The 48,763-nt window shown below is 35.6% G+C and carries 37 protein-coding genes and 1 rRNA gene; 13 read left to right on the top strand and 25 right to left on the bottom strand.

The window, feature by feature from the left end; translation table 11 throughout:
- The 11 genes from ABID46_RS11435 to ABID46_RS11385 all read right to left on the bottom strand — a co-directional run.
- Positions 1 to 157, bottom strand: a 16S ribosomal RNA gene (locus ABID46_RS11435); the annotation flags it as partial.
- Between the two features lie 1,010 nt (positions 158 to 1,167).
- A complete protein-coding gene (locus ABID46_RS11430; RefSeq protein ID WP_354510205.1) occupies positions 1,168 to 3,582 on the bottom strand; it encodes a phosphocholine-specific phospholipase C in 2,415 nt (804 codons plus the stop codon).
- A 142-nt stretch (positions 3,583 to 3,724) separates the two neighbouring features.
- Positions 3,725 to 4,777: an alkaline phosphatase family protein gene (locus ABID46_RS11425; protein ID WP_354510203.1), complete on the bottom strand. Its 1,053-nt coding sequence runs from the start codon at positions 4,775 to 4,777 to the stop codon at positions 3,725 to 3,727.
- Between the two features lie 21 nt (positions 4,778 to 4,798).
- Positions 4,799 to 6,280 (bottom strand): SusD/RagB family nutrient-binding outer membrane lipoprotein, encoded by a 1,482-nt coding sequence (locus ABID46_RS11420; RefSeq protein ID WP_354510201.1) that lies wholly within the window; start codon positions 6,278 to 6,280, stop codon positions 4,799 to 4,801.
- 11 nt (positions 6,281 to 6,291) lie between these two features.
- The gene (locus ABID46_RS11415) at positions 6,292 to 9,483 is read right to left on the bottom strand and encodes a SusC/RagA family TonB-linked outer membrane protein (RefSeq protein WP_354510199.1); all 3,192 of its coding nucleotides are present in this window, start codon (positions 9,481 to 9,483) and stop codon (positions 6,292 to 6,294) included.
- A gap of 277 nt (positions 9,484 to 9,760) precedes the next feature.
- A complete protein-coding gene (locus ABID46_RS11410) occupies positions 9,761 to 11,095 on the bottom strand; it encodes a PQQ-dependent sugar dehydrogenase (protein WP_354510197.1) in 1,335 nt (444 codons plus the stop codon).
- Between the two features lie 57 nt (positions 11,096 to 11,152).
- Positions 11,153 to 11,845 (bottom strand): SDR family NAD(P)-dependent oxidoreductase, encoded by a 693-nt coding sequence (locus ABID46_RS11405; protein ID WP_354510195.1) that lies wholly within the window; start codon positions 11,843 to 11,845, stop codon positions 11,153 to 11,155.
- A complete protein-coding gene (locus tag ABID46_RS11400; RefSeq protein ID WP_354510193.1) occupies positions 11,824 to 12,807 on the bottom strand; it encodes an ABC transporter ATP-binding protein in 984 nt (327 codons plus the stop codon). The genes ABID46_RS11405 and ABID46_RS11400 overlap by 22 nt, the downstream gene beginning before the upstream one ends.
- Positions 12,800 to 13,792: a FecCD family ABC transporter permease gene (locus tag ABID46_RS11395; protein ID WP_354510191.1), complete on the bottom strand. Its 993-nt coding sequence runs from the start codon at positions 13,790 to 13,792 to the stop codon at positions 12,800 to 12,802. Before ABID46_RS11395 ends, ABID46_RS11400 begins: the two co-directional genes overlap by 8 nt.
- 127 nt (positions 13,793 to 13,919) lie before the next feature.
- Entirely contained in the window at positions 13,920 to 14,951 is a 1,032-nt protein-coding gene (locus tag ABID46_RS11390) for an LLM class flavin-dependent oxidoreductase (RefSeq protein ID WP_354510189.1), read from the bottom strand.
- Positions 14,952 to 15,054: 103 nt separating this feature from the next.
- Entirely contained in the window at positions 15,055 to 16,803 is a 1,749-nt protein-coding gene (locus tag ABID46_RS11385) for an AMP-dependent synthetase/ligase (RefSeq protein WP_354510187.1), read from the bottom strand.
- Between the two features lie 140 nt (positions 16,804 to 16,943).
- Here ABID46_RS11385 and ABID46_RS11380 point away from each other — a divergent pair, with 140 nt between their 5' ends.
- Positions 16,944 to 17,687, top strand: a complete 744-nt coding sequence (locus tag ABID46_RS11380; protein ID WP_354510185.1) for a dienelactone hydrolase family protein — start codon at positions 16,944 to 16,946, stop codon at positions 17,685 to 17,687.
- Between the two features lie 13 nt (positions 17,688 to 17,700).
- A complete protein-coding gene (locus ABID46_RS11375; protein ID WP_354510183.1) occupies positions 17,701 to 18,750 on the top strand; it encodes an NAD(P)-dependent alcohol dehydrogenase in 1,050 nt (349 codons plus the stop codon).
- A gap of 48 nt (positions 18,751 to 18,798) precedes the next feature.
- Here ABID46_RS11375 and ABID46_RS11370 read toward each other — a convergent pair whose 3' ends face one another.
- From ABID46_RS11370 to ABID46_RS11335, 8 genes are all read right to left on the bottom strand, one after another.
- Positions 18,799 to 19,542 carry a LytR/AlgR family response regulator transcription factor gene (locus tag ABID46_RS11370; protein ID WP_354510181.1) on the bottom strand — a complete coding sequence of 248 codons (744 nt, stop codon included), beginning with the start codon at positions 19,540 to 19,542 and terminating at the stop codon, positions 18,799 to 18,801.
- 5 nt (positions 19,543 to 19,547) lie between these two features.
- Entirely contained in the window at positions 19,548 to 20,135 is a 588-nt protein-coding gene (locus ABID46_RS11365) for a 2TM domain-containing protein (protein ID WP_354510179.1), read from the bottom strand.
- 4 nt (positions 20,136 to 20,139) lie between these two features.
- Positions 20,140 to 21,501, bottom strand: coding sequence for a 2TM domain-containing protein (locus ABID46_RS11360; RefSeq protein ID WP_354510177.1), 1,362 nt, complete (start codon positions 21,499 to 21,501; stop codon positions 20,140 to 20,142).
- Between the two features lie 20 nt (positions 21,502 to 21,521).
- The gene (locus tag ABID46_RS11355) at positions 21,522 to 22,163 is read right to left on the bottom strand and encodes a tetratricopeptide repeat protein (RefSeq protein ID WP_354510175.1); all 642 of its coding nucleotides are present in this window, start codon (positions 22,161 to 22,163) and stop codon (positions 21,522 to 21,524) included.
- Positions 22,164 to 22,306: 143 nt separating this feature from the next.
- Positions 22,307 to 22,897 (bottom strand): hypothetical protein, encoded by a 591-nt coding sequence (locus ABID46_RS11350; RefSeq protein WP_354510173.1) that lies wholly within the window; start codon positions 22,895 to 22,897, stop codon positions 22,307 to 22,309.
- 8 nt (positions 22,898 to 22,905) lie between these two features.
- Positions 22,906 to 23,694, bottom strand: a complete 789-nt coding sequence (locus tag ABID46_RS11345) for an alpha/beta fold hydrolase (protein ID WP_354510171.1) — start codon at positions 23,692 to 23,694, stop codon at positions 22,906 to 22,908.
- A 97-nt stretch (positions 23,695 to 23,791) separates the two neighbouring features.
- Positions 23,792 to 24,916, bottom strand: coding sequence for an MBL fold metallo-hydrolase (locus tag ABID46_RS11340; protein ID WP_354510169.1), 1,125 nt, complete (start codon positions 24,914 to 24,916; stop codon positions 23,792 to 23,794).
- Positions 24,917 to 24,928: 12 nt separating this feature from the next.
- Entirely contained in the window at positions 24,929 to 26,479 is a 1,551-nt protein-coding gene (locus ABID46_RS11335; RefSeq protein ID WP_354510167.1) for a serine hydrolase, read from the bottom strand.
- Positions 26,480 to 26,635: 156 nt separating this feature from the next.
- Here ABID46_RS11335 and ABID46_RS11330 point away from each other — a divergent pair, with 156 nt between their 5' ends.
- Positions 26,636 to 27,340 (top strand): class I SAM-dependent methyltransferase, encoded by a 705-nt coding sequence (locus ABID46_RS11330; RefSeq protein ID WP_354510165.1) that lies wholly within the window; start codon positions 26,636 to 26,638, stop codon positions 27,338 to 27,340.
- A 10-nt stretch (positions 27,341 to 27,350) separates the two neighbouring features.
- Here ABID46_RS11330 and ABID46_RS11325 read toward each other — a convergent pair whose 3' ends face one another.
- Together ABID46_RS11325 and kbl are read right to left on the bottom strand one after the other, a co-directional pair.
- Positions 27,351 to 27,809: a hypothetical protein gene (locus ABID46_RS11325; RefSeq protein ID WP_354510163.1), complete on the bottom strand. Its 459-nt coding sequence runs from the start codon at positions 27,807 to 27,809 to the stop codon at positions 27,351 to 27,353.
- 89 nt (positions 27,810 to 27,898) lie between these two features.
- A complete protein-coding gene (gene kbl / locus ABID46_RS11320) occupies positions 27,899 to 29,098 on the bottom strand; it encodes a glycine C-acetyltransferase (protein ID WP_354510161.1) in 1,200 nt (399 codons plus the stop codon).
- A gap of 157 nt (positions 29,099 to 29,255) precedes the next feature.
- On the opposite strand from kbl, the gene ABID46_RS11315 reads away from it, so the two are divergent.
- From ABID46_RS11315 to ABID46_RS11305, 3 genes are all read left to right on the top strand, one after another.
- Entirely contained in the window at positions 29,256 to 29,579 is a 324-nt protein-coding gene (locus ABID46_RS11315; protein WP_354510159.1) for a hypothetical protein, read from the top strand.
- A complete protein-coding gene (locus ABID46_RS11310; RefSeq protein WP_354510157.1) occupies positions 29,576 to 30,064 on the top strand; it encodes a GNAT family N-acetyltransferase in 489 nt (162 codons plus the stop codon). Before ABID46_RS11315 ends, ABID46_RS11310 begins: the two co-directional genes overlap by 4 nt.
- A gap of 93 nt (positions 30,065 to 30,157) precedes the next feature.
- A complete protein-coding gene (locus ABID46_RS11305) occupies positions 30,158 to 31,618 on the top strand; it encodes a tetratricopeptide repeat protein (RefSeq protein ID WP_354510155.1) in 1,461 nt (486 codons plus the stop codon).
- A gap of 781 nt (positions 31,619 to 32,399) precedes the next feature.
- Here ABID46_RS11305 and ABID46_RS11300 read toward each other — a convergent pair.
- The 4 genes from ABID46_RS11300 to ABID46_RS11285 all read right to left on the bottom strand — a co-directional run bounded on the left by ABID46_RS11300 (position 32,400) and on the right by ABID46_RS11285 (position 35,765).
- Positions 32,400 to 32,978, bottom strand: a complete 579-nt coding sequence (locus tag ABID46_RS11300; RefSeq protein WP_354510153.1) for a PhnA domain-containing protein — start codon at positions 32,976 to 32,978, stop codon at positions 32,400 to 32,402.
- Positions 32,979 to 33,058: 80 nt separating this feature from the next.
- The gene (locus tag ABID46_RS11295; protein ID WP_354510151.1) at positions 33,059 to 33,826 is read right to left on the bottom strand and encodes a TIGR03915 family putative DNA repair protein; all 768 of its coding nucleotides are present in this window, start codon (positions 33,824 to 33,826) and stop codon (positions 33,059 to 33,061) included.
- Positions 33,823 to 35,082 (bottom strand): putative DNA modification/repair radical SAM protein, encoded by a 1,260-nt coding sequence (locus ABID46_RS11290; RefSeq protein ID WP_354510149.1) that lies wholly within the window; start codon positions 35,080 to 35,082, stop codon positions 33,823 to 33,825. Before ABID46_RS11290 ends, ABID46_RS11295 begins: the two co-directional genes overlap by 4 nt.
- Positions 35,083 to 35,183: 101 nt before the next feature.
- Complete coding sequence (locus tag ABID46_RS11285) at positions 35,184 to 35,765, bottom strand: MiaE family protein (protein WP_354510147.1); 582 nt, start codon at positions 35,763 to 35,765, stop codon at positions 35,184 to 35,186.
- A gap of 116 nt (positions 35,766 to 35,881) precedes the next feature.
- On the opposite strand from ABID46_RS11285, the gene ABID46_RS11280 reads away from it, so the two are divergent.
- The 7 genes from ABID46_RS11280 to ABID46_RS11250 all read left to right on the top strand — a co-directional run bounded on the left by ABID46_RS11280 (position 35,882) and on the right by ABID46_RS11250 (position 48,671).
- Positions 35,882 to 37,207, top strand: coding sequence for a glycosyltransferase family 4 protein (locus ABID46_RS11280; RefSeq protein ID WP_354510145.1), 1,326 nt, complete (start codon positions 35,882 to 35,884; stop codon positions 37,205 to 37,207).
- Positions 37,208 to 37,491: 284 nt separating this feature from the next.
- Positions 37,492 to 43,551, top strand: a complete 6,060-nt coding sequence (locus ABID46_RS11275) for an alpha-2-macroglobulin family protein (protein WP_354510143.1) — start codon at positions 37,492 to 37,494, stop codon at positions 43,549 to 43,551.
- A 54-nt stretch (positions 43,552 to 43,605) separates the two neighbouring features.
- Positions 43,606 to 44,079: a hypothetical protein gene (locus tag ABID46_RS11270; protein ID WP_354510141.1), complete on the top strand. Its 474-nt coding sequence runs from the start codon at positions 43,606 to 43,608 to the stop codon at positions 44,077 to 44,079.
- Positions 44,080 to 44,469: 390 nt separating this feature from the next.
- Positions 44,470 to 45,861, top strand: coding sequence for an RtcB family protein (locus ABID46_RS11265; RefSeq protein WP_354510139.1), 1,392 nt, complete (start codon positions 44,470 to 44,472; stop codon positions 45,859 to 45,861).
- Between the two features lie 215 nt (positions 45,862 to 46,076).
- Positions 46,077 to 46,772 (top strand): peptide chain release factor H, encoded by a 696-nt coding sequence (gene prfH / locus ABID46_RS11260; RefSeq protein WP_354510137.1) that lies wholly within the window; start codon positions 46,077 to 46,079, stop codon positions 46,770 to 46,772.
- Positions 46,773 to 46,813: 41 nt separating this feature from the next.
- Positions 46,814 to 47,332, top strand: a complete 519-nt coding sequence (locus tag ABID46_RS11255; RefSeq protein WP_354510135.1) for a tetratricopeptide repeat protein — start codon at positions 46,814 to 46,816, stop codon at positions 47,330 to 47,332.
- 88 nt (positions 47,333 to 47,420) lie between these two features.
- Positions 47,421 to 48,671, top strand: a complete 1,251-nt coding sequence (locus tag ABID46_RS11250) for a PKD domain-containing protein (RefSeq protein ID WP_354510134.1) — start codon at positions 47,421 to 47,423, stop codon at positions 48,669 to 48,671.
- The last annotated feature ends 92 nt before the right edge of the window (positions 48,672 to 48,763 follow it).

Genomic DNA, 48,763 nt, shown 5'->3' with positions numbered 1-48,763 from the left:
CCTTTCGAAGGGCTATCCCAGTGAATGGGGCAAGTTACATACGCGTTACGCACCCGTGCGCCGGTCTCTGTCTCCCGAAAGAAACATACCCCTCGGCTTGCATGTGTTAAGCCTCCCGCTAGCGTTCATCCTGAGCCAGGATCAAACTCTCCGTTGTAAAATTTTTTAAGTATTTTTTGACTTCGAATCTTGAATCCTGCCATCGGAATTGACCGTTTTTCCTTTTGGCTTTTTTTTCTTCTTTTCTATAATTTCAAATGAACTTCTCAGTATCGCTTCGCTTGTGCTTCAAAGCGGGTGCAAAGGTAAGCAACTTTTTCATTCCTGCAAATATTTTTGAAAGTTTTTTTTAAAATTTTTTTTGACCAAATTTTAAGGCCACTCCCAATCTATATCTACCTACAATGAACGTCTCTCTTTCTTCGCTCCCTTTACTTGATTTCTCTCGTAAAAGGAGTGCAAATATACGGGCAGTTTCTCCGTTCCACCAAATGTTTTTACATCTTTTTTTCAAAGTTTTTTGCTTTATAACCCTAGTCCGCTTTCAATCTGAACTTTACATGTAAAAGTTTTTTCTTCCTTTCTGGGGTTTTCTTTGTTTCGTTTGGGATTTTGAGGTAGAAATCGTCTTTTTGGGGTTTTGATAGGTTTTGGATATGGAGGGTTTTTATAAGTTTTGGTGGTTTTTATGATGAAAAGGTCAGCAAAGGGAAAAGTTATACTTATATATAATAGAATTGGGAAAGATTGCCGCGCTGCGCTCGCAATAACTGACCGGATTGATTTAATTATGACGCAAAGGGACGCGAAAGTACAAAGGGGCGCAAAGGGAATAGTTGATGATGATACATTATCTTATATATAATATAGTAAATGGGGAGATTGCCGCGCTGCGCTCGCAATGACAAGACATGAATAAATTGCTGCGAGAAGCTCGCAATGACATAAACACCATCACATTTCCTACTTCCTACTTCCTCGCAGTAGGGATTACCTGCGGTACATACTTCGTAAGTGTAATGGATAGCCCGGTCGCGTTGCAAGATCTTTCTCTCCTTCTTTATACTATATAGTAGTCGAGCAAGGAGAGCCGCCCAAAAGAAAAAAAAGTCGCCTGCGAACAGACGACTAATGAAATATCAACGATTTTAATGAAAAAATCCTTCGTTAAGGTTTGATTAGATTGCCCATCAATGGGTCGGTTATACTGACATTGCCATTTCCTATATGTCCCGCAAATCTTTGCGAAAATTGAGGAAAACCTTTGATTGTCAAGGTATAATCGTACCAGCCATTTGTATCCTTCAAATCTACAAATAATTGATCTTCAGTTGATTTCACCTGAATATCCATTGATTTACGATGGTAGGAATTATCAGCTAACATTAAGGTAAACTTTTCTTTTTGAGGATTCTGAAAATAGAATTGCAGACTTTGCTGATTTCCAATTGGAATAAGATTAATCATCAAATTTGGATGTTTTTTTCTATCTCCTTTGAATTCACGGTAGAATCCGTTTGGTGCAAATGCTTTGAAATGGTATTCATTTGAAATAATATCAAGAGGAAAATCTAAGGTTTGATTCATGGAAACAGTAAAGTTTAAAATTGGGTTGGTAAAATTCTGGGTTAGCTTTTTTAAATCATAGACCTGAAAAGGTGCTGCTGCATTGGGTTTGGTATTGATTTTGGATGGCAATGATTTCATCTGAAGTGAAGGTTGCCCTTGTTTTTGATAAAAATTCATCATCAAATTATACGGAATGGGACAAGCTGGTTTGGTCCCAGGCTCTTGTTTGGGTAGAAGATTGTTTAGTTTATTTTCCTTTTGTAAATTTTTCAGTTCTTCCAAGGTAAAACCCTTAACAACTGTTGGAATTTGTTTGTCCTTTGCTGCATAAACTGAAGCAATTGTTTCGTTACGATCTATTAGATAATCGGCTGATTCTTTTTCGGCTTTTGCTTCTCTAAAAACGGATGTTAAATTTCCGCATACAGCTCTCCTCCATTGCCCGATGTTTTCTTCTATGATCTTTTTACCTGTTTTCTTTTCGAGGAAATATTCTAAAAACTGCAAATTGGAGGTTAGGTCAAAAACTTCACTGCTTACGTATCCGCCTCTGGTCCAAGGAGAAGCGATAACCATTGGAACTCTAAAACCTAGCCCAAGATTGTCTTTTCCTTCTACAAATTCGTCGGCAGTCGGAATATTGGTAGTGGCTCCTTCCTTAGTATTATTTAGGTTTGGTGCAACATACGGTGGTAAATGATCAAAATATCCGTCGTTTTCATCATAAGTTAAAATGAAAATCGTCTTTTTCCATATTTCAGGATTTTTTGTCAAAATATCGAGCGCTTCTGAAACATACCAAGCTCCGAACCAAGGTGCGCCTGGATGATCTGAGAAATTACAGGGTGCGACCAACCAAGAAACGGTTGGCAGTTTCCCCTCATTGACATCTTTTCTGAATTGATAAAAAATATCGCCTTTTGGAGCTTTAAATTTTTGACCGTTGATTTCCACATCTTCCAATTCGCGATAATTGGGATCTTCGGTATTGGTCAACAATCCTTTTCGATGAATGTTTTGAAAAAATTCAGATTGCTTCTTGAAATTTTCTGGTGAAAATTCTATGATATCCTTTTCTAGTTGAATTTTCTTGTCAATTAATTTCGTACGTTCTTCGTGGGATAAATTTTCATCTTTTAAGTATGATAGAACTTCTGTTAATTCTTTATTCATCCATTCGAAATGAGCAGGATGAAAACGAACACCGTATTGTTTGTGAAATTCCAAGTTATTATTGGTGAAATTGGACAACCAATTGTCTTCATCAGAAGTTAGTCCAGATGGAATGCTCAATTCGTTTTGATACACCATCCAAGAAATTCCTGCTTCTTCCAGACGTTCAGGATAGGTTTTCCAACTTACATCTTTGAAAACAATTTGACCATTGTTAACATGAGCCATTGAATGGGGATCGTGCGCTTTTTCTCGAACGGTACCTGCCCAGAAATACGATCTATTGGGACTTGTTCCCGTTAATGTAGAACAAAAATGATGATCGCAAACTGTAAATGCATCAGCAAATGCATAATAAAAGGGAATATCTTGTCGATCATAATATCCCATTGTTAAAGGCAAATGTTGGTATTCGGCTTTCCCTGGTTTTTTGGCTTCCAACCATTGATCCATTTTCCCATGATTTCTTGCCGCAACCATATCTTTCCAGCTATGTGGCAAAGAACCCATCCAAGTCGATTTTGTGTTTTTCATGTCCAAACGAAAGGGAACATAGGATTTCCCTTGTTTGTTTTGTTGAAACCAGACGGGCAAACCTGATGGTAAGTCGATGGCTCTTGGATCGTTGAATCCTCTTACACCTTTTAAAGTTCCATAAGAATGGTCAAAAGATCTATTTTCCTGCATTAAAAAAACAATGTGTTCTGCATCTAAAAAAGTAGAACCTGGATCGGCTTCAATAGACATTGCTTTTAAAATAGAATTGGGCATGGAAGATGCCAATATAGTAGAACCTGCTAATAGTGAGGACTTTTTCAAAAATGATCTTCTGGTTTCCATTTGAATTGAATGATGGTTTGAAATTAATACTATTACATGGTTTAGGAGTTAGGAAAATATTAAGGTTGGATGAAATTAAGATTAGCAAAAAAAACTCCGGCAAACGAATTGCTTGCCGGAGCAAACGCATTATGATAGGGATTTAGAAGATAGGCTTTCCAATCGGTTGTTCTGATTTGAACTCTTCACCCAATAATTTCGCGATAGTTGCCGCGATTTGGTTGTTATAAAATTGGTTCTTCGGATTGATTTTTGGTGTTTTAGGTCCGAAAATCATGATCCATGTTTCTCCCGCTCCATCAATTTTGTTGCTATGATGTTTCCACTCATCGCCTTCACCTCTACCATGATCTGTTGTGATCACAAAGGTTGTTTGGTCTTTGTAAAAAGGATCTTGTTGCGTATATTCATATAATTCTTGAATAAATTGATCGATACGATTGGCCGAAGTAATGTATTGATTGTACAATCCATCGTGAGAAAAATCGTCGGTTTCACAATAACTTACAGTCATGAATTTTGGTTTTTGGGTTTTCAAAGCCTCCATGGCATATAAATTCGTGAACACATCAAAGCGAACAGTTCCCCATCTTTTCGGAGTAAAATCCATCGTTTGGTTGATCCATCTTTCTTTTTCAGAAGGTTTAGGATTCAAAGAATGCATATAACCTGCATTGACTGGCACTTTGCTTCGCTCGTCATTGATGATATAGTTGAACATATCCCAGCTTCCGAAAGCCAAAACAGAATTTTTATAGTTTTTTGTTTGGTTTAAATATTCCATCACCGTGACATTGGGATTCATCACATAATTATTGGAATTCACACGTTCATTGTCGGCGTACCCTGTAAACAATTCACTATATCCTGGATACGAAAAATGATAGGCATTGGTCAAATCAACCTTGCTTCCTTCTTCTCTGTTCCCGATCATCAAACCGTGTTTGGCAATATGAGACCAAGAAAAAGGCATCAATTTTTCTCTTCTTTCTTTTTCGGTAGGCGCATCGAATTTCTTCAAGATGGCTTCCATGTCTTTGTTGTATTCTTTGTTTTTGGCAAGTTCCAAATCAATTCCTTTGTACAATTCTTCCCAACGCAATCCATCTAATGTGACAAATATAACTTTGTCGTCTTGACCTTTTAAGGACATCAATCCTAAACAAAATAAGGCTACGAATATTTTTCTTTTCATATTTTTAATTTTTAAAATAATTTATTGATACAACCATGTGATCGATCGAATGTTGTCGTTTCCACCAAATTGACGTTGCAAGGATTCTTCTAAATTTACTGTATTGTTGTTGTATTCTGAATTTGGATACAACCATCTCAAAGGTGGAGTCACGCCAGCTTGTTGTGGCAATTCAGGAAATCCAGTACGCAAATAATCAAAATATGCTGTCCATGAATTTTGGTGAAACATGGTCATGTATTTTTGAAGCATGACAAAGTTTAATTTCTGTTCGGTTGAATTTGCATTGTCCAAGTTTACCAATGGCTGATTGATGTAAGTATTGATGTCAAATCCTTCGAAATACAAATGCGCATCTGGAACATTGGAAATATAGAATTCAAAGGAAGATTCAATCGCATTTTCGTAATGTTCTTTGGCGTTGGAACTAATCCATCCTCTAAGTGAAGCCTCGGCCAACATAAATTCTTGTTCTGAATAACTCAAGAAATTGGATGGTTCGTTGGTTGGATTTTTGTAAAAACGCTCATTTACTTTGGAAATGTTTCCTTGTTGAATCAAAATTTCATTATCAGAATAGGGAGCAGTTGGATTTCCACCGTTATAAGCATCAAAGTCCGTAATCGCTAAACCAGCAGTTGCTGCAGAAGTTGTTCTTTCTGCAAAACTAAAAATTCTTGGGTCTTGTCTTTCTTGAAATAATTCAATAAAAGAATCAGACATATACAAACTACTTCCGTAATCACTATCGTTGAAGAATGTATAACGGTTGTTTGCTTGATCAAAAAATTCCATCAAACCACTATCTTGATTGGACATCATCAATGGTTGAGTGTTGTAAATAGTGGCAAATTCTTGCGCTACGTTGATATTTCCAACAGTTCCTTTATTGGATAAAGTCATCAACACTTTCAAACGAAATGTATTGATCAATTTTTTCCATTTCGTAGCATCTCCACCATATACAATATCCCCATTGATTGGATCTTGTGAATTGATTAAATCATTGGCTTCTTTTAATTCGTTTAAAATTCCAACGAAAACATCAGCTTGTGTATCATACTTGGGTTGAAAAAAGCCTTCGGTTTCTCCTTTTAATGCTTCTGAATAAGGTATTTCTCCAAAACGCATGGTTAAAGAATAGAAATGATACGCACGTAGAAACTTCCCAATTGCCAAGTAATTTTCGTTGTCAACACGTTCTGCTTCTTCCATCATTTTGGTAACGTTCATCAGAACATTGTATTTGCCAAAACTTCCATTTGCCCATTTGTAGTATTGGTATTGATTTTCAATACCAGTATAAACCAACATACGCAGAGCATAGTTTGGGTCTTTGCTTTCGATTTGAAAGCTATTTCGTTGTGCATAAGTCAACAACAATTCTGGTGAAACTTGTGAAGGGTCATTTGGGTTGGTGTTGATTTCGTCTAAATCAGATTCGCAACTGATTGTAAATGCACCTACAGCTAGAATTGCGAGTATTTTAAAATATTTTTTCATTGGTGTTTGAATTAAAATTTAACATTGAATCCCATTCCAATCCATCTTGATGAAGGATCTTGAATATCGTTTCCGCTACCAGAAGGTCCGCCAATTTGGAAATCTGGATCGGACATTAAACCTTTGGATTTTTTCCATAAAGCCAAGTTGTAACCCGAAATATTGGCTGAAATTCCTTTGATGAAACTATTTGGATTTAATAAGCTCGTGAAATCATATTCTAGTACAACTGAGCGTAATTTGATGAAGGTTCTATCAAAAACATTGGCAAACATTTCGTCTTCATCTTCTAAAACTCTTGCTTGGTAAGGATAGTTTTGCGACCAAGCTTGCCAGCTGATTGGTGTTGTATGAGCTGCATATTGACGTGTGTCTGATAGGATATTTCCATTTACATCATATACAATTTCTCCACCCACAACATTTACACCATTTGGAACAAATACATAGTGACCCGATGCGTATTCTTGATCTCTCCAAAGTGTTGAACTTGGATGTTGTCCGCCCCACCACAATTTCTCAACAATCTGCGAACGCATCACTCCTCCGATACTTCCGTCGATTCCAATGTCCAATTTCCAGTTTTTGTATTTGAACGTATTATTGAATCCAAAAGTCCAATCGGGATTGAAATGACCTAAATATTTCACATATGGATCGCGTGTCGGCATACCTGTAGCAGCATTTAAAATCACTTGACCTTCGGAATTGGTCATCCATTTGTAATCGTAATAAGAATCAATTCGGTCATTTAAACGAAGGTTTCCAAAACGTTCTTGTCCACCATAGATTTCGGTTAATTTTTGTTCGCTTGTTGCAAAATTCAAGGTTGTTTTCCAATTGAAATTTTCTGTTTTTATTGGCACTATTCCAACTGTAATTTCCAATCCATTGGTGGTATATTCATTTCCATTTACATAGCGTGTATTATAACCAGATGATTCAGAGACGGGAAGAGCTATAATTTGGTTGTAATCCAATGTGCGATAGTACGCCATGTCCAAAGTCAATCTTTTATGGAAGAAAGATGAACTCAATCCCACTTCATAAGATTCAGTTGTTTGTGGTTTGATATTGGAATTTGCCAATAAGGACGGATAATAAGCCGACTGATTTCCGTTGTAATTCATCTCACCTGTTACATAATAATTGTTCAAAGAATAAGGATCTAAGCCTCCCGAAACTTTTGCCCAAGAACCATATAATTTCACCAAATCAACGGTTGATTTGTTCATGTTGAATAAATTATTCAACAAAACTGATCCAGATAAGGAAGGATAAAAATACGAACGGTTTTCTGCTGGTAATGTAGAGTTCCAGTCATTACGTACCGAAGCATTCATATACAAAACATCAAACAATCCGATGTCTAATGTTGCATACAAACTATAAATCAATCGCTCTGTAATTCGGTTGCTGGTTGAAACTTGCCCTTGAGAGTTTCCTAAATTGTAAACACCTGGAACAATCAAACCATCTGTTTGTGAGCTTGTGTAATTGTATTTCCAATAATTTCCAGAAGCTCCAGCATTGGCAATGATTTCGACATCCCCATGAAATAAATCTTTTGTATAGGTTCCCATGAAATTATAATCCAACATATTATTGGAGTATTTGGTAGCGGTATAATTTCCTTCGCGTCCAGAGCTATAATTGAAATAAGATTTCGGACTTTTGATTTCTCTTGTGGTATCGTCAGCGATTAAAGATACATCTGTTTTGAACGACAATTCATCTGTCGCATCATATTCAAATCCAATTTGACCATTTAAAACATTGGTTAAACGTTCGTTACGGTAATGATGTACATTGAACCAAGGATTGTTGTGCCATGCATAGTTGAAATTGGCTTGTCTATATCCTTCCATTCCAGGAACCCAATGATTGTCGCGCAAAGCTGCTCCGTCTACATCTCCTCCCATCCAAACCAAAATGGTGTAGATATAGTTGGCTGGATTGTAATCATAATTTTGGATGTTTGGTGAATAGGTTCGATTGTAAGATAATTTAGAATTTAATCTTAAACGATCTGTAATGTTTAACACACCATTTAGACTCAATCCACCACGATTCAATCTCATTTCAGGGACACGGTCTTCCATGTTTACATAGTTACCTGCTAATCGCAAAGAACCTTTCTCTGATTTTAAATTGACAGCAAAATTGGTATTGGTTATACTTCCTGTACGTAGGAATGTCTTCAAATTGTCGTGGTATTTCCAATCGATCGGAACACGTTGATATCGCGTACGATCATCATATTGTGTTCCTGCCACATTTCCGTACCATTCGATGATTTGTCCAGTTTGGGTATCCAAGATAGGACTATTCCATTGGGCAATTTTTCTTCCAGGAACAAACTTTGGTCCCCAAATCATATCACCATCATTGATACCTCCATCGGCACCATCCCAGAATTCATATTGACCGTTTGAACCTGCTCCATATTCTTTTTGGGTATCAGGAAAAACAGTATAACCTGCTGTGAACATCGTATTTTGGGAAAATTCCACAGAAACACCTTCTCTTTTGGCTTTTTTGGTCGTGACCAAAATTGCTCCATCTTTCCCTCTTGATCCATACAATGCAGAAGCAGTCGTTCCTTTTAAAATATTGATGTTTTCAATGTCATTTTGGTTAAGTGCGCTATAAGCCTCAGTATTGACAATCACACCGTCAATCACAATTACTGGATTTTTCCCACGTAACGTAATAACAGGTGCTTGCTGCAATCCTGTTGGATTGGATACATTCATACCTGCGACTTCTCCAGAAAACATACTACCCAAACTTGGTGTGGTAATACTTGCCATTCTGTCGGTTTCCACTTCTTGAGTAGCATATCCTACTTTTTTCTCATCTTTGGAAATTCCCAAAGCGGTAATCACGACACCTTCAAGTTCATTAATACCCGATTCATTTAAAACAATGTTGTATTGCTGATCAGCGCCAACATTTAATTCCATTGTTTCATGATTCAATAGTTCAAATCGTAAAACGTCATTGGGCGATGCTTCAATGGTAAAGTTTCCATCTGCATCTGAATAAACCACAGAGCCTGTGCTTTTATTTTCGACCAAGACATCACTCAGCGTAAATCCATCTGGCGATTTGACACTTCCCCCAATTAAATCTGATTCTTTGGTTTGTCCCCAGAGTAAACCAAAGAGTAGAAATAAAGTAACCGATAAAAATCCTCTCATAAAATTAAAATTTCCGCGAATGTCTCATTTGTTTATGGGAGATTTATTTCGAAAACTTTAACAATAGATTAAGTGGACTTAATGTGATATGGAAATAATTTTTGGAATAGCTTAGGTATCGGTTATTCTTATGTAAGCAAAGGTTTAGGAAAAGGTTATTTAGTTAAACTTTATGTAAACTTCTACATGATTTCTTTTTCAACAGAAATGAAAATCGGTTTCTCAAAAGAGAATTCATCCTCCTTCAAGAAACCGATTGATCTATTTATTGTATAAATTAGTTTTTAATAATTTTCTGCGTTTTGGTCAATTTTCCAGATTTTACAGTTACCATGTACACACCTTTTGATAAATGAGAAACATCAATTTGGGCTTGATCTTTAAATGAACCTAAAAGTTTTCCTTCGAAATTATAGATGGAAATTTCTTCTACTTTCTTGTTGGATTCAACATTCAAGACATCCTTAACCGGATTTGGAAAGAAAGAAATTTTCAATTTATTTAAATCTTGGACACTGGCAACTTCTTCTCCAACGATTTTGAATAGTTTCCCAGATCCTCCTACATACAATTCGCCTTGAAGATCTTCCCCAAATGTGGCAAAGAAGTTTGACGTATCAGTTAAAAATTCTAAATTATTTTCTTGATCAACCCATCCAATTTCACCCGAACAATAATCAGCGAAGAAATACTTTCCTGTTAGGTTTGGATATAAATCTCCTCTGTAAACATATCCACCTGTTATGGAACAACGACCGCCAGAATGGTTGTAAACCGCCACTGGAAAGGTCATGGTTTCTTGACTCGGACATCCGCTTGTATTATAAGTGTTGTTACCTTCGTAACATCTCCATCCATAATTCAAACCTAAATCTGTAGATGACATTTTGTTGATTTCTTCAATGGCATTTTGTCCAACATCTGCAATCCATACATCACCCGTTTCTCGATCAAACGAGAATTTCCACGCATTTCTCAAACCATACGACCAAATCTCATCTGCACCATCTGTTCCGACAAATGGATTATCGGAAGGTGACGTATAGGTTTCACCACTTACATCTATACGAAGCATTTTTCCAAGGAGGGAATTTTTATTTTGTGCGTAATTTTGAGGATCTCCACCACTTCCACCATCGCCCATAGAAATCCAAAGGTAACCATCTGGACCAAAGTGAATGTTTCCTCCATTGTGATTGGAAAAAGGTTGATCAATGGTCATCAAAACAGTTCCTGATGGGTTGGCTATATTTGGGTCTGAACTCACTGTGTACCGAGCAATGACTGTATTACCAGAAGTATTGGTATAATTGACATAAAATCTTCCAGAACTTGCATAATCAGGAGCAAATGCCAAACCCAACAATCCTCTTTCACCGCCACTTGAAATAATGGAGCTAATGTTTAAAAAAGGAGTAGAATTTTTTGAACCGTCAGGATTTACCACAATAATTTGACCGCCTTGTTGTACAACAAATAATCGTTCATCTCCTGCATGTACAATTTCTACTGGATTAACCAATCCTGTAGAAAATTCTTCCAAGGTAAATTCTTGGGAAAATAGTATAGACCCTAAACAAATGGCTAGGATACTCGAGTAAAATTTTTTCATGAGATTTGATTTTTATGCGTTGAAGATACAAATTCTCAAAGTAAAAATATGTTAATATTATGGCGTTGTGGTTGATAGTTGAAGTAATTTACCATTCTGATATTGATGCCCTTCTAGACCAAAATCATATAAATACTTCGCCATTTTTTCTGCTGAAATTGGCGCTTGTAATCCAGGAAAAGCTTCTTCCAACATCTCAGTTTGAACGGCCCCTAATGCGATCGCATTTATTCTTGGTTGATCTTCTGAAAATTCCTCTGCCAATAACTCAGTTAAAGTAACAATTCCCGATTTTGAAGATGAATATGCTGCCAATCCTGGAAATTTCACAGATCCTTGAACAGCTCCCATAGTTGTAATATTGACAATATGCGAATTTCCATTCATTTTGGGTAAGGCTAATTGGATGATTCGGAAAGCTGCTTTGTAATTAACAGCGATAGAAAAATCAATATCGGATTCCGAAATTTCAGCAAAAGGTTTGTTGACCAATGTTCCAGCATTGTTATACAAAACATCTACTCTATCCCAATTTGAAATTGCGTTGGTAATTTGATCTAAATCCGAATAATTTGCCATGTCCAATGCCAAAACAGTCAAAGTTGAATTGTTTTCAAAAGCTTTCAATTCTGTTAATTTCAATTCGTTTCTAGAAATGGCTAAAACATTGTTTCCATTGGCAAGATGTAATTTGGCCAATTCTTTACCAATTCCTCTACTAGCACCGGTTATGATGATGTTCTTTTGCATAAAGTTAAATTCAAATACTGTATTAATTCTTTGATCGATTCAAAGGTACGGGAATCCACCAAAATCTTATGATCCTTGATTTCAATTTTGGTTTCAGCTTGCGGTTGAATGTCAAATCCGTTTCTTACTAAGGCCTGTTTGGTCCAATACGCAAATTGGGAATGATCTGAAAAAAATTGAATCGTATGAGATTTGAGATGTTGGTATTGAAATCTTCCCAATTCATAATCAAACTGAATTTGATCTTGTGCCAATTTTTCAAATATTTCTTGTTCATACGCAATTTCCTCTGGAAATCCAGCAAAAAATTCACCTTGATCTATCCACCAAAGTTGTGTGGAATTTTGAAGTAATAATTCGATTTGATGAGAAGCAACCAAAAAAGTTTTATTCGTTTGCTGCGATAAGTTGACAATTAATTCAAATATTTTGAATTGATTTTCAACATCCAAATGAGAAGTCGGCTCGTCCATAACAATCAATGGCGTATCTTGAACCAAAGCACGTGCAATCATCGACATTTGCAATTGTCCATCACTAAGGTTGTTGGTCATTTTGGAAGCCAATGAAGTAATTCCGACTAATTCTAGCGCCTCTTCGATTTTTTGATGATCGTCTTTCGTTAATTTCGAAAATCCTGTTTGGTATGGCAATCTTCCCAATGCTACCATTTCATACACTGAAATCGCTGGAGCGTGTGTAAGTCTCGAAAAAACTACCGCAATGTTTTTTGCACGTTTTTGAACAGACCAATCTTGAACTTCCTCACCAAAAAATTGTATTGAACCATCTAAATTGGGTTGAAGTCCTAAAATCGTTTTTAGTAAACTGCTCTTTCCGGAACCATTTCGACCTGTTAAGCCCACAAATTCACCTTGAAATATAGATGCATTTAAATTTTGAACAATCGGAGAACGATAGCCAACACTTAAATTTTCTATTTCCAATAAGGGTTTATTCATCCCATTTAAAATTAGATTTTCGTAAAATGATGCTCATCACAAAAGGCGCACCCATTAAACTTGTTATAATATTAATAGGCAAAGTTCCCGTTTCAAATAGCTGGGAAATCCAGAGTATCGTCAACATAAAAACGACACCCGTTCCCATGACCAATACAAATTGTTTGAGTATTTGCGTTTCTTTGAAAAGTATACGAACGATGTGCGGAATCGCTAAACCGATGAAAGCAATTGGCCCAACAAAAGCAGTAGTTGCTGCGGTTAAAATAGCGGATGATAAAAGAATCAAGGTTCTTAGTCTCTTAATGGGAATTCCCATACTATGTGCATATTGTTCTCCCAATCGCAATCCCATTATACCTTTTAAGGTAAAACAAGAAATCAAAATTCCCAAACCAACCATCAAGGAAAAAACCAAAACTTGTGTCCAATTTAAACCTGATATAGAGCCAAACGTCCATAACAAATAGGTTTTGACTTTTTCTGAAGGTGCGAAAAATTGAAGAATTCCAATAATAGCCGAAGAAAATCCTGCTATCATCATTCCGACAATGATTAAACTAGCCGTGGATTTCAATTTTGTCGAAAAATATCCAATCACCAATAATCCAATCAATGCTCCGACAAAGGATGCAATGCTTAAGATCCACGGATTGTTTACGAAACCAAAATATCCGGCTATGGAACTAGCAAAAATAATCATTGCAACTCCCAATCCAGCGGAAGATGTGATGCCTAAAACGGAAGGATCTGCCAATGGATTTCGAAATAATTCTTGTAATAACAATCCACTTATTGGCAACGCGATTCCAGCTAGAATGGCAGCTAAAGATTTGGGTAATCGATAATCCACAATAAGTTTTTGAGCTGTTTCATCTTGAAAAATGTCCATCAAGGAAATAGATGCATTTCCACTATTTAAATTGAGGAATAGCATGACTAAACTTAGGAGGACTAATACAAAAATGGAAACGGTGTATTTCAAATTCTGCGTTTCCGCAAATATATTGAACCTAGCGAAGCTTTGAAAATGAAATGAAAAATACATTTCTGAAAAAAAAATTGACGAAAAAATCAATCTTTCGTCAATTCTAACCATAAAAAATAAAAAACTATTGCTGGATTGCTTTTCTAACTTCTGGTACAACTTGGGTTCCATACAATTCAATTGCTTTCATCATTTCCAAATGAGTTGGACCTCCAATGTCAATATGGGCAATGAATCTAGTCAAACCAAATAATTCAATGGTTTTGATCATTTTTTCTGCAACCTGATGAGAATCTCCCATAAACAAAGCACCTTCTGGACTCATTCCACCTTCAAATTGCATTTTGGTATATGGTTGCCATCCTCTGTCTTTTCCAATTCGGTCCATTTGTGCCGCATAATACGGATAATAATGGCGAATCAAATCTTCATGAGAATCGGTCACAAAGGTGTGCGAATGAACAGCAACTTGCATTTGCGCTGGATCGTGTCCATGAGCTATATATTGTTCTTTGTAGAAATCAATCAACGGTTTGAATTGTCTTGGCATCCCACCAATGATGGCGAAAATAATTGGCAATCCCAATCGAGCTGCACGCATTACAGATTCAGGCGTTCCTCCTACTGCGATCCAAACTGGAATTTTCCTTTCTGGACGCGGATAAATGGTTTGGTTTACAATTGGCGCTCTATATTTCCCTTCCCAATTGATGACTTCGTTTTTATTCAAATGAAGCAACAAATCCAATTTTTCTTCAAATAAAGCATTGTAATCTTTCAAATCATATCCAAACAAAGGATAAGATTCGATGAAACTGCCACGTCCGGCAATGATTTCCGCGCGATTATTGGACAATAAATCCACTGTTGCAAAGTCTTGGTATAATTTTACAGGATCTGTTGAGCTCAAAACCGAAACTCCACTTCCCAATTTTATATTTTTTGTCACGGTTGACAATGCTGCCAAGATGGTTTCTGGTGATGAAACTGCATAATCAGCACGGTGATGTTCTCCAATGGAAAACACATCGATTCCTAATTCGTCGGCCAATTTTACTTGTTCAACGATTTCTTGTAATTTAAGTTTAGGTGATTGAAATTGATTGGTTTGTCTATCAAACGTCAAATCTCCGAACATTCCGATTCCTAATTCCATATCTTTAAGTTTTATACAAATTTACGGCAGTTTCACCTCAGAAATCTTGATGTACGGTAAGTATGGTATTTAGGCAAAATTGAATTGTGATGAGGTTTTCCACTCAATACATCAAATCAATTTCTTTTTCAAATTTCTTTTCGATGACCTTTCGCTTATTTTTAAGGGTTGGCGTCAATTCTCCCGTTTCAATGGTAAATTCATTGGGTAATAATTGAAATCGTTTGATTTGTTCCCAATTCCCGAAATTTTGATTGACTTTTGAAACTACTTTTTCTAAAATATCCAAAACACGAGGATCTTGTATCATCAATTCATTTTTGATATTGGACAGATCCAATTCCTCTTTCAATTTTTCAAAATTTGGAATAATCAATGCTGATGGAAATTTGCGCGATTCTCCAATGACTAAGGATTGTAAAATATAATCAGATTCTGTTAATTTCGATTCTATCTGTTGCGGAACTACATATTTACCGCCTGAGGTTTTGAACATTTCTTTTTTCCGGTCAATAATTTTCAAAAATCGACCATCTACCCATTCGCCAATATCACCCGTATGCAACCATCCATCTTTCAAAACTTCATCCGTCGCCGTCGGATTTTTATAATAGCCCATCATGATATTTTTTCCTTTGGCAAGGATTTCACCGTCTTCAGCTAATTTTATTTCAATACCAACCAATGGTAAACCAACAGTTCCGATTTTCATTCCTCGTTTTAAACAGTTCACTGACAAACAAGGCCCAGCTTCTGTCAAACCATATCCTTCGTAAATTGGAATTCCTGCAGCTAAGAATAATTTCAATAGTCGGGTTTGTAAAGTCGCACTTCCAGAAGCAATTCCTTTGATTTCACCACCAAGCGCCTCTTTCCATTTAGAAAAAATCAACTTTCGCGCTAATTTTAATTGAAATCGATACCAAACTGAAAATTTAGATTCGTCCAAATCATATTGTTCTCCCAATGCAATCGCCCAGAAAAACAATTTTCGTTTCAATCCTGTCAAGGAATGTCCTTTGTCCATAATTTTCTCATACACCTTTTCCAATACGCGTGGAACGGCTGAAAAAATTTGTGGTTTCACATCACGAATATCTTCACCAATCGTTTCCATCGACTGTGCATAGAAAATAGGCAAACCCATTTTGATATAGACGTAATGGAAAACACGTTCATAGGCATGGCAAGTCGGTAAAAACGTCAATGCCTTATCATAAGCCACAACAGGAAATGAATATTCAGAACTGATTACATCTGCCAATAAATTCTCATGCGACAGCATAACTCCTTTGGGATTTCCAGTGGTTCCAGATGTATAAATCAAAGTAGCCAAATCTTTTGTTTGAACTTGGTTCATCAATTGATTCAATTCTTCATCTGAAATTGATTTTCCCAATTCGATCACTTCATTCCAATTGGGAATATGGAAATAGGGATTGAAAGTAAAAACTGAATCTAATGTAGAAACTTTTGATTTCAATATTTCTAATCGATGGTATAAATTGTCTGAACTCACGAAACAGAAATTGATTTCAGCATCGTTCAGAATGAATTCGTAATCTTGATCGGAAATATTCGGATAAATAGCGACGACAACTGCCCCAATTTGCTGAATGGCAAAATCCATTAGATTCCATTCCAATCGATTTTCACTGATCAAACCAACTTTGTCATGAGGTTGAATTCCTAAGGCAATTAATCCTTTGGAAATTTCATTTACTTTTTCAATAAAATCTTTGGTTGAAATCCCTTTCCATTGGTCATTTTCTTTGTAATTATAAATGGAAATTCCGGGTGTTAGTTGTTGCTGAATTCGCAGTAAATCAAATATTCTTTTCGGCTCTGACATCTTTCTCTTACGTAATTCTGCAAAGTTCGGATTTTTTTTATCTAGAAATGGATTTCAGCCAATTAATTATTAATGCTGTTATAAAGAAAACCTTTTCCCTCCAAATCCCTACCTTTGATAGAATCTCAAAATATACAAAAATGAAATATTTCGTATTATTTTTCGCTTTTGCCATGCAATTTTCCTTCTTGGCAGCTCAAAATTTAAAACCGGTTTCCTACCAAGATGGAAAACAAAAACTAAACGGTATGGTTACCGAAAATGCGGGACAAAAACTTCCAGGAGTATTAATTCTACCTGCTTGGAAAGGAATTGACAATGAATCCAAACAAGCAGCATTGGATTTAGAAAAAGAAGGGTACATTGCCTTCATTGCAGATATTTATGGCGAAGGAAATATTCCGACCGATAATCAATCGGCTGCCAAAATTGCCACGCAATACAAAGAAGATTATAAAGCCTATCAGCATCGCATTCAATTGGCTTTGCAAGAATTGATTAAGCAAGGTGCAGACCCTCAAAAAATTGCCGTAATTGGTTATTGTTTTGGTGGAACAGGTGCATTGGAAGTTGCTCGTGCCAATATGCCCGTTCAAGGTGCAGTGAGCATTCACGGTGGTTTGGCAAAATCAGGAAATAGACCCAATGAAAAAATCAACGTCAAAGTTTTGGTGGAACATCCTGCGGAAGACAAATCCGTCAGTAAAGAGGAATTTGACAATTTCATCCTAGAAATGAACGAATCGCAAGCCGATTGGCAAATCATCCAATATGCGCATTGTGGTCATACTTTTACCAATCCTGAATCCAACGATTATAACGAAATAATGGCCAAAAGAGCTTGGAACCATACGCTCTTATTTTTAGAAGAATTATTGAAATAAAGATAAAATTAGAATGAATCAAATAAAAGCATACGGAAGTCATTCGGCTACCGAAGAATTAAAACCATTGGAAATTTCGAGAAGAGAAGTTCTACCCAAAGATGTTCAAATCGAAATTCTTTATTGTGGTGTTTGTCATAGCGATATTCATACCGCGAGAAGCGAATGGGGACCAGCGAAATATCCAGTTGTTCCTGGACACGAAATTGTCGGTCGCGTAACCGCAATTGGTTCCGAAGTTCAAAATTTCAAAGAAGGTGATTTGGTGGGTGTGGGCTGTATCGTCGATTCTTGCCGAACTTGTCCCTCTTGTGGAGAAGGATTGGAACAATATTGCGAAAATGGAATGACCGGAACCTACAACAGTCCCGATAGAATTTCGGGTGGTCATACCTTGGGCGGCTATTCTGAACAAATTGTTGTGGATGAACAATATGTTTTGCGAATTCCAACCAATTTAGATATTTCCAAAGTCGCTCCTCTCCTATGTGCAGGAATTACCACTTGGTCTCCTTTGATGCATTGGAAAGTGAAAAAAGGCCATAAAGTCGGAATCATTGGTTTGGGTGGATTGGGTCATATGGGAATTAAATTTGCTCGAGCATTAGGAGCGCAAGTTGTGATGATTACGACTTCTCCCGAAAAAGGAAAAGATGCCAAATTATTGGGTGCCGACGAAGTTTTATTGTCCACAGATGCTGAAATGATGAAAGCACATGCCAATTCATTCGACTTTTTGCTGAATACAATCCCAGTTGGGCATCAAGTAAATCCGTACATCCAATTATTGAAACGCGACAAAACAATGGTGATGGTTGGTGCGATTGAACCGATTGACCCTTTACATAGCGGATTATTGGTAACCAAAAGACGTAATATTGCGGGTTCACTAATTGGCGGAATTAAAGAAACCCAAGAAATGTTGGATTTTTGTGGAGAGCATAATATTTTACCAGAAGTTGAAATGATCAACATTCAAAATATTAACGAAGCTTGGGATCGTGTTGTAAAAGCCGATATCAAATACCGTTTCGTGATTGACATGCAATCTTTGAAAGATTAATTTTAATTCGATTAGAAAAATATTGAGCTGGATAATTCCAGCTTTTTTTTATTTCTCCAACCAAATTTTAAAATCGTTTACACGCTCGCGACTCACGATCAATTCTTCATCCAGATTTTTGATGAACAGTTGATAGCGACTTCCCGAATGACTCGTGATATTATCGATATGTCGAAGATTCACAATGGCATTTCGACTAATACGGAAAAATTCTTTGGGATTCAATTGGGTTTCCAAATCACCTAAAGTTTGTTCAATCGGATATTCGCGATTCTCGTTCACTAAATAGGTTCCTTTGTTTTTCGAATAAAAACAAGAAATCTGATCGACTTGCAAGGTTTTTAAATTCGCTCCTACTTTGACTAAAAAACGTTCGCGGTATTTGTTGTCAAAATTATTGGTCAGCAAAGATTGCAATTGAAACGCATCCCAAACCACTGGACTTTGCCGTTCCTTAAATTTTCCAATGGCATTGCGAAGATCAGTTTTGTTAATTGGTTTCAGCAAATAATCAATGCTATTGAATTTGAACGCTTTTAAGGCATATTCGTCATAAGCTGTGGTAAAAATAATCGAACTTTTGGGTTGAACTTGTTCAAATATTTCGAAACTGATGCCATCGCTCAATTGGATATCGAGAAAAATCAAATCAGGTTCGGGGTTATTTTGAAACCAATTCACCGATTCTTTCACCGTATTGAGCATTGCCAAAGGTTCGATTCCTTCTTCTTGTAAAAGTTTCACCAAATACCTTGCTGCAGGTTTTTCGTCTTCAATAATGAGGGTTTTCATTGAATTTATTGCTTTAAATTTTCGCGATTTTGACGTTGTCTTTCTATTTCTTTTCGAATTTGTTTTTCGCGCCATTTCCAATTGGCAGTTGTTCCAAAAACGCGTAATCCGTGAAAAAATAAGCCAATTCCCCATCCGAAAATGGTCCAAGTAGCCCAGAAATAATTGCTATGAAACAAACTTAAATACACACAAAATGCATTGACAATCAAATAAACCGTCAAATGAATGTAAAATCCTATTTTTTCTTCGACGACTTTTTTGGCTCGTTCATATTCCCGAACCGAATAATTTTCTTCTGTTTTCATTTCAATTGTATTTGAAATTATGGAATCTTTTAATTCTTTTTGAATTAATTTGGATTTGCGTTTGAACGGTAACATCACCGCCGCAAACCAAATCATACTGCAGGTAAATCCAAAAGTTGGCCAATAGGCCCACGTATAAGCATCATCACGTAAATCCAACCAATTGAGGTAAGCGACCATTACCACATAGGTAAAAAGAATCAAATAAAATTTATGAACTTCTTCCACTGATTTCACCACAGATTCAAATTCTTGTTTTCCAAGTTTATTATTTTCTGCATTCATCGGTTTAGAAATTATTTTTAAATTCTGCACGTTCTCTTTTTCTTCGTTCCAATTCTTTACGGATCATTCGATCTTTCCAAGATTTATTATTAAAAAATCCGAACACTTCAATGGCGTGAAAAGCGACACCCATTCCCCAACCCATCAAGGGCCAATAGGACCAATCATAGCTTCCATCGCGCAAATCCAAAAAGACAAAGAAAATATTGACCACGATATAACTCGCAAAATTCCAATAAAATCCTTCCAAATCTTCGATTCGCTTTTTGGCGTTTAAAATTTCCTCTTCTGTATATTCGTTATCGATTTCCATAGCGATTATTTTTTCTGAAAGTAATGGTAGTTTCACAAGAAATTCGGTTTCTGTTTCTTGAATTTCCACATTTCGATTGGAAAAAGCGCTGTAGCGTTCCTTAATATTTTTGAGACCTTTTCCAGTACTTTCGGTTAATTTGTTTTTCTTTTGTAAATTATTGACAATCAACAATTCATCATCTTTCAATTCCACTCGAACACGCAAAGGTTCATCCGAAGAAATTCGGTTGTGTTTGATCGTATTTTCCAATAATATTTGAAGCGAAAGCGGTACGATTTTCAATTCGGGATTGGCTTCTCCTATAATTTCAAATTCCAATCCGTCTTCATAACGCTTTTGGACCAAATTCATATAGGTTCGACTAAAGTTCAACTCCTCTTCTACCGAAACCAAGGATTTGTCTTTTTGTTCCAAAACATACCGATAAATAGAAGACAATTCGCCTACAAATTCTTGGGCTTTGTCTGGGTTTTCATCGATCAATCCATTCAAGACATTCAAACTATTGAACAAAAAATGCGGACCAATTTGGGATTTCAACGATTCATGTTCGGTTGTGATTTTGACGTATTTTTCCTTTTGTTCCTTAAGTTTATCGGCTTGATAGTTGAGAATAAATCGAATCAAATAAATTGTAAAGGCAATAGAAGCCGAAATCCAAATTAAGCGTTTGATTTGTTCAAATGCTTCCGCTGTAAAAATCCAAAAGATGGCTTCTTCAAAGGTTTTCCCATTGATAACCATATTCAAAACGAACAAAAAACCGCCAATGATGACACTTATCAAACTACTGAAAAACAATCCTAATCCAAATTTCTTCACGTAAGCTTCCCATTTACCGTCGGGAATCCTCATATCCAATTGATGGTAAATAAATCCGTTGGCAGCATACAAAGGAATCGTGTAAAAGCAAGTCCAGCCAAAGTATCGAATGATTTTTTCCCAAGAAGGAATCTCACTTTTATTCACCACAAAGGATGCTAATGAAAATACCGTGAATAGTAGGATGATGAGGAATAAATAGCGAATATGGACTTTTAAACTGGTCATTTTTTCGAAAGAATTTGAAATTATTTCTTACAAGTCGAGTTTAAAATTTCATCTACTTGTTCTTCGCCCCAATTGGGTTCAAAGTTATTCGGTTTTTCAGCTGGAAATAAAGTTTTGGCTTTTTCGATTTGCGGACAATAATCTTTGGGATCTTTTCCCCAAAATTCGGCACCGCCCATATTGTATTGCGCCATCAAATACATCGCACGCGGATTGTTGGGATCTAATTTTAAGGCATCTTCATAATCTTTGATAATCGCACCAGAAAGCGACATACCGTAGGTCATCGGATCCTTGGCTACTTTCACCGTTCGGAACAAAGCACGTAAGGTTAACAATTCGGATTGATTGGGATTTAAAGTTTCCAATTGAGAATACATTCCTTCTAATTCATCGACTTTTTTAATGGCTGGATCTTTCTCCATTCCAAATGCATTAATGGCACGAATGAACATTCCATAATACAAAGGCAACCAATTTTCCTTTTCCACTTTTGCGATTCGATCAAAATGTTGAGCGACTTTTTCAAAATCATCTGACGTTTTGGCTTCATTCATAGAAGTCAAAGCTTTTTCCATTTCGGTTTCATATTTTGATTGTCCTTGTACAGGAATGAAAATACTGGAAACCAATAAGAAAATAACAAAGATTAGTTGATACATAGTTGTAAATTTTATTGTTTGATGAAACAAAATTCGCTCACCAATTAAATGTATCAAAAAACTTTGGGATGAACTGTGGAATTTTTGGGATGAGTTGTTTCTCGCAAGAAAAAAGAGGATAAAAAAAAATAAATGAAGACTAATTAATAGATTTTATTAATCTTAACCAAATAACTAATAATAAGAAATCTCAAATCAGAACTTAGTTCAAAGGACTTTGATTTTAGATTAATATCCGAATTAATATTTTGAAATTCTTCGTAATTTTCTATATCAAAATAATTTACAGTTCTAAAAAATTCAAAATTCTGAATTCTACAAAATATTCTATCTATACTTGAATTTCTTACTGTAACCACATCTCCATTATCTAAAGTAAAAGGATTTAATTTCTCATTTTTTAATTCGATTAAATAAGAATCATTTAGGTTTGGTAGGATATCTATGGTTGTGCCGATTTTTGAAAATTCTTCATTTTTGTAAAATCCTTGAATCCAAACTGAGTCAGAATCAAATTCCACTAAAAAATAGGTTTTGTTTATGGAATCATATGGAAAATATTCGTCCTTATTGTTTGTATTAAAAATTAAAAATGATTTTTCTGTAGTAATCTGCATTGAGTTATTGGTAACCAGTTGAAATTCTTTAAAGAAATCATCCTTTTTATCTTCAGAAAACCTTTTGGCAGAACAACTATAAATTATAATGATAAAACAAAAAATTAATAATCTCATCGAAAAGCCTAGTTTGTAATACGATGTATATACTCAATTACCCTCTGATTGAAAACTTGCGGCTGATCGACATTGACCACGTGACCAGAATTTTCCACCACATACAATTCAGATGTTCTAAAATGTCGTTGCACAATTTTTTGTACACTCGGTAAAAACATATGATCTTCCCTTCCCATTATGTAAAAGGTTGGAATATTTAATTCTTCTTGTCTAAAAATTCGAAGTAAGGGGAAAACATCTGCCGTCAATTTGAACCATTTCAAAAATTCCTTTTGATACAATTTTTTGGCTTCGCGAATGAATAACAATCTCGATTCTTTGTGGGTATTTTTGGGCATAATGACAAATGCCAAAATCTTGTAAAGAAAGATATAAGGAATTACATTTTTAAACATATTCCCTATAAAAATTAATGCTTTCCCTTTGAAATTCAATTTCATCACAGCACCACCCATGACCATTGAAACCATTTTTTCGGGGTGTTTTTGGGCAATTTGACGAATGATGATAGTTCCTAGAGAAATACCAACGAAATGAGATTTTTGAATATTTAAATGATCCAAAACTTCTACCACATCATTGGATATGGAATCAAATGAATAACGTTTCTCAAATAATGATTTCAGATTGGATTTAGATCGTCCATGTCCACGTAAATCAACCAATAAAACATTAAAATGCTTTTTGAACTCTCGAATTTGTTTGAACCATATGGCGGAACTTCCTCCTGCACCGTGGATGAAGGTGATCCATTCTTTTGAAAATTCGTGCTGATAAACGGTGTGTGCTAACAAGAAAAATAATTTTTTAGAGCAATAACAAAAAGCTTTCCAATTCTACAAAAATAGCCTATTTGAAACTTTTTTATCGATTATTTAACAATAGAATTTATCATTTCAAATCTTTCCACCATTTCGTGAAATTTTGGAGAGAGTCATTTAAATTGACCAATTCCCCGATTTTGGGAGTTGCATAGTTTAGATTTTGCTTTTGTGCTTCTTCTGTGAATTTGTCCAAAGGTTCCCACCAAGCGTGTTGCGCCAATTTAAACTTGGAATTATGGACAGGTATTACTTTTTTAGCTTTTAAATCTTTCGCAGCTTGTACGGTTTCATTGGGTAAAAAATGAATGTATTTCCACTTTTCATTGTATTGCCCATTCTCCAAAATTGCCCAATCAAAAGGTCCAAATTCTTCTCCAATCAATTCGAAATATGGATCATATCCGGAATCTCCACCGATGAAAATTTTCATTTCACCCACCTCCAAAACAAACGAAGTCCAAAGCGTTGCATTTCGTTTAAAAGTTCGACCAGAAAAATGTCGCGCTGGAACCGCAGTCAATTTGATGTTATTTTCGAATTCTACAAAATCCTTCCAGTCCAATTCCGTTAAGTTTTCTGGTTTAAAGCCCCAATATTCCAAATGCGCTCCCACACCAAGTGCTGTAATGACTTTCTTGACTTTTGGTTTAAGTTGCAAAATTGTTTCGTAATCCAAATGGTCGTAATGATCGTGGGTAATCAATAAATAATCGATTTCAGGCAAATCTTCTACGGTATACATTTCAGATCCTGCAAAGGATTTATTGGTTCCCGCTACGGGCGAAGCATTTCCACTTAAAACAGGATCAATTAAATACTTCTTTCCATTCAATTGGATGAAATAAGAGGAATGTCCAAACCATACGAAAACATTTTCTTCGGGTTTCAAATTCTTCAAATCGTTTTTTACCGATGGAATCGAGTCAATCGGATTGCTATTAGGAAAAGATTTGAATAAGAAATCATAATATATTTTCCAAACAGAAGTTCCTTCTGCCAAAGCAGGCGTTTCACTTAAATTATGAAATTGCCCATCCCGATAATTTTTGGATTGTTCCATACGTTTCAATCGGTCACCCGAAGGCGATTTACCAAATTTCGGATGTTGCATATAAGCAAATACACCACCAAGAAATAACAACAAGAAAATACCCAATCCTATCAACATCTTCTTCCAAATTTTCTTCTTCATACAAGCAAAAACTTAATCGATTTTCTCAAAATCTAAATCTTGAAAATCATAGCTAAAATCGGTCAAAGGAGAAATCGGTTTCATTTTTAAACCCATGATTTTATTTCCTTCCATTTCTACAAAAACAAAAGCATCTGCATGTAAATAGGCATTGTCCCATTTCACAGCATAGGTATTGTCCTTGTAATAAAACATATCTCCTTGCAATTGACTAGAACGTTTGGACGTAAACCTTAATTGACGATTTTTCTCTGAAATCGTTATTTCACCAAACCAATTGTCTCGATAGGTACCTTGTAATTTTTTGGTTGAAGGATTATCTCTGTGATTTTTCCTTAATTCTACCGTACTCCAAACTTCTTCCGTTATTTTATCAGCTTCTCCTTTTGATTTTGAAATCAATTCATGCAATTCGCTCACCCAATCTTTTTCTGGCAATCCTAAATAATGATCTTTGATGGTATTGGAAATCGAAATAAATGCTACTCCTTCTTGTTGATTGGTCAACACAATGATTCCTAAATTTAATTGAGGATACATCACAATTTGCGTCACGATTCCTTCCAATCCACCCGTATGAGAAACTTCCAATTTGCCAGCAATGTCCTGAAGTTGAAATCCTAAACCATAGGCTCTAAACAACGTATTGTAAGGTGGTCTGGTTGCATAAGGCATCAGGGTTTGTGGTTGAGTCAATTCTTTCATTCTCTTTTCTGAAACCAATTGCTTGCCCTCCTTCGTTTTCCCCAAATCCAATTGAAATTGAACCCATTTTGTCAAATCATCGACGTTGGAATACAATCCAGCGGCAGCATCAAAAATAGGATTGGTATAACGGTCTATTACTTTTAATTTCCCATCAATTGGCACATGCGGAACAATGGCGTTGGATTTATCTTTTAGTAAATTCCAATTGGGAGCAGTACGATTCATTTCCAATGGATTTAAGAAATTTTCTTGGATGAAATCTGTCCAAGACTTTCCCGAAACTCGTTCTATTACAACACCAGCGATGATGTACAACAAATTATCATAATCATATTTGGTACGAAAATCAGACACAGGTTTTAAATGATGTATATTTTGAATGACATCTTGTGGCGTAAAATCATGACCATCGGGCCAAACCATCAAATCACCTGCACCCAATCCTAATCCGCTTCTATGCGTAACCAAATCACGAACGGTGAATTCCTTCGAAACATATTCGTTGTACATTTTGAATTCAGGAATATACTTTTGAACCTTATCGTCCCAATTCATTTTTCCTTGATCGACCAACATGGCAATAGCCGTTGTGGTAAAAGCTTTTGAATTTGAAGCGATACCGAAATTAGTCGAAGAATTCACTTTCTCTCCCGTCATGATGTTTGAAACTCCATAACCTTTTGCCAAAACGACTTTTCCGTCTTTTACGATTCCGACAGCAACTCCTGGAACATTAAAGGTTTCCAAGGTTTTGGCTACTAATTGGTCAACTTTCGTCTCCGAAATATTTTGTGCAAAAACAGTTGAGTATAAGAAAAGAGTTAGAATGAAAAGGAATTTGCAATTTTTTATCATAGGTATGATTCTTATTTTATACAGTGAATAATTCGTAAAAATAACCAATTCTCTTACAACTATTGCTATATCAATCTTTTTTAAATTGAAACAAATATCTATTTAAATTGAAGCAATAAATTCAATTGAAATTTAGATTTCGATTACTTTTACCGAATGAAAGACTTGATGGGAAACGCAATTTGGGATTATTATCATAAAAATAATTCCGAAGATTTACAGACCGAAACATCCATTTCTGAACTAGATGAGCTGCCTGTTGCCTATTTGTTTCGTGAATTTGACGAAATGAACAGTTTGGAAAAGAAAGCTTTGGAATTGTCCAAAGGCAAAGTCTTAGACATTGGTGCTGGAGCTGGTTCCCATAGTTTGTATCTTCAAGATCAGCGTGAACTCGAAGTTACTGCGCTCGATATTTCACCAAAAGCCATTGAAATTTGTCAAGTACGAGGAATTTCCAAATCTTCTTGTGAATCTATTTTGACACACAAAGGTGAAACCTATGATACCTTATTGCTATTGATGAATGGAACCGGTATTTTTGAAACTTTGGATAAAATTGATTCCTATCTTCAACATTTAAAATCTTTGATGAATCCAAATGGACAAATCTTAATCGACGGAACTGACATTCTCTATATGTACGAGGAAGAAGATGGTAGTTACTGCATTCCAGCCGATGAATATTACGGCGAATTGGATTATATTTTACATTATAAAGGCGAGCAAGAAGATCCCATCAAATGGCTGTATTTGGATTTTGATACGCTTGCAAATGCCGCTGAAAATAATGGTCTTGACATCGAATTAATTGTCCAGGATGGAGATTCCTATTTAGCTAAATTGCAAAGGAAAATTTAGATTTATCTATTTATTTTATTTGCATTATTAAATTAAGTTGATTTTGAATTTTATGTTTTTCTATTAAGCTTTCTTCAATTGTTGTTTCAATCTTCTTTTTTCTCCAAAAAGGATGAATTAAAATAGTTGATTTACCTAATATTTTAGTTGTTGAATCTGGGAATTCTATTTCGACTATTGATTTATAAACATAGTTTCCTTTTATATAATTTGTTGTTTTAATTCTGTTGGTTAATAAATCAGCTATTAAATTAATTCCATTATCTAATTTATTAAAATCATCACTAAAATGTGTATGATTTACACCATATCCAACTATCAATTCATTAGTATCTTTCATTAACCAAAAGGGCGAACCTTGAATTTCTAAAAATTCATCTTCATCTTCAATTTTTGCGATTAATTTTTCAGCAAAATTATCTTTTAGAAGTTTTTTAAATTCATTAAATATCCCTTTATGTCTTTGCATTAAATGAATATATATAATATATAATTCAAAAAAAAACCTTGTCAATTAAAATTAACAAGGTCTACTATTTTAAAATTATTTAGTTCTAATTATGAAATCACTCCAAGCTCTTTACCAACTTTGGTAAATGCAGCAATGGCTTTATCCAAATGTTCACGGGTATGTGCTGCAGACAATTGTACTCTGATACGGGCTTTGTCGCGTGGTACCACAGGGAAAAAGAATCCAATTACATAAATTCCTTCATTCAATAATTGATCGGCCATTTGTTGAGATAATTTGGCATCGTACAACATAACAGGGACAATCGCCGCATCTCCATCTGGAATATCAAAACCAGCGGCTTTCATTTGAGTTCTGAAATATTCCGCATTTTCCATTACTTTATCACGCAACGAAGTATTTTCTTCCAACAAATCAAAAACTTTCAACGCAGCACCCACGATTCCAGGCGCCAAAGAATTTGAAAACAAATAGGGACGAGATTTTTGACGAAGCATTTCGATGACTTCTTTTTTACCTGAAGTAAATCCTCCCATTGCTCCACCTAAAGCTTTCCCTAAAGTCGATGTGATGATATCTACTCTTCCCATTACATCATTGTGTTCGTGGGTTCCGCGACCTGTTTTCCCAATGAAACCTGTTGCGTGAGAATCATCCACCATGACCAATGCCCCATATTTTTCTGCTAAATCACATACTCCTTGAAGATTTGCTACAATACCATCCATGGAGAAAACACCATCGGTTACAATAATCGTAAAACGGTGATTTTTCGAAGCAGCATCTTTTAATTGCGCTTCCAAATCTTCCATATTGTTGTTTCTGTATCGGTAACGAGCAGCTTTACACAAACGAACACCATCAATAATGGAAGCGTGATTCAATTCGTCTGAAATAATGGCATCTTCTTCTGTAAATAAGGGTTCAAAAACACCACCATTTGCATCAAAAGCTGCAGCGTATAAAATGGTGTCTTCCATTCCCAAAAATTTTGAAATTCTTGCTTCCAATTCTTTGTGAATATCTTGCGTTCCACAAATAAATCGAACTGATGACATTCCGTACCCACGATTGTTCAACATGGCTTGAGATGCAGCAATAATTTCGGGATTATCTGATAAACCTAAATAATTATTGGCACAAAAATTTAATAATTTACTTCCGTTTTCAAGCGTTATTTCAGCTGCCTGCGCAGAAGCAATAATTCGTTCACGTTTAAATAATCCTTGATTTTGTAAATCTTCTAGTTGATTGGCTAGATGTTGTTCAAATGTTTGGCTATACATGATGCTATTTTCAATTATATTTTTAAATCCAATTTTAATCTATTCAACAAATATAAAGGATGAATTTGACAATTGAATGATGATATGAATTGAAAATTAGAATGGTTAATTTGAATAGTATTTTTATTTAAGTATTTTCGTTCCTAAATCTATTTTTATGCTTGTTTTATTCATTTTCGCCTTTATGTATTATCGAATTGCAGAACAGAACGATAAAAACAAATGGTTATGGGCAGCTGTTGGAGGGTTGGGGTATGCAACCATTCAATTCGCATTTTCCATTTTTCATGCTCTATTATTCGAAATGGGAATTTTTAACATAGGCAATCCAATCTTAATTACATTTATAATTATTGGAATCTCGGGAGGAATTATGTATTTTATCTACACACGATTGAGAAGGAAATGGGAAAGTGAAGACAATAGGTTTTCAACTGATTCTATTAATGAAATTGGTTCACAACAAAATAATCAACTTTGATACAAATACAAAATCTTACCAAACCTGACATCCCTATTGTTCAAAATTTAGCCAAAGAAATTTGGAATGAACATTATCGGAAAATCCTTTCTCAGGAACAAATCGATTATATGTTGGATTTGTTTTATTCAACCGAAAAAATTCATCAAGAAATTTCTGATGGTTATTCTTGGGAAATGGTATTTTACAATAGTTTACCCGTCGGATTTATGAGTTTAAAATATGAATTCGAAAAAGTACATTTATCCAAAATTTATCTTCATTCAGATGTACGCGGAAAAGGTTTAGGGAAAGAGCTTATCCAACATGCGATTGAATTAGCCCAAGAAAAAAACTATTTTGCAATCTACTTAAATGTCAACAAATACAATACAGACTCCATTGAATTTTACAAACAATTGGGGTTTCAGATTATTGAAGAAGGAGTTTTTGACATTGGGAATGGCTATGTGATGGATGATTACATCATGGAAAAAAATATTTAAAAATTAAATAGAAATTTTTTAGAAAGATTTTTGCAATTTTACTGCCTGACAAACAGTTAGAAATGTTTTCAATTGGAAATCTTAAATAAAAATATGCAGTTAGTCAATTTCCCGAATAAACTCAAAATTCGATTTATTCTATTATTCCTATTGATTGTGAATTTTGGAAACGCGCAAAATCGAATTCTGGAGATTGACCAACTTACTGTAAAAGCTGCTGAGGAAAATTACAAATACAATTATTCCAAAAGCGTTGAATTTGCATTAAAAGCCTATCAATTATCTTTAAAAAAATCCTATCCAATTGGATTAGTTGAAAGCCAATATGAATTAGCGTATGCCCATTATGGTATGGGAAAATATGGTGAAGGTTTGGAGTTTTTAAATAACATTACCCAAACCAACAATTCAACACTTGAAAAAAATGATCAACTTTACCTTAAGTTCACAGAATTAAAAGGAAAAATCCTATTGTGGATTGGGTTCAAAGAAAAATCTAAAGATGAATTTCTCCAATTTCTTAAACTGAGTTCTTATATAGAAGATGAAAATTTACGCAACCACAAAGAATTAAAAGCTTATTCACTTTTGGGAATAAATGTCGAGGACGATAGTACTAAATATTATTCATTAAAAGCAATTTCCTATCAAAAGAAAATCAAAGATTCCAAAGAATTCATTCTACCTTATGTGAATCTGGCAAGGTACTATTTAAAACGTGAAAATAATTTAGATTCGGCGACCTATTTTAACCAGTTAGCTAGTAAAATTGCAATAGAAACCAATTCAAGATATTTATTTTTAACAAGCCTACAAGATGCCGAATTGGAGTACCAAAAGGGGAATTTCGATAAGGCTCAAATCAAAGCGAAATCCGCATTGAGATTGGCAAAAGAACAAAACCGAGGTTTGGAAATTTTAGAAGCTTACCAACTGATATCTGATAATTACGCTCAACAGAATTTATACAAAGAACAAAGCTTTTATTTGAAAAAGTATATTGAAGTAAATGATAGTATAAGAAATGACTTAAGATCTGACTTATTCAGTGAAATAGTGTCGATGGAAACTGAAATTATAAATCAACAGAGAAAAACACAAAAAATATTCACTGTTATGATGATTGCTTTTCTAATTTTAATAGTCTGTCTAGCTTTTTTAGGTTATAGAAGTTTAAAGCATAAACGAAAAGCAAAAAGAAACAAGGAGATTATACTTACCAAAGATATCGAAGTAAAAAATCTACAATTAAAACTTGAAAAGGATCATGAAGTAGACCTTTTGGACATTGCGCAAAACAATCCTAAAGAATTTCCAGCAAGATTTTCAGAGATTCATAAAGAATTTATAGATAAATTATTGAAAATTGAACCTAATTTGGTCGCATCTGAGATTACTTTTTGTGCCTATTTAAAATTAAAATTTTCCACAAAGGATATTGCCAATATCATGTATGTGACCCCTAAGGCAATTCAAAATAGAAAGAATAGAATTCGCAAAAAGCTGAATATACCGTCAGAAGAAGACATCTATGTATGGTTCAACAAGTTATAAATCATTTACCACAACCTACCACATACCTACCATATGCCTTTATATGGGAGGAAAAAGTTTGGTAACTACTTGATTTTGAGAATACATTTGCGAAATAAAATTTGAAAAACGGATTTTAAAGTAATCAAATTTGTTTTTTGAGATTTTCCTAGGAAATATCAAATTTAACCAGAAGAAGTTTTTATTTCCAATCATAAATTAAAAATTCTAAATCTTTTTAAAATAGAATTTGATTTAATAAATGTTATTCGAAATTGAAAAGAAGCTGGTAGTAAAATGAAAGTTAAAAATTTAAAAAATATAGTTGGTTAGGAATCAGGAATGAAAGTTATTAGTTAAAAACTAAGCTTTGAAGCAAGCAGTAACCTAGAACGGTTTAGGGAAGAATTAGGGTTATTGAAATGTAGTAGTAGCAGAAATAACAGAAGTGAAAATGAAGGAGATAGTAAATAGACACGTTTCAGTTCTTGGGATAAATGCTTGCTTCAGTTCCTGAAATATCAAATAATGTAGATTAATGATAACCAAAATAAAACAATTAGTTAGTCATCTCATGTGTTTTATTATATACTAGGGGTTTTTCATGCAAACCCAATTTTCAAGAAGAAGTTCTATCTAGTGGGCTTCTTTTTTTTGTATAATCAATTCAGCTATTAAAATTGAATAAAAAAAAGGTCAAATTACGAATAACAAGACCTTTATCAGAAGTTAATTATTGTTTTAAATAGATCATTTAAACCAACCTAAACGAATATCTTATATCGTATATCCAATTTCAATATTACTTCTTCACAAACTTCGTCAAAATCACAATCGACTGACCTTCTACTTTCCCTTCGATTTGTTCCACATTATCGTGCACCAAACGAATGTTACGAACCGCCGTACCGATTTTTGCTGTCAAAGAAGATCCTTTCACATCCAAATCCTTGATTAAGGTCACCGTATCACCGTTTTGAAGAATATTCCCATTGGAATCTTTGTGCAATTGAACCGAACCATCGCCCATATGATCGCCAGAAGCCTTCGCCCATTCCAACATTTCATCTTCCATATACATCATATCCAAAGCATCTGCTGCCCAAGATTCATTTCGAAAACGATTCAACATACGCCAAGAAACCACTTGTACACCTGGAACTTCGCTCCACATAGAAGTTGGCAAAATTCTTTCCCAATATCCCGCATCGGGTTCTTCTCTTTTTTCGATTTGAGCCAAAACTTTATCGGATACCAAAATGGTTCTTTCGGGCTCGTTTCCAGAAGTAGGTTGAACTTCGTAAAAATTAAGATTACCTGTTTCGCCGCTGATTTCACATACTCCGCCGCTTCTTTCCTTTACAATGTTGTCTAATTTCATTTCTAATTTGTTTTGCGAATTTCGAATAACGAATTTCGAATTCCCGCAAATTTAAGATTTAAAATGAAATTAGTACAAGGCTATTTTTCATTTAAATAACGCCAATACCGTTTCGGAACGTGCTGTAAATGAAGTTTCGTATTTTTCCGTTCTTGAATATTCGTCGTTTTGAAATAATCCTTCCACAATAAATCATACAATTCCTCTTTTTCATCGTTCAATTGCAAAGCAGGAAGTTGTGTATCGACCGAAGTTTTGAATTCATTGAACGTCAAGGTAACCGACTGAACCGAATTCAAATCATAGAAAATTCCATACTTGCGACGTTCATCATAAATCAACCAAGTTTGGTCAGCATATCGATCTTTGAAATGTTTTTGAATCAAAGGAATCACATTAAAATCAGGCGAAATGATTGCATAAAACAATCCATCTGCGGCTTTTTTAAAGCGAATGAAGGCTTTCATACGATGTCTTTCTCTACTTACCGATTTGGCCATTTGCGAAATCGCCAAAACATCGGGATCAGCGAAATTCTTGGCATATTTTCCTCCGTGAATGAAAACTTTTCGCGCCAGATGAAACAAATGCTGAAAGATATCGGGCTTTTCCGATAAATAAGACGAATAGAATTTCGATTTATCTTCCGGATTCACCTTTTCTACAAAGGCTTTCCAAACGCGATCCGCTTTTTCTTCCTCAGAATGAATTTCTTTGGTCGGAAGAAATATGGAAGGCTGATAAAACCGTTCCGAAACTACTTGAACCTGATGTTCTTTGGCCGAAAATGATTCAAACACACAACACAATAAACCCGTGAAACTTCCGTCAAATTTGTACAAAATCATACCGCAAAAAGATTCAATTGTTGAGGATCTGTCTTCAAATATTTGGATTGACTTTCACTTAAAATAAGATGCTTTATCTGATTGGTTTCCAGATCTTTTGATGGAATTGGAGAGTCGTTACAAACCAAAAAATATTTCGCTCGATTGTACGCAATTCCCAATTTTTTCAATTGATAAATATGAATTCGTCCAAATCGTCTTGCTTGAATAATTTTCTTGGCGGACTTCACTCCTACGCCCGGAATTCGCAAAATCATTTCGTAATCAGCCGTATTGATATCCACCGGAAAAAAATGCGGATTTCGAAGCGCCCAACTCAATTTCGGATCGACTTGTGTATCCAAATTCGGATGCGTATCGTTCAAGATTTCCTGAATTTCAAATCCATAAAAACGCAACAACCAATCGGTTTGATACAAACGATTTTCACGCATCAAAGGTGGTTGCGACCCCATCATCGGCATATTGGCATCATCCCGAACCGGAATATAACCCGAATAATAAACCCGTTTCAGATTGAAATTTTTGTAATAGGCATCGGCTGTATACATAATTTCCTTGTCGGATTCGGGTGTTGCGCCAACAACCATCTGCGTACTTTGTCCAGCAGGAACAAATTTTGGCGTGGATTTGATGATTTTTCGTTCGTTTTTGAATTGAATCAATTTATCCTTTACAATACCCAATCCTTCCTGAACTTCTTTGTGGGATTTTTCAGGTGCAACCAATTTCAAGCCCATTTCGGTTGGCATTTCCAAATTGATACTCAAACGATCGGCGTACAAACCTGCTTCGTATAACAATTCCTCAGATGCTCCCGGAATCGATTTCAAATGAATGTATCCATTGAAATTATGTTCCAAACGAAGTTTCTTCGCCACTTTCACCATTCGTTCCATCGTGAAATCAGCATTTTTGAAAATTCCGGAACTTAGAAACAAACCTTCAATGTAGTTGCGTCGGTAAAATTCGATTGTCAATTCCACGACTTCATCCACCGTAAACGCAGCACGCTGAACATCATTGGAACGACGAGAAACACAATAGGCACAATCGTAAATGCAGAAATTGGTCAACAAGATTTTGAGCAAAGACACACATCGACCATCCTCTGTGTAGGTATGACAAATCCCATTTCCCGTATCCCCCAAACCTTTGTTGGTGTTTTTACGATTGCTTCCGCTTGATGAACAAGAAACGTCATACTTGGCAGCATCGGCCAAAATGGTCAATTTCTCTCGAATCCTATCCCACATTTTCGCTTAATTTTGCTCAAAATTAAGTACCGAAAACGACAATATACGTCCGAGTAAATGTTAATTAACAGATTAAAAATCCTAAAGTTTTCTGAATTGATTTAGCCGTGAATGGTTTCTTTTGTGCCGTAACTTTTAATCAATTCGCCTTCAAAATCCAACCATTCCTTCCAACGTTTTTCTACATCAATTTCGCCTGCGTATTTACGCGCAAAACCTAAGAAAACCGTATAATGATTGGCTTCGGAAACCATCAATTCGTGGTAGAATTTGGCTAATTTTTCATCTTTAATGTTGGTTGACAAAACACGAAAACGCTCGCAACTTCTGGCTTCAATCATTGCAGCAAACAACAATCGATCGATGAAGGCTTCTTCGCGAGTCGCATTTTTCTTACAGAATTTCACCAATTGATTGACATAATCGTCTTTGCGCTCACGACCAAATTCGTAGCCACGTTCCAAAATAATATCGTGCACCATTTTGAAATGTTGCATTTCTTCGATGGCAATTTCGCTCATTGTCGAAACCAAATCAGGTAATTCCGCATTGTTGATGATCAAATAAATCGCATTGGAGGCGGCTTTTTGTTCGCACCAAGCGTGATCGGTTAAAATTTCTTCTAAATTTTGTTCCGCTATATTGGCCCATCTTGGGTCGGTCGCTAATTTTAATCCTAACATTTTCTTGCAATTAAAAAACCCTGTCAAGGTTAAAAATTTTGATGTGAGACAACCTTGACAAGGTTCACGAAGTTTAACCTATTTTGATTCAACTGCAAATTTCGGATATTTACCCGATGAAACAAAACAAAGTCTTGTTTATTGGTTTGGTTTGGCCAGAACCTACTTCTTCTGCTGCCGGAAAACGAATTATTCAATTAGTAGAATTCTTTCTAAATCGTGGTGATCAAGTGATTTTCAGTTCAGCAGCTGCCAAATCCGAATCGAGTTTTGATTTCAGTACATTGCGAGGTGGAACCACTTCTTTGTCATTGCGAAAAACCGACTCCTTGTCATTGGGAGGAGGAACTTCCTTTACGTCATTGCGAGGAGGGACGACGAAGCAATCTCAAAACCTTGTTACCGAATTCCCCATCGAACTCAATTCTTCATCCTTCAACGATTTCATCCAAGAATTGCAACCCGACATTGTGGTGTATGATCGTTTTGTTTCGGAAGAACAATTTGGATGGCGCGTACGAGAAGTTTGTCCGAATGCTTTGCAGATTCTCGATACAGAAGATTTGCATTTTTTAAGAGCCGCACGAGAAAAAGCATTCAAAAAATCAGAAGAAGTTGATTTGTACAATGAAACAACCTATCGGGAAATTGCTTCTTTGTTGCGATGCGATTTAAATTGGATGATTTCAGAAGCGGAAATTGATTTGTTGACGAACCAATTCAATCTTTCAAAAACTTTGTTTCAATATATTCCTTTTTTGGAAGAGGAAATTTCCACTGCGAATTTCATTTCTTATCAAGACCGTAAAGATTTTATATTCATCGGAAACTTTTTGCACGAACCCAATTGGCAAACGGTTTTGAAACTCAAAAAGGAGATTTGGCCAAGAATTCGAAAAGAACTTCCAATTGCCAAATTGCATATTTACGGAGCTTATCCGACACAGAAAGTCTGGGATTTACACAATGAAAAAGAAGGATTTTTGGTTCACGGAAAAGCGGAAAATGCCAAGGAAGTAATTGCTCAAGCCCGAATTTTATTGGCTCCTCTCCCATTTGGTGCGGGACAAAAAGGTAAATTCATCGATGCGATGCAAGTCGGAACACCGATTGCGACCAATTCGATTGGTGCAGAAGGTATGTTTGACCAAGAAATTCCAGGAATTAAATCCGATGATTTGGAGGAATTTGTTCAAAAAACAATTGAATTGTATTCCGACGAAATTCTTTGGACAAAATCACAAGAATTAGGCGTGAAAATTCACAATGAAAAATTTCAAAAGGAAACGTTTTATTCCAATATGGAAGAACAAATTCAGTTTCTACAAGCAAATTTAGAAAAGCATCGACAACAAAATATTCTAGGAAAAACTCTTCAACAAACTAATCATAATGCATTGAAATACATGAGTTTATGGATTGAGGAGAAAAACAAGAAATAGTATTAAGTACTGAGTAGTAAGTATCAAGATTATAGAACTTTGTGGTTTTATAAATTTCTGATTTGAGATTTTAGATTGTAGAATTTTTTAAACATTAAGGCATTAAGAATCTTTAAAGTTTATAAAACAATCTATTGTCTATTGTCTATTGTCTATTGTCTATTGTCTTTTCTCTAAAACTATGAACACCTGTCCGCCGAAGGAGGAATAAACTTTAAACCTGAAACTTCATTCCAATCCAACCTTTTTATTGTAATTTGCATCTACTATTGAAAAACCTTTTTATGAAAAAATTATTTTTTCTATTATTCACCTTAACCTTCTCTTTGTCAATGGCTCAGAAAAAAATTAATTATGAATCCAAGTGGAAAACCATCGAAAAGGCAGAGTCCGATGGTCTGCAAAAAAGCAATTTAAGTCTTGTCAATGAGATATTTGACCAAGCCAAAAAAGATAAAAACACCCAACAAATCGTAAAATCTTTGTTGTATCAGTCCAAAATTTTACTGCAAACAGCAGAAGATGAAGAAGAAACTCATCTGAACATTGTGCAAAATTTCGAAAAGGAAATTGCCAATGCCAAAGTTGTGAACAAAGCAATTTTAAATTCGCTTTTGGCGGAATTGTATTTCAATTATTATCAGGTTCACCAATGGGAAATCAACGATCGAACGGAAACAGCAGAAAGTACAGGTGCTGATTTTCGTTTTTGGACGGAAAGTAATTTCCAGAAAAAGTCTTTGGAATTATATCGTGCTTCTTTAGAAAATCCGCAAGAATTGCAAAATGAATCCATCGAAAATTGGTCTTATTTGTTGAATTCAGTAAAGGAAACCCAGAATTTACGTCCTACTCTGTATGACCTTTTGGGACATCGATACATTCAATTCCTTCAAACAGAAGATAGCTATTTTTATGGATCGAATTACAACCAAAAAGAATCCGATGAAAAGCGTGAAGAAATGCTGAAAATCTACCAAGATTTAATTGCATTTCATACCAAAGCCAATAACCAAAACGCTTATTTGTACAACCAAATGGAATTGTACAATTTGGGAACACTTGATCGAAATTCACCTGAATTTTACGCGCAAATTGAAAGCCTTTCCAAAAAATTCCCAAATGCAGAATATACAGCTAATGTATTGTTTGAATTGGCGCAACTTCAATTGAACAAGCGATACAATACACCCGATATCGATTCTAAAACCTATAAAATCCACACAGAAGAAGCTTTGGCTACTTTGAAATCCATCCAGGTAAGATTTCCGAAATCCTTAGTTATAGAAAATGTAAAATCTTTGGAAAAAGAAATTTTGGCCAAAACATTCAACATTTCCATTGAGAAATTCATTCCAACTAATGTCAATACGCCTTTTGTGGTTTCGCATAAAAATTTGAATCAATTGCATTTTAAAATACTTCGCTTCAAAACTTTGGAAAAAGATTTGGTTTATGAATTTAACTATGCATCTGATAAAAACAAACAAGCAGCTTTCAACGCGATTTTAAAGGCATTTCCAACTGAAAAAGAATTTGACCTAAACTTGAAATCTTTTGATGATTATAAGGAATATTCGACCGTTGCCAAATTAGATCCTTTGCCAGAAGGTCGTTATTTGGTGTTGGTTTCCAATGATCCCGATTTCCAAGTTGGAAAGGAAAATTCGACCATAATGTTTCAATATTTGAATGTTTCGAATTATGCCATCACCTTTCGCGAATCTGAATTTTTGGTAACCGAACGAATTTCGGGAAAACCCGTTCCGAAAGTTGCGGTAGATGTTTTTCAAATTAAAAATCGAATGAATGTTGAAAAAGTGGAAACAATTACAACCAATGAATTTGGGATGGGTAAAATTGGAAATTCCAACAATAATTATCGAAATTTAGAATTTGCAGTAAAAGGTGAATCGGTGCGTTATTCGACCTATGTGTACCGCCAAAATGAGCCTGCTAAAAAAGAAACCACATACAGCACGAAAATATTTTCGGACCGATCCATTTATCGTCCAGGTCAAACCATTTATTTCAAAGCGATTAGCTACGAAGAAAATGCAAAAGAAGACCGAAAAGTCTTGACCCATAAAAAAGTTACGGTAAGTCTTTACGATGTGAATTCCCAAAAAGTATCGGAATTGCAGTTGACTTCCAATGAATTTGGTTCGGTTTCGGGTGAATTCATTTTGCCGAATTCTGGATTGACTGGAAATTATCGTTTGCAAACTTCGATTGATGGAGTGAACAATAATTATTACGCCAATTCCCATTATTTCAGTGTGGAGGAATACAAACGTCCGCGATTTGAGGTGAAATTTGACGATGTAAAAGACATTTTCAAATTGGAAGAAGAAGTTACTGCCAAAGGAACGGCTACGGCTTATTCGGGTGCAAACATCGACAATACCAAAGTTACGTATCGCGTGTACCGTCAAAAGATTTATCCGTATTGGCCTTGGTGGAAACGTGGTTATTTTCCTGGAAACGAACCGGCAGAAGAAATCATCCACGGCGAAACCACAACAGATGCCGACGGGAAATTTGTCGTAAAATTCCCAGCAAAACCTGCTCCCGACGAACAAAATCCAATGCGAAGAGGAAGTTCAGCTGAAAATGCTCGTACCTATACGTATCGAATTGAAGCCGATGTTACCGATTTGAATGGTGAAACTCGTTCTTCTCAACAATCGATTACAGTAGGCGATTTGCGTTATACCTTGGACATTCCATTGGCACAAAATATTGATTTAGCCAAATTGGAGGAAATTCCAGTTGATACACGAAATTTAAACGGACAATTTTCGGAAGCAAAAGGTCAAATTACCTTGACGAAAATCAATCCGCCTGAACGAATTTTACGAAATTCTCCTTTACGTGAGACCGATTATAATTTGTATTCCAAAGAAGAATTCATTTCCTATTTTCCAAACGAACCTTATGGCAAAGAAAACCAAAAGGAAAATTGGGCAAAAGAATCGCCTGTCTTGAATGCTTCGTTTGATACGTCCAAAGAAAAATCGGTGAAAATAGAACCGAAAAACTGGAAAGAAGGTTATTATCTTTTGAAAGCTTGGATTGTAGATGGGAAAGATTCGATTCCTTCCGAGAAATTGGTGTATTTGTACAAAACCAACAAAGAACAACCGATTGACAAAGAAATCTTTGCTGCGAGTTTGGATAAAAACGAATACAAACCGGGCGACAAAGCGACGTTGAAATTTTCATCGGCTACCGAAAACTCCGAAGTTTTGGTACAATTGGAAGCCAATGGAAAAATCATCAAAACGGAGAAAATCCAGTTGAATAATTCCACAAAATCCTTCTCTTTCCCGATTGAGGAAAGCTACAAAGGAAATGTCTATGTGAATTATTTCTTCTCGAAATTCAATACGGCCCAACAAGGTCAACTCACTGTAAATGTGCCTCACGAAGACAAATCTTTGAAAATTACTGCCGGAACCATCCGAAATAAATTACTTCCGGGACAAAATGAAACTTGGGAATTGACCGTAAGCGGACAAGGAAAAGAGAAATTTATGTCGGAAGTTTTGGCGACGATGTACGATGCTTCATTGGATCAATTCCGTTCACAATCCAATAGCTTCCCGATGTTCCGTTCCAACAATGGAACACGCTTTACCGTTTGGAATTCTTACCAAAGTTTTGGACTGATTGGTTTCAACCAATTGTCTTATGACCGAAATACCTATTACTATCCGCAAAATGAATTGGTTTTCACTGATTTTAACTGGTTCGGGTTTCATTGGGATCGATATATCAATGGAAATTATGGTTATTTTGATGAAGTTATAATAGGAGGAATACGAATGGAAGCTGCTGCACCTGTAGCTAGTGCTGTTGCTAGTGCAGAAGAAATTACCGTAGATGATGCATTAAATGGAAGAGTTGCAGGTATACAAATGAGAGAAAAAAGTGCGGATTCCATTGCAAATATGATTTCTAACTTGGATCCAAATTCTCCAAATGCAGAACAAACTTCATTTGAAGAAAAATTAAACAACGTCCAAGCCCGAAAAGCTTTACAAGAAACAGCTTTTTTCTATCCGAACATACGCACCGATGAAAACGGAAATTTCAAAATCCAATTCACGACACCAGAAAGTTTGACTTCTTGGAAATTGATGACAACGGCTCATACGCCAGATATGCGCACGGGATATTTCGAAACCACAGTTCAAACCCAAAAAGATTTGATGGTGGTTCCCAATCCGCCGAGATTTTTACGCGAAGGAGATCAAATTACCTTTTCGTCCAAAGTCACCAATTTATCGGACAAAGCTTTAAGCGGTCAAGCCAAATTACTTTTGTTTGATGCCTTCACAATGCAACCCGTTGATGTCGAATTTGGCAATACTAATGCGACGAAAAACATCAATGTAGAAAAAGGAAAATCGGACGAAGTTTCTTGGACCTTGAACATACCAAAAACGCACCAAGCGATTGTGTACCGCGTGGTGGCTTCGGCTGGTGATTTTTCAGATGGTGAAGAATCGGTTTTACCAATTTTGACCAATCGTATGATGGTAACCGAAACTTTACCGATTCACGTTCGTGAAGGACAAAACAAAACCTTTAGGTTGGACAAATTGAAAAACAATACGTCGAAATCCTTGGACAATTTCAAATTGACCTTTGAAATGACGACCAATCCGATTTGGTATGCAGTATTCTCTTTGCCGTATTTGCGCGAATATCCCTACGAGTGTTCCGAACAAGTTTTCTCCAGAATGTATGGAAACTTGATTTCACAGCATATCATCAATTCCAATCCGAAAATCAAAACGGTTTTTGATGATTGGAATGCCAAAGGCGAATTGAAATCGAAATTGGAACAGAACGAAGAATTGAAAGCTTTGTTATTGGAAGAAACGCCTTGGGTGCGCGATGCCGAAAATGAAGAAGAACAAATGAAACGAATTGCGGTTTTGTTTGACTTAAACAGAATGCAAAACGAATTACAATCGGCCTACAACAAATTGAAAAACAAACAATCGTCCAACGGTGGTTTCCCTTGGTTTGAAGGCGGCGATGAAAGTCGATACATCACTACGCACATCGTTTCGGGATTGGGTCATTTGAAAGCAATGGGCATCCATCCAGAAGAAAAATTGGATGTGAATTTGAATTCAATTTTGGATGGCGCCATTCGATTCATCGACAACGAAATGAAAAAAGAATACGATCGTTATTTGAAAAACAAAGACTATGAACCTTCGTACTACAGCGGAATTCAGTATTTGTATGCGCGTTCTTATTTCTTGGAAAAATATCCGTTGGATGCCAAAGGAAATGACATCAAAAATTATTTCTTGAAGAAATTTGACCAATCGAAATTTGATGAGTCTTTGCAAACCCAAGCGATGATGGCGATGATTTACAACCGATTTGACCAGAAGGCAAAAGCCCAAAAAATCTTGACTTCAGTGAAAGATCATTCGATTGAATCCGACGAAATGGGAATGTATTGGAAATCCAACGTTGCCGGATGGTATTGGTACCAAGCTCCAATTGAAACCCAAGCATTATTAATTGAAGCTTTTGATGAAATCACAACTGATGTTGAAGCAGTCGAAAGTATGAAAGTTTGGTTGTTGAAAAACCGTCAAACCAATCAATTGGAATCGACCAAAGCCACAACCGAAGCTGTATTTGCTTTGATGAGCACAGGGAAAGATTGGATGAATGCCGAAGAAGGAATTTCGGTGAAAATCGGTAATTCTAATTTATCCTTCGACAAGCTCAGGATGACGGGTTCTGGTTATGTAAAAACTTCTTGGAACAAAGAAGAAATCAAACCCGAAATGGCAGAAGTCAATGTGCAAAAAACTTCTCCAGGTGTTGCTTGGGGAGCACTTTATTGGCAATATTTTGAAGATTTAGACAAGATAACCACGGCACATACAGGAGTAAAATTCCGCAAAGAATTGTTCTTGAAAAAGAATTCAGCTAACGGACCTGTTTTGACCAAAATCACCGAATCCACTCCGATTCAAATTGGAGATTTGGTAACCGTTCGTTTGGAAATTCAAACCGACCGCGAAATGGAATTCATCCATATCAAAGATATGCGTGCCAGCGGATTTGAGCCAACCAACGTGATTTCGACCTACAAACGCCAAGGAAGATTGGGTTATTACGAATCGACTCGTGATGCGGCAACGAATTTCTTCATCGATTATATGCCAAAAGGTGTCTATGTTTTCGAATACGATGTTCGCGCCAACAATGCCGGAAATTTCTCCAACGGAATTACGAGTTTGCAAAATATGTATGCACCAGAATTGAGTGCACATTCTGAAGGAATTAGAGTTCAGATCAAATAATTTTATATGCCTTGTCGAGGATTCAAAATCTTGACAAGGCTTTTTTTTAAAACTATGAACTATAGAGCCGAAGCAAATACTGAAAACTTTAAATTAAAACTTGAAAAACAAACAGGTGATTCTACTCCTATTTGGTTATTCACACCAAAAGTATTTAATGGTAAAAGTTTTATAGGAAAAATAGAGAATTCATCCTTTCATTTAAGGTTAAATTCCTTTTTTCCACCTCAAAAAATGATTTCAATTAAAGGTAATTTCAAAAAAGAAACTGAAAATAAATTTCTAGTAGAATTTTCAATTGGTATATCTCGATTTGCCAAAATTTGGAATATATCCGTATTTTTTATTGCTGTTTTCATTTTTAACTACCTCACTTTTGTTCAAGAATCAAAATTTGATTGGCGAGTGAATTTTGGAATTCTATTCATATTTTTATGGGCATTTTTCATATCTAAATATTTTTATAGAAATGCCAAAGCAGAATTCATTCAAAAACTAGAATTAACGAATGTCCAGAAGATTGATTAAATAATTAATCATATTTTATACATTGAAAAAATTCTCAAATTCATCAAGAATAATTCTAAATTCAAAAAAAGATTTGCATTTAAAAATTTAATTTTTAGATATTTGCAGCCGAAAACAAATAATTAACTCAAAAAAACGAAGAAAGCGTATGTTCAATTTAAGCATCAATCAGCAAGAGAAATCACCTAAAAATGGTGAGGACTTTCTTCGTGTTTTCTTCTATTCTTGATTCAAAAAATTCAAAATAATGGAAAGCCCGAAGATGAAAATTCGGGCTTTTTTTATGAATTATCTTTTTAAAAATCCCGAATTCTGATGGAAATTAGGTGAAACCTAAACCAAACGAAATCCTGTTCAATGGACATTTCGTGAATCATCAAATGAAAAACAATGGGAAATAAAATTTCCGGGAAAGACTTTATCAAAATCGGCTTTCCCAAAACGAATAAGATCAATATTGCCCTTGGGCAAATCAATCGATATAGAAAAAAAGAGAAAAAAGAACGAATTTTAAACGAAGCCAAATTGGTTTTGGCGAATCCTGAAAATTATCAAGGCGATGGAACTTGGGGGAAATTAGCCGAAAGTTTGATTAATCCAGTTGAAATAAAACGACACGAACTCAATTCAACGCGAGCGCCCTTTACCCTATTTGGGGAAAATGAAATCGACGAAGCATCCAAATTTCAATTGTACGATGCCTTGAAATTACCGATTTCGGTAGCGGGTGCTTTGATGCCCGATGCGCATTTTGGTTATGGATTACCGATTGGAGGCGTTTTGGCAACTGAAAATGCGGTAATTCCGTATGGGGTTGGTGTAGATATCGGCTGTCGAATGAGCCTTTCCGTTTTTGATTTACCTGCGGAATTTATGAATGGCAAAATCGAAAAATTGGAAAACATCTTGAAAGATCATACCAAATTTGGAATGCGTGAAGTGCATAAAGTCAAAGCAGATCACGAAGTTTTCAGTTGGTCTGAATTTCAAGAAATCCCCTTGGTGAAGTCTTTATTGGACAAAGCTTATGCGCAATTGGGAACTTCGGGTGGCGGAAACCATTTTGTGGAATTTGGAGTTGTGGAATTAATGGAAGCGCGTAAAGATTGGAAAATCGAAGCGGGAAAATACCTTGCGGTTTTGTCGCATAGCGGATCTCGTGGTTTGGGCGCCAACATCGCGAAACATTATACGACTTTGGCTTCCAAACAAACGCCTTTACCAAAACAAGTACAGCATTTGGCTTGGTTGAATTTGGATACGCACGACGGACAGGAATATTGGCGCGCGATGAATTTAGCAGGAGAATATGCCAAAGCTTGTCACGATGATATTCACCGAAGAATTTCCAAAGCTTTGGGACATAGAATTGTGTTGAACATTGAAAACCACCACAATTTTGCTTGGAAAGAAATTCACCAAGGAAAAGAAGTGATTGTTCACAGAAAAGGTGCAACTCCTGCGGGAAAAGGCATTTTGGGAATCATTCCAGGATCGATGACCGCTCCGGGATTTATTGTGGAAGGTTTGGGAAATGAAGCAAGTTTGAATTCGGCTTCTCACGGCGCTGGAAGAAAGTTTTCTCGTGCCAAAGCCAAAGCAAAATTCACCAAATCCGAAATCAAACAAGAATTGAAAATGCACGGAGTAAGCTTAATCGGTGGAAATTCAGACGAAGCGCCAATGGCCTATAAAAACATCCACAAGGTGATGAAATGCCAAGAAGATTTGGTTCGTGTAATTGGAACTTTTACGCCAAAAGTGGTGAGAATGGATAAGTGATTGGGAGTTACGAAGGACGAAGGACGATGTACGATTTACGATTTACGATTTTAGATTTTTGATTTCAGATTTAGGATTTCAGATTTTTGATTTAGGAATTAGAAACGTTTTTTCGTCGCAGGAGAATCACACTTTAAACATTGAACTTTAAACTTTAAACTCTTGTCCACCGAAGGAGGATTAAATTTCCCTCGAGTTAAATAAAAAAATAAATTATGTCAAAACGAATACTACAAATAACCGCAGGTCGCGGACCAGAAGAATGTACTTGGGTTGTTGCTCAGGTGTTGAAAATCTTGTTGGACGAAGCCAATCAATTGGGATTGAATCCGACGATGATTCATAGGGAAGTTGGAAATATCAACGGAACGGTACTGTCAGCGACTGTAATGCTGGAAGGGAAAAATCTGCAAGAATTTGTGGATTCCTGGAAAGGAACGATTCAATGGATTGGTCAGAGTCAATTTCGAAAGTTGCACAAACGCAAGAATTGGTTCATTGGAATTTTTGAATTGGAATCTTTCCAACCCGTGATGTTCAACGAAAAAGATTTTGAGTACCAAGCGATGCGCAGTTCAGGTGCGGGCGGACAAAATGTAAACAAAGTCAATACGGCAGTTCGGGCGATTCACAAACCTTCGGGACTTGCTGTGGTGACGATGGATAGCCGTTCGCAGCACCAAAACAAAAAATTGGCAACCGAACGATTGTTGGAAAAATTGAACGAAGAAAATTTGAAATCGATTCAAAACCAAATCCAAACGGAATGGCAAAATCAAACCGAAGTTCAGCGCGGAAATCCGACGCGAATTTTCAAAGGTTCGGATTTCAAAAAACAGAAAACCGAGAAGAATTTCAAATCGGAACGACAAAAATTAAAACGTGATGTAGGGAAGAATTTGGAAGATTAATCTCCATCAATTCAAGTAAATCAGAAAAAACTAAAAAGAAAATGAAAACATTAGATAAACATTTATTCAAAGCATTGGACAATTATCCGTTCAACCTTTTGGAAACGATCGAATCCTTGGAATATGCTTTGTCGGCCAACAACCAAAACACTTTGGCATTATGCCTTTTGGGAAGAATTTATTCGGAGCAATTGATGGATTACGAAACAGCGAAAGAGTATTTTTCGGAAGCCATTTCGATTAATTTACACGCTTTGGACGTTTATCCGTACTACATCGAAACCTTGATTTTGAATGAGGATTTTAACGAAGCGCATCGATTAATTGATTTCGCAATGACGATCAAAGGAATTTCTAAAATTGAAATCTTGAAGAAAAAGATTTGGTTGTTGGAAGTTCAACGCGAATTCAAATTGGCAAAAAAAGCGTTGAAGGATTTTCAATTGCATTTAACGGATTCTTATTACAATAGTTTCGTAGAGGAAACTAAAACTCGATTGAATGGGAAAATCAAACCCAAAAAGAAAAAGAATTCCAAAAAAGAAAAATCCCTGAACTGATCAGGGATTTTCGTTTTTAAACCAAAAGATTGAATGAATTTTATCCTAAATTTGAGAAAATTCCAACCAATTTTAAAAAATGAAAGCGATGAAGAAATTTTACGTATTGATAATTTTAGGATGGTTGGGAATGGTATATTCATTTGGGCAACAAACGAAAAAGGTCTTGTTTATTGGCAACAGCTACACCGCTTCCAATAATCTTCCATTGCTAATCGATCAAATGGCCAATTCCACTGGAGATGACTTGATTTATGATAGTAACACACCAAGCGGATATACCTTAAAGCAACATTCCAGCAACGCTACTACCCTATCCAAAATCAATCAAGGCAATTGGGATTATGTTGTTTTGCAAGACCAAAGCCAATATCCGTCTTTATCTGACAATTTCGTAGAAACAAACGTTTATCCTTATGCAGAAGCTTTGAACGAAACAATTCTAGGAGCAAATTCATGTACCGAAACCATTTTTTATGCGACTTGGGGAAGAAAAAATGGCGATGCGCAAAATTGTCCCAATTGGCCACCCGTTTGTTCCTATGAAGGAATGGATAATCTTTTGCAAGAGCGATATCGATTTATGGCTGATGAAAATGAAGCTTTACTTTCACCTGTATCTTGGGTTTGGCGCTATATTAGAGAAAATTACCCTAACATTGAATTGTACACCTCAGACAATAGCCATCCTTCCTTGGCTGGTTCCTATGCTGCAGCTGCAACTTTTTATACGATTTTATTTGGAAAAAATCCGATTCAAATACCTTTTGAAAGTGGTTTAAGTCCAGAAGTTGCGGTTCAATTAAAAAATGCAGTGAAAGAGGTTGTATTTAATAATATGGAGTTTTGGAATGTCGGAAAGTATGATCCAAAAGCTGAATTCACCTATAATGAAACAGAAAATTCAGGGGAATATCAATTTCAAAATCAATCTAACTATGCGACTGAATTCTTATGGGATTTTGGTGATGGAGCTACATCTACTGAAGAAAATCCGATTCATCAATATGCAACAAATGGAACTTATACAATCCGATTATCAGCATCTAACTGTGGAATTGAAGATTCTCACGAAATTCAACTAGAAGCGGTTTTGAATGTTTCAAATTTGGAAGAACAAATGCATAAAGTTTATCCAAATCCTGCTCGAAACATTTTGCATATCAAAAATTTACAACCTAAGCAATATTGGAATTTATTTGATCAAGAAGGTAAATTAATTCTAAAACATCAAACTAATTCAGTTGCTGAACTTAACCATTTGCCTTCTGGCATCTATCATCTCATTATATTGAATGCTACTCATCAATTTGTTCATCAAATAAAAATTCAGAAATGACTAGTCCTGAAAAATAGATACAGATTTTCAGTGATTAAAAATACATAAATTAAACAGTAGTAGCTATTAAGTTGCTACTGTTTTTTGTTTTA

Origin of the sequence: Moheibacter stercoris (assembly GCF_040545805.1) — a bacterium.
Classification (GTDB): domain Bacteria; phylum Bacteroidota; class Bacteroidia; order Flavobacteriales; family Weeksellaceae; genus Moheibacter; species Moheibacter stercoris.
This window is presented reverse-complemented; position numbering and strand designations above follow the sequence as displayed.

Excerpts from the sequence above, each read along its gene's own strand:
- ABID46_RS11430 (WP_354510205.1), bottom strand. The coding sequence starts at position 3,582 with ATGGAAACCAGAAGATCATTTTTGAAAAAGTCCTCACTATTAGCAGGT.
- ABID46_RS11425 (WP_354510203.1), bottom strand. The coding sequence starts at position 4,777 with ATGAAAAGAAAAATATTCGTAGCCTTATTTTGTTTAGGATTGATGTCC.
- ABID46_RS11420 (WP_354510201.1), bottom strand. The coding sequence starts at position 6,280 with ATGAAAAAATATTTTAAAATACTCGCAATTCTAGCTGTAGGTGCATTT.
- ABID46_RS11415 (WP_354510199.1), bottom strand. The coding sequence starts at position 9,483 with ATGAGAGGATTTTTATCGGTTACTTTATTTCTACTCTTTGGTTTACTC.
- ABID46_RS11410 (WP_354510197.1), bottom strand. The coding sequence starts at position 11,095 with ATGAAAAAATTTTACTCGAGTATCCTAGCCATTTGTTTAGGGTCTATA.
- ABID46_RS11405 (WP_354510195.1), bottom strand. The coding sequence starts at position 11,845 with ATGCAAAAGAACATCATCATAACCGGTGCTAGTAGAGGAATTGGTAAA.
- ABID46_RS11400 (WP_354510193.1), bottom strand. The coding sequence starts at position 12,807 with ATGAATAAACCCTTATTGGAAATAGAAAATTTAAGTGTTGGCTATCGT.
- ABID46_RS11390 (WP_354510189.1), bottom strand. The coding sequence starts at position 14,951 with ATGGAATTAGGAATCGGAATGTTCGGAGATTTGACGTTTGATAGACAA.
- ABID46_RS11385 (WP_354510187.1), bottom strand. The coding sequence starts at position 16,803 with ATGTCAGAGCCGAAAAGAATATTTGATTTACTGCGAATTCAGCAACAA.
- ABID46_RS11380 (WP_354510185.1), top strand. The coding sequence starts at position 16,944 with ATGAAATATTTCGTATTATTTTTCGCTTTTGCCATGCAATTTTCCTTC.
- ABID46_RS11375 (WP_354510183.1), top strand. The coding sequence starts at position 17,701 with ATGAATCAAATAAAAGCATACGGAAGTCATTCGGCTACCGAAGAATTA.
- ABID46_RS11370 (WP_354510181.1), bottom strand. The coding sequence starts at position 19,542 with ATGAAAACCCTCATTATTGAAGACGAAAAACCTGCAGCAAGGTATTTG.
- ABID46_RS11365 (WP_354510179.1), bottom strand. The coding sequence starts at position 20,135 with ATGAATGCAGAAAATAATAAACTTGGAAAACAAGAATTTGAATCTGTG.
- ABID46_RS11360 (WP_354510177.1), bottom strand. The coding sequence starts at position 21,501 with ATGACCAGTTTAAAAGTCCATATTCGCTATTTATTCCTCATCATCCTA.
- ABID46_RS11355 (WP_354510175.1), bottom strand. The coding sequence starts at position 22,163 with ATGTATCAACTAATCTTTGTTATTTTCTTATTGGTTTCCAGTATTTTC.
- ABID46_RS11350 (WP_354510173.1), bottom strand. The coding sequence starts at position 22,897 with ATGAGATTATTAATTTTTTGTTTTATCATTATAATTTATAGTTGTTCT.
- ABID46_RS11340 (WP_354510169.1), bottom strand. The coding sequence starts at position 24,916 with ATGAAGAAGAAAATTTGGAAGAAGATGTTGATAGGATTGGGTATTTTC.
- ABID46_RS11335 (WP_354510167.1), bottom strand. The coding sequence starts at position 26,479 with ATGATAAAAAATTGCAAATTCCTTTTCATTCTAACTCTTTTCTTATAC.
- ABID46_RS11330 (WP_354510165.1), top strand. The coding sequence starts at position 26,636 with ATGAAAGACTTGATGGGAAACGCAATTTGGGATTATTATCATAAAAAT.
- ABID46_RS11325 (WP_354510163.1), bottom strand. The coding sequence starts at position 27,809 with ATGCAAAGACATAAAGGGATATTTAATGAATTTAAAAAACTTCTAAAA.
- kbl (WP_354510161.1), bottom strand. The coding sequence starts at position 29,098 with ATGTATAGCCAAACATTTGAACAACATCTAGCCAATCAACTAGAAGAT.
- ABID46_RS11315 (WP_354510159.1), top strand. The coding sequence starts at position 29,256 with ATGCTTGTTTTATTCATTTTCGCCTTTATGTATTATCGAATTGCAGAA.
- ABID46_RS11305 (WP_354510155.1), top strand. The coding sequence starts at position 30,158 with ATGCAGTTAGTCAATTTCCCGAATAAACTCAAAATTCGATTTATTCTA.
- ABID46_RS11300 (WP_354510153.1), bottom strand. The coding sequence starts at position 32,978 with ATGAAATTAGACAACATTGTAAAGGAAAGAAGCGGCGGAGTATGTGAA.
- ABID46_RS11295 (WP_354510151.1), bottom strand. The coding sequence starts at position 33,826 with ATGATTTTGTACAAATTTGACGGAAGTTTCACGGGTTTATTGTGTTGT.
- ABID46_RS11290 (WP_354510149.1), bottom strand. The coding sequence starts at position 35,082 with ATGTGGGATAGGATTCGAGAGAAATTGACCATTTTGGCCGATGCTGCC.
- ABID46_RS11285 (WP_354510147.1), bottom strand. The coding sequence starts at position 35,765 with ATGTTAGGATTAAAATTAGCGACCGACCCAAGATGGGCCAATATAGCG.
- ABID46_RS11280 (WP_354510145.1), top strand. The coding sequence starts at position 35,882 with ATGAAACAAAACAAAGTCTTGTTTATTGGTTTGGTTTGGCCAGAACCT.
- ABID46_RS11275 (WP_354510143.1), top strand. The coding sequence starts at position 37,492 with ATGAAAAAATTATTTTTTCTATTATTCACCTTAACCTTCTCTTTGTCA.
- ABID46_RS11270 (WP_354510141.1), top strand. The coding sequence starts at position 43,606 with ATGAACTATAGAGCCGAAGCAAATACTGAAAACTTTAAATTAAAACTT.
- ABID46_RS11265 (WP_354510139.1), top strand. The coding sequence starts at position 44,470 with ATGGGAAATAAAATTTCCGGGAAAGACTTTATCAAAATCGGCTTTCCC.
- prfH (WP_354510137.1), top strand. The coding sequence starts at position 46,077 with ATGTCAAAACGAATACTACAAATAACCGCAGGTCGCGGACCAGAAGAA.
- ABID46_RS11255 (WP_354510135.1), top strand. The coding sequence starts at position 46,814 with ATGAAAACATTAGATAAACATTTATTCAAAGCATTGGACAATTATCCG.
- ABID46_RS11250 (WP_354510134.1), top strand. The coding sequence starts at position 47,421 with ATGAAGAAATTTTACGTATTGATAATTTTAGGATGGTTGGGAATGGTA.